Origin of the sequence: Aminipila sp., from assembly GCF_032051575.1 — a bacterium.
In the GTDB taxonomy this organism is placed as follows: Bacteria; Bacillota; Clostridia; order Peptostreptococcales; family Anaerovoracaceae; genus Aminipila.
This window is the reverse complement of the sequence record NZ_DAMBYD010000016.1, coordinates 1-57,671: the sequence shown is the minus strand read 5'-3', so window position 1 is coordinate 57,671 and position 57,671 is coordinate 1. Positions and strand designations below refer to the sequence as shown.

Genomic DNA, 57,671 nt, shown 5'->3' with positions numbered 1-57,671 from the left:
CTAAATCACAATGGAAAGACAGAGATATGCAGGAAGAATGGGAAATGATTGGGGAAATATTATGGCAGATTATGAAAGAATAAAACAACCTTTTGAACCTATTTATGATAAAGATTCCAGAATATTAATTTTAGGGAGTTTGCCTTCTGTAAAGTCTAGAGAAAACGGGTTTTATTATGGACATCCACAAAACCGGTTCTGGAGGGTGATAGCCGGAATATATGGATTAGACGTTCCAGAGAATGTTTTTGAGAAAAAGGACTTTCTTTATAAATGCAGGATTGCGGTTTGGGATGTTATTGAAAGCTGTGAAATAAAAGGTTCTAGTGATAGCAGCATTAGAGATGTTGTAGCTGCGGATTTAAATACAATCTTAGATAAATGTAATATTGAAAAGATATTTGCTAATGGGAAAACAGCAGGGAGATTATATAATACATTTGGTAAAGCAAAGACTGGACGGGATATTATTGAATTACCTTCTACAAGTCCTGCCAATGCAGCCTATTCTTTGGAAAAACTGATGGTGAAATGGTCTGTAATAAAAGATTAAATAAAGGGGTAACCAGGGGAAAAGTATGGAGTCTAATTTTAAGAAAGATGACAGGGGAATTATTTTAATTTTAATTATATGCTGTGTGTTTATGGGTATTACAGATGCAGTTTGGCAGCCTGGATATGCAACAAAATCCGTGTTGAAGATTATTGCATTTTTATTAATACCAATTTGTTATAGCCATTTCAATAGAAAGGTTCAACTGAAATCGTTATTTGCTATTAAACGTAAAGGGATGATTCATGCAGCGTTAATTGGGATAGGCGTTTATGGATTTATAATGGTCTGTTATTTTACTATTGGGACTTTTTTTGATTTTTCACAAGTGACAGGAGCCTTAAATAAAAATGTTGGGGTTAATAAAGATAACTTCGTATTTGTTGCAATTTATATTTCCTTTGCCAATTCCCTTCTAGAAGAATTTTTCTTTAGGGGATTTGTATTTATGAATTTAAAGAAATTGGCAAATCGAAAGTTTGCTTATCTGGTGAGTTCGCTTGCTTTCGCTATTTATCATGTGGCCATGATGATCGGATGGTTTTCCATCTGGCTATTTTTACTTTTGCTAGCTGCGCTCACTATGGCAGGAGTAATCTTTAACTGGCTCAATGAAAAACAGGGAAATATATATACATCGTGGTTTGTGCATATGTTTGCTAATTTTTCTATAAATACAGTTGGGTTTATCCTTTTTGGTATTATTTAAAAAGAAAAAACAGGATTGAAAATTTAATCGTATAGGAGCATAATGAAAAATATGTAAAACAAAGGGGGAAAATAAAAATTATGATCAATTTTTTGAAAAAGTTTGCTAGTATTACTTTAATAGGTGTGTTAACAATGGCGATACCTGTAATACCAGCTTTTGCAGGAACTACATACTCAGATGTACCCGCAGACAGCTGGGCTATCCAATCCATATTGGATGCAGGTAAATATGGGATAATGCAGGGACAGTCTGAAGGCAGCTTTGGATATGGCAAGACCATTACAAAAGCGGAATTTGCTACTATTTTATGCAACATGCTGAAATGGAAGACTGTGAAACCAGAGCAGCCATCATTTTCAGATGTTTCAAAAGATAAGTGGTATTATTCCTATATTGAAACGGCATTGTCAAATAATGCTATAGATAAAACAAGTAGTTTTCTACCGGATACCCCTATAACAAGAGAAGAAATGGCAGTTATGTTTGTAAAGGCTTTAGGTCTTTCTGATGCAATAAAAACTGCAGAGTCTTCAGCCTTACAGTTTACTGATGTAACCACAAACAAGGGGTACATAGGCGTTGCTTATGACATAGGTATGATTAATGGTATTTCTCAAGGTTCCTTTGCACCTGCCAATACGGCTAAACGTGAGGAAGCCGCAGCTATGTTGACAAGAGTTTATGCCAAATATTATGGAAAAACAGATTTCTTACATAGTTTTTATGCAATTTCTTCCTATGCACAAAAGGATTTAACAGGCAGCTTGGATGCTGTAACTTTTGGATGGAGCGCTATGGCCAATGATTCAAAAGGTGTCTGGTTAAACACAGGCAGCGAAGGAGCAAATGAGTTTAAGATTCCATCAGGCTATGAAGACATTATTTCTTATGTAGAAAGCAATAAAACAAAAGCGCATTTGGGCGTATATATGGATACTTCAGATGGAGTGAAGGATATGCTTTTAAGTGCCGATAAGCGTAAAACAGCAGTAGATGCAATTATGGCAGAATTGAATAAGAATTATGAGGCTATTGGAAAAAATCCATACAGCGGTGTTACTATAGATTTTGAAGGCTTAAAAGGAGCAGATGTAAAACAAGGTTTTAATGCCTTTTTAAAGGATCTTTCTACTCAGCTTAAAGCAAAGGATAAGACACTTTATGTTACAGTGCAGCCAGCACTTTCAAGTGGTGTTTACTTTGATGGATTTGATTATAAGACAATAGGTGATTTAGCTGATAAAGTTATTTTGATGGCACATGATTATAATCCGACCTCCTTAGATGGATATACAGGAACAGAATGGTATAAAAATACTGCGGTTACGCCAATCGGAAGTGTATATTACTCTTTAAAGGCTATTACAGACAGTTCCACAGGTGTATCGGATAAAAGTAAAATAGTACTTGCTGTAAGTTTTGCAACCGTAGGCTGGGAAATATCCAATGATGGAAAACTCCTCTCCGCTACCCCCCTTCATGCAAATACCGAAGCCGTATATAAGTGGATGACAGCGGCAGGAACAGAAAAAGGCTTCTCAACTGTTTACAGAAATCCATATTTGAAATATACTACACCTGAGGGCAAAAATGTTTTTTTATGGTATGAAAATGAGCAGAGTATGTTTGAGAAAGCAGCACTGGCAAGAATGTTTGGAATAAATGAAATTTCAATTTGGAGATTAGGACTCATACCGAATTATAGCGGATATAGTGTGATGAATAGTTTGAAGTAATTTATAAAAGCAATGTAAAGAATAAGTTTTCATTTTCTTTACATTGCTTTTATTTTAAACTTTATTATAATAATCATCACCCCAACTACACATCATACTAAGGATAGGCATTAAAGTTTCTCCTAAATCAGTTAATGAATATTCCACCTTGGGAGGAACCTGAGGATAAACCTTCCTAATAACTAAATTATCTGCTTCTAATTCCCTTAGCTGTTGGGTTAGCATTTTCTGAGTTATCTGGGGAAGTAGTTTTTTCAATTCATTAAATCTCTGAATTCCTTTTGTACCCAAACGCCATATAATAATTGGTTTCCATTTCCCACCAATCAAATCAATGGTAAGTTCAAAGGTACAGGTATAATTTTTGCCTTTATATTGTATAGTATTACAACTGGAGTCCATAATGTTTATCCTTTCAACAGTATCCTTTTGGGTACTATAATACAAAATAGTGCGTACTTGTAATATTTAAACTTAATTTTTATAATAGTAACATGAATAATAAAGAAATTCAATAAGGAGGAGTATAATATATGAAAGTTGTTGCATTTAATGGAAGTCCTAAAAAGGAAGGTAACACATACCATGCAATAAAAATGGTTGCAGATGAATTAGAGAAGCAAGGTATAGATGTTGAAATTGTACATGTGGGAAACAAAAACATTAGGGGATGCCTTGCGTGTAATGCATGCGCTAAAAATAAAGATGAAAAGTGTATCATACAGGATGACGAAGTGAATGAATGGGTACAGAAGATGAAAGAAGCTGATGGTATAATCCTGGGATCACCAGTTTTCTATTCTGCCATAGCAGGAACCATGAAGTCATTCCTGGACAGAGCATTTTATGTGGCTGGCAGTTCGGGTGGTCTTTTAAGGCATAAGGTTGGAGCATCAGTAGTTGCCGTTAGGCGTTCAGGTGGTATACCCACATTTAATCAGCTGAATAATTATATTCATTATTCAGAAATGCTCATGCCAGGTTCTAATTACTGGAATGTAATACATGGAACAGCGCCAGGAGAAGCAGTGCAAGATGAAGAAGGAAAACAAATAATGCAAGTATTAGGTAAAAACATGGCTTGGCTTATGAAGCTGGTTGAGAATGGAAAGAATACGGTTAAAGAACCAGAAAAAGCAGCAAAAGTATTTACTAATTTTATTCGATAAGACCACATTGTTTAGTTTAATATAATTTAAAGGAACATAGACATAGTAAGACCTTTAGGCGATTATGTGCTATGTTCTTTTTTTATATGAAATAAAATAATAGAATTTTTTAGTTTTATAAAAATAAATTTTATTATTGACTTTAATAAAATTATAGTATATGTTTAATATTATTAAAGGGGGAGTGAAAATGTCAATAGAAGTTCTACCTGAATGGATGATGCATCTTGATGATGAGGATGTGTCATTTATTAAGAAGTTTATTATGGCTTCTGGTTCTTTAAAGGAGATTGCCAATCAATATAGCGTAACTTATCCTACGGTAAGATTGAGACTGGATAAATTAATACAAAAAATTCAGATCAACGAAGATACGAATAATGAGCCATATATTGCATTGATAAAACGGCTTGCAGTTAATGAAAAAATTGATTTTGATACGGCTAAAATTTTAATCAATGAATACAAGAAAGTTCAAAAGGGGGAAGATAAATGATAAGGACATCTATAAGTATTGTAGTTTTATTGGCTATTCTTGTGGGGGCTATATTTCTGCAGATTTTCCTATCCAGACGGAAAAATAAGTGGTTAGGACTGGTATTGCCGGTTATATGCTTGGGATATTCAATACTCATGGTATTGAGCATTGAAGCATATGCAGCTACAAGTAGCGGTGAAATTTTTATTATGTTTATATCCACCTTCCTTATAGCAAATATTCCTACTGCCATTCTTATAGTAATTTATATTGCCTGTCGGGAAAAGTTTAAACCTGACAAAGAAATGGAAAAAATGAAAATCCGGGATTTATAATTTATTTAATATCATAAAGGGGACATTAATATGAATCAAATGGTTACTTGTGCAGAAATGAAGGAAATTGAACGAAAAGCCAATGAATCCGGGCTAAGTTATTACAGAATGATGGAGAATGCAGGAAAATCAGCAGTTAAAGTTATTATAGATAAACTTCAGGCCAGTAAAAATAAAAAAGATTCCGTAATAAATAATATAAATGCAGTTATATTTTGCGGCAAAGGAAACAATGGCGGTGATGGTTATGTAGCAGCTAGAGAACTGGCCTTAAAAGGAATGGATGTAGCCGTTATTATGGCGGATGGAAATCCTAAAACCGAAGATGCTGTTAAAAATGCGAATATAGTTTTAAGGAGAGGAATTCCTGTTATAGATGCCAAAGCATATTTTCATGTTATTCCAGAAATAGTTCAGGCATCTGATCTAGTAGTTGATGCTATTTGTGGCACTGGTTTTCATGGCGTTTTATCAGAAAATGTAAGGGCATGTACAAAACTTATAAACGAAACATGTCATAAAAATGATTCCAGCATAATAAAATTGGTTTTTGCTTTGGATATACCTACTGGTTTAAATGGAGATGAAGGGAAACCAGACACAGATAGTGTAGTAGCAGACTATACGATAGCTTTTCACAGAATAAAGCCAGTACATAGTTTAGCGGAAGCTGCACCTTACTGTGGTGAAATCGTAGCAGTTGATATAGGAATTGATTAAATTTTTCAAATTTCATTGAAAATATTTCCAATTAAATGTATACTATAAATAGTGTTTAAGGGGATTTAAATTAATTAGGGGAAATGGTGGTTGCTATGTTTACTTTTTTTGGGGGAAAAGAGTTTCAATTAAATGATATATATTGTTTTATTTTTTGAGATAAGCTGTGGCTTATCTTTTTTTGTATTAAATTGGAGTTAATAAATGACTGAAGAAGCAGATAAACAAATAAATTGGAGCAATAAGCTATATATGCTGCGCGAAAATGAATTATGGCTCAGGGAACAGGCACAAAAAGGACTGTTATTAAAAAGTTTTGCTAAGGATTATGCTTGTTTTACAGAAGGAGAGCCGCAGGATATAGCTTATAAGATTGTTATTTTAGATGTCAAAAAGGGAGAAAATCAGATAAAAATCATGGAGCAACAGGGATTTACTTTCGTAGAAAGCCATTTTCAATATTACATATTTAGAATTGATGGGAAATACAGGAATATTCAGCCTAGACTAAATGAAGAAATGAACAAATTCGCAAGAAGATGGTTCAATAAACAGATATTTATAAGATTTAGTGGAACCCTGATAGCCTTAATTTGTTTTTTTATAAATTTATCTATAAAAAGGGTTAAATTATTTCCAGATATCGTAGAAATACCTGCTATGATATTTGTACCTGTAGCACTAATTTTCTCCGTGTTGATAATAGAAAATATAAAGGAGTACAGGGCATTAGACAAAAATAAAAAGCATTATCTGGTAAATGAATTTTATATAACCCGTAAAATCTGCAAGAAGTCAATTTCTAAATATATTATGATAATTGCATCCATTTTTCTTGGAGCTGCAGCCATAAAATATTTTTATGTTGAGCCTCATCAATATTCTATAGCCGAGGTACAAAAGTTTATGCCCATTGTACTTCTTCAAGACATAGAGAAAGATGAGAAAATAAGTAAAGAGCTAAAAGTTTTGCAAAAATACGTAAGTGAGGATAATTATGCAGAAATAAGTCATACTTTTCTGGCCCCTAATCAATATACGGCAGATCAGGAAAATACATATGGGGAAAATGGCAATGGTATGTTCATACGTTTTTATGAAGTCAACTTTAAAATTCTGGCTGAGCCACTTGCTAGAGAACTCCTTATAAACAATGTATTTGGTATAACAAAGGGTGAATTGAAAGAAATAGAGTATGATGGACTAGATAAAGTTTATTATAATGACGGCTACATGGATTTTATTTCTGTATGCAAAGGAAATAAAGTGATGTTTATTTCTTATGATGGAGATAAGCCAGTTTCTGATATTTTGAGAGAAGTTGCAGAGGTATTATAGGAGATAGCAATATGGCTGAACAACTACAAAAAGAGAAAAGATGGATTGATGAAATTTACATGCTGCATGAAAATGAAATGTGGCTGAATGAACAGGCCCAAAAAGGTTTTATATTAAAAAACTTTGATAATAAATATGCGACTTTTGTTAAAGGTAATCCAGAAGATAGAAGTTATAAAATTAGCATTTTAGATGAGGAAAAGGCTGAAGAGCAGATAAAAATTATAGAAAGCCAAGGGTTTAGTTTTGCCACAAAATTTAAAGAGTATTACATTTTCCATGGATATGGAAAAGATACTAATAGACAACTACAGTTAAATAATGAACTAGCAGAGCTTACAATCAAATGGTTCGATAAGCAAATAAAAAGACAATTTAGTGTAATTGAGTTTTTAATACCTTTTATTATACTATGTTACATAGCAGCAAGATGTGTGGGTTATTATGGCAAAGAGATAGTAGTGGACATTTTATATAGAATCCCTACTATATGGTTTATCTTATATGGAAGTATTTTAGCATTAATATTTATTAAAATTATAAATGAGGTTTTGACCTTAAGGAAATCAAAGAAATTTTTTCTAGAGAATAACAAATATTCAAGTATTAGAAGTTCAATGAAATCAAAAATAATTAGAACTGTAAATATATATTTTTTAATTATTCTTATGTTCATCATTTATCCTAGTATGTACTTGTATATGGATTATGTAAATGAAAAAGAAGTAGTTCCTATTAGTGAAGTTTATGAAAGTATGCCGATTGTGCTGATTCAAGACATAGAGCAGGAAGACCACAAACCAAGTAAATTGCTGGAAGCTCAAAAACAAGTCGGTGAATTTAATCACGCTGAATTAGGGTCTAACTTATTTGCTCAAAAGCAATATTACTCCTTTCAGGATTATGAATATCAAGATAAGCTTAAGAGTTTTATGAGCATAAGGTATTATGAAACTGCAAGTACAATTTTAGCTAAAATATCAGTTAAAGAACTTGCTTTTCAGGATGCATATAGAAAAGAAAGAATAAAAAAAATCAAATATAATGGGTTTGATCAAGTTTATATTTATGTAGTGCCTTATGACACATTGGTAGCTGTATGTAAAGGGAAGAAAGTTATGGTAATCGAATATGGTGGGAAACAACCAGTTGAAAAGATATTAAATGAAATGGCAGAGGTTTTATAGGAGATAAAATGCTTGAGCAAAATGAAGTAGAAAGAAAATGGCTGTATAAAATCTATGATTTAGCTGAAAATGAAGCATGGCTAACTGAGAAAGCAAAAGACGGTTTTATATTAACCAAATTTGATAATACATATGCTACTTTTGAAAAAAGCGAACCTCAAAACAACAATTACAAAATTGTTATTCTAGATGAGGAAAAAGCTGAGAGGCAGATTAAAATTATAGAACATCAAGGATTTACCTTTGTAGCAAACTATAAGGAATATTATATATTTTACATAGACAACAAATGGAGAAATAAAAGTCCACACCTGAGTGGAGAAATGGCAGAGGTTGTAACAGGGTGGTTTGATAAACAGATAAGAAAACAAATCATAGGGCTGTTAATTTCAATAAGTATAATTGCTGTACTATTATTTTTTGAACTATATAAGAATTTATTTGCTACTTTCTTAGTTTCAATTACTATTTGGAGATTTATTTTATATGGAAGTATTTTAGGAGTTGGATTTTTTCAACTAATAAGAGAAATATTTTTATTGTGTAGATCAAAGAATTTTTTTTTAGAACATAATAAATATTTGAAAATAAGAACTTTCATTACATCGAAGATAGGAAGGGCTATTACTCTTATTTTTATATTTGTAGGTATTTTTGGTTCAGCAGGTACTACATATTTAGACTATAAAACAGATAAGGGTTTTTCTTCTGTCAGTGAAATTTATGAAAGTATGCCAATTGTTTTGATTCAAGATATTGAAAATCAAAACGAAGTGAATGGACAACTGTTAGAAACACAAAAAGAAATAGATTTAGATGAATACAACTATGTTGATCCAGAATCTACTTTATTATCACCAAAGCAATATAAGGCGTATCAAACTTATAAGTCTAATGCTGGTGATAAATGCTCCATGAGAATGAAATATCATGAAGTCGTGGGTAAAACTCTTGCTAGAATGTTGGCAAAGGAAATAGCCATATATGAAGCAGATGAAAATAAAATTAATAAACTAGAGTTTAAGGGCTTGGATAAAGTATATGTATATCAAGATTCGCATGAAAAAATTATATCTGTATGTAAAGGCAAAAGAGTTATGTTTATTAGATATAATGGACATCAACCAGTCAAAAAGATTATAAGTGAAATGTCAGAGGTCTTAGGTAATGAAGAAACGTAATTTTCTAGGTTTTGTCTGATAATGAAGTTCTAGGCGAAATGAAATAACTAGAATGAATGATAAATGAAAGAAGGATGTTATAGTGAAAAGAAAATTTTTTAGTGTAATGCTGATTTTAGCTATGCTTATGGGGATGTCTACTGCAGTGTATGGTGGACAGAGTGGAAGTGTAAATATTACATTACCAAATTTTAAGGTTACGATGAACAATCAGGTAGTCAATAATGCCTATAGCAAATACCCGTTAATTGTTTATAAGGATATTACATATTTTCCAATGACTTATAGTGATTGTCGGTACCTTGGAATTGAATCCACATGGAAGGGTAACAAAGAGGGATTACTCGTAGACGCTACAGGGGTAACCGCAGCCTATAATCCCTATAAGTCATCATCAAAGAACGGCAGAAGTTATACTGCGAAGATTCCATCCTTTCCAATAAAGGTAAATGGAAAAGCGATTGATAACAGTAAGGAGCAGTATCCACTTCTCTCATTCCGTGATATCACCTATTTCCCAATGACTTGGAAGTATGGTGTTGAACAGTTTGGATGGGATTATAGTTTTGATGGGAAAAATGGTTTGGTTATAAAATCAAAGAATATAAAACTTCAGCAGATTGCCCTTCCAAATGACAGACCAAAAGAAGACGAAGATAGCAAGTATGCTGGCAAGAAAAGCACCTGTGTAATGGTAAAAAATGGTTACGTATATTTTGATAATAAAACAGGCGGCATTATGCAAGCACCAATTGGTAACATAGCCAAAGCAAAGAAAATATATCAACTAGACAGAAACTTTTATACGCAAGAGTATAACTCACATAATTTCTATGAGGAAAATGGTAAGGCAATGTTGTTTTTTCATTCAGGAGGAGCTGTAATGGGGGCCGATAATAAAATTGAATTAAATTCTGACGGAACTATTCGGGAGATTCAAGGTAGTTATGATCAAACGACAGCAATTGGTGATAAGCTTTTCATGACTTGGATCGGACCGACGCCGGGACCAGGGGGATTAAGTATGCAGAAAAATGGTCAAACAGAATCAGTAACCATTGGAAGTCCTGATTATTGGTATGATACCTTACAGGAAAGAAGTTTTGGAGGATCCTTTGGTATGGCAGAAGAATGTATTGGAGGAGTACCTGAGTTTTCCCTTATAGGTAATCAATTGTTTGTAAGAGCATCAAAAGTATTAGGGAAATCTAGCGATGGACACTATATCTTGGATAAGAAACAAGTATGCAAGGTAAATATTGATACAAATGAAGTTACTAAAGTAAGTAATTCCAAGGATGATGTTGATACAGCACAGATGGAAGGCGATAATCTTTATTATTTAAGCAAGGGAAGTGTATATAAAGTGACACTTAAAGATGGAACTGAAAACTTCCTTGGTAAAATTGAAGGCTTACCGGAATCTGAATCTGAAATTAATTTTAAAGTAATAAATGGGAAACCATATTTTACGAAGGAAGATAAGAAATTGTATGCTTTAGGCAGTAATGAGTCCCTTAACCCAAATGCAGAACTTATTTCTATGAAAATAACAGGAGATAACGGAGAATATTTAGCATGTACATTTAAAGAAACAATTAATGCCAAATACAGAATTATGATCTTTGATCAAAATGGTAAGGTTGTATTTAAGACTTCTGATTGTGGGAGCAATGTGACGATTGAAGGTAAGCAAATGTACTTTTACGATATAGCAACAGAAAAAGTATGCAATTGTACACTGAATTAGATTAAAAATATAAGGTTATAGGGAAAAAGGGGAACTACTAATATGATTGATTCAGAAGCCTATAATTTAGAAAAGTTAAAATGGGTTTTTGGGGGAATGATAATTCCTTTGTCTGTCATATAAGCTTTTAAACGGAAGAAAAATACCAAAATGTATAACATCTGAAGATATATTAACAAACGATAGTGCCACTATTGATAACGTAGTGCCAGAAGAAAGTAAGTGATGAGAGTAAATGATACTGAAAAAGGGATATAGGGAAATTCTGCAACCTAAGAAACGGAGTAATTTCAGACTGCGGTGCGGTAAAGTATATTATACATTTAAGCGTTACTTGTTATGGAATTCTAATAAGTTTAAGTTTGCAGAAAAATGCAAGAATGAGATGCTGTCTTATATCGTGCACCAACATCAATCATTATTGCTCAGGCAGCTTAAGGATGTGGACATGAAATATCAATACAGTAAGATTACTAATTTGCAAATTGCAGCTAAGAAACTTAATGGATTAATGATATACCCAGGGGAAACATTTAGCTATTGGAAGACTATAGGAAAACCAAGCGCAAAAAAGGGATATGTAGAAGGTATGGTTTTAGATTGCGGAAATTTTAAATATGGAAGGGGTGGTGGACTTTGTCAAATGTCCAATCTGATATATTGGATGACATTACATACACCGCTTACAGTAGTTGAAAGATATAGGCATTCTTTTGATGTATTTCCAGATACAAATAGAACATTACCTTTTGGAAGTGGTGCAACCTGTGTTTATCCATATAGAGATTTAATAATTAAAAATGAAACTCCCATAGCTTATCAGCTTTGTATTTGGGTAGGCGAAGAATATTTAGAAGGCCAGTGGAGAGCATCACAAGAATTAGATTGCAAATACAAGGTAATAGAAAAAAATCATAGTATAAAAGCAGAATATTGGGGTGGATATAGTAGAAACAATGAGCTTTATAGAGAAAAATATGATTTGGCTGATTGCTTTATTGAGACTGAATATATTACAGAAAATCATGCCTTGATGATGTATCCCCCATTTTTACAAGAGGGGGAAAATAACAATTTTGGGTGTCTTAGTAAAGAAATAGAGGATGAAAATGAGGGCAGTGATATAGAAGAGTTAATTGATGATGAATGGAAGTGGGATGAGACGGAGGTTTTATGAAAAGAAAATTTTTTAGTGTGTTAATTTCTATAAGTATAATTTTTAGTATGAGCATGGAAATCAGTGCTATTGCTTATGGAGGCCAAATCGGAACTGTAAACGTTACACTGCCTAGTTTTAAGGTGACTATGAACGGAGAGTCAGTAAATAATGCCTATAGTAAATATCCACTAATTGTATACAACAACATTACATATTTCCCGATGACATACAGTGACTGCAGGTATCTTGGCATTGAATCTACTTGGAAGGGTGAGAAAGAGGGATTACTGGTGGATGCTACAGGGGTAACTGCAGCCTATAATCCATACAAATCAGCTTCAAAAAACGGCAGAAGTTATACTGCAAGGATTCCATCTTTTCCAATAAAGGTAAATGGAAAAGCAATTGATAACAGCAAGGAGCAATATCCACTTCTCTCTTTTCGTGACATCACATATTTTCCAATGACTTGGAAATATGGTGTTGAGCAGTTTGGATGGGACTATAGTTTTGATGGAAAAAATGGTTTGGTTATAAAATCAAAGAATATAAAACTTCAACAAATTACACTATTAAATAACAGATCAAAAGAAGAATATAGTGATTATGAGAATCAAAAAGGTACTGTAATTGTTAAGAGCGGATATGTGTATTATTGTAACAAAACAGGTGGAATAATGCGAACACCCCTTTCCAATACATCCAAAGCAAAGAAAATACTTCAGCTTGAAAAAAATATTGGATATGGTGGTGATTATTATATGCATAGTTTCTATGAAGAAAATGGTAAGGCCATGTTGTTTTTCCATTCAGGGGGTGCTGTAATGGGAGAGGATCATAGGGTTGAATTAAATTCTGATGGAACCATCAGGGAGATTCAGGACAGTTATACTGAAACTACAGCTATTGGTGACAAGTTATTCATGCTTTACGACGGACAGGGAAGAGGGCCGGGAGGATTAAGCATGCAAAAGAAGGGGCAGGATAAATCAATACCAATTGGCAGTTCGGATTATTGGTATTATTCATTGGGAAGTGTAGATGGTATATCTAAGTTTTCTCTTGTAGGTAATCAATTATATTTGGGGGCATCTAAGGTATTAGAAAAACCAAGTGATGGCGCCATTAAGTTAGATAAATCAGCAGTCTATAAGATAAATATTGATACAAATGAAGTTACTAAAGTAAGTAATCAAGATGAGGTTGGTGCTGCTCAGATTGAAGGTGACTATCTCTATTATATAAGTAGGGATAGCATATATAAAGTATATCTTAAGGATGGGGGAGAAAGCTTGGTATCAAAAGTTGAAGGACTATCTGGAAAAAGTGAAAATTTAGCCGTAATAGGTGGTAAAATTTATTTTAGTAAAAATAGTAAAATATATACACTAGGCAATAATGTTTCACTTAATCCTAATGCTGAAATTACATCTATGAATATAACTGGAGATAACATGGAGTATTTAGTTTGTAGATTTAAAGAAACGATTAATGCAAAATACAGAATTATGATTTTTGATAAAAATGGCAAGGTTGTATTTAAAACTTCTGACTGTGGTAGCAATGTGACCATTGAGGGGAAGAAAGTGTATTTTTACGATATTACAACAGAAAAAATCTGTACATTTACACTGAATTAGTATTGTTAACAAAACACCTTTTCGCAAAAAAATATGAAGAGATTTGTGGTGATTAAGAGCCGAAAAATAAAAATTTTGAGTGTTTTAGATAAAGAAATGGATGATGAAAAAGGTGAGTTAGTAAATCCGGTAATAGATAAAATGAAGTAAATAAATTAATGCAAATTGAAGAAAGGTGTTTTATGAGAAGAAAATTTTTTAGTGTGTTAGTTTCTATAAGTATAATTTTTAGTATGATCGTGGAAATGAGCGCTATTGCTTATGGAGGGCAGAGTGGAAATGTAAATATTACATTACCTAATTTTAAGGTTACAATGAACGGTGAAGTAGTTAATAATGACTACAGCAAGTATCCATTAATTGTTTACAACAACATTACATATTTCCCGATGACTTTTAGTGATTGTAGGTATCTTGGAATTGAATCTACTTGGAAGGGTGACAAAGAGGGATTATTGGTGGATGCTACAGGGGTGACTGCAGCGTATAATCCATACAAATCAGCTTCAAAAAACGGCAGAAGTTATACTGCGAAGATTCCATCATTTCCGATAAAGGTAAATGGGAAAGTAATTGATAACAGTAAGGAACAGTATCCGTTACTGTCTTTTCGTGACATCACATATTTTCCTATGACTTGGAAATATGGTGTTGAGCAGTTTGGATGGGACTATAGCTTTGATGGAAAAAGTGGTCTGGTTATAAAATCAAAGAATATAAAGCTTCAGCAGATTGCACTTCCAAAGGACAGGGCAAATGAGAACGAATATAGTGATTATGCAGGCAAGAAAAGCACTTTTGTGTTTGTAAAAAATGGACATGTATATTTTGATAATAAAACAGGTGGTATCATTGAGGCATCCCTTTCCAATACATCGAAAACAAAGAAATTGTACCAGCTAGAAAAAAACTCCTATTTTGGGGATAATTATGAAATGCATAACTTCTATGAAGAAAATGGTAAGGCTATGTTATATTTTCATTCAGGTGGAGCTTCTATGGGGTCAGATCACAGGATTGAACTAAATTCTAACGGAACCATTAGAGAGATCCAATCTGATTATCATCAAACTACAGCTATTGGTGACAAGTTGTTTATGCTTTGGGTTGGACCGATGGGAGGAGCGGGAGGATTAAGTATGCAGAAAAATGGTCAAAAAGAGTCAGTACCAATTGGGGGTTATGATTATTGGTATGATACTTTGCCGTCAGTAAGTTTTAATGGAATACCTGATTTCTCGCTTATTGGAAATCAATTATATTTAAGGGCATCTAAGGTATTAGAAAAATCTAAGGATGGAATTACTAAGCTAGATAAAAAAGCAATATATAAGGTAAATATTAATACCAATGAAGTTACAAAAGTAAGTAATTCTCTTGAGGATGTTGATATGGCTCAGATTGAGGGGGACTATCTTTATTATTTAAGCAAGGGCGGAGTATATAAAGTATCCCTTAAAGATGGAGCAGAAAGCTGTGTTGGAAAAACCCAGGGCTTACCTGCATTTGAATCGGATATGAGTTTTGCTATAATGGGTGGAAAGCCATATTTTGCAAAAGAAGATAAAAAATTATACACTTTAGGTAATAATGATTCACTTAATCCAAATGCTGAACTGATATCCATGAGGATAACAGGAGATAACAAAGAATACTTAGCGTGCACATTTAAAGAGACAATGAATGCCAAGTACAGAATTATGGTATTTGACCAATCTGGAAAGGTTGTATTTAAAACTTCTGACTGTGGAAGCAATGTGACTGTAGAGGGAAATACGCTATACTTCTATAATATTACTACAGAAAAAGTATGCACTTGTACACTGAATTAGATTACAAATACAAGGGAATAGAGAAAAAAGGCGGAGAATCAATATTGTTACTGCTGATAACAAAATGCTAGAAGAAAGTGGGTTGAACGATTATGAGATATAAAAATATAATAATGATTTTGGTAGTAATGGTAATGTGTAGTTTCTTAAATGGATGTTTTCCCTTGAATACTCCTAGGGAATATACTTTAGCAAATGATGTGGGAGAGCCTCTTGATGTAGGGCAAACCTGGAATGAAGAGGGAAAATTTAATGTAACAGTAAATGATATAACGGAGGTCCCCCTGACAAATCTGGATATTAGTAAAGAGGATTTAAAGTATTATAGGACTAACGATAAAATTGTTAAAGCACTGGATATACAGTTTGATTTTGAAAATATAAATTACAGTAGTTTTAAAGAAGACGGTGGAAAAATCCGTAAGGGACTCTTTTTTTATTTAAAGGCGCTTGGATATGATGATAAAGGTAATTTAGTAAATCCAGTTCCTTTAGAATCAACATCTGATGGAGTATTCAATTATCCTTATGGTGAAAATGACATTACAATTGGAAAAAGCTCGAGAGTTAATCACTATGTTGTTTTAATTGCAGATGAAGTAAAGAAAGTCAAAATAAATTTTTCTACTTATAAAGATTCTGAAGATTATAGATATGAAAAGAATTTTGCCTATGAAGTTTCATCAATTTCACCTATAGAAAATAATTATGATATGATTTCTGCTTACCTTGAAAAGGAATTCAAGAATGTATACAACAATTATTATGAAATTTTAGATTTAATTATTAGCCAATATGAAGAGAAGAAGGTTGATGGAAAGGTGCAGGCTACATTTTTATATACCATGATACATAAAAATTTTGATCGGGATCCAGAATCTGTAGCATATATCAAAGAGGCTAAGAAGAATAAAAGCCCATACTATGAGCAGATGTGTAAAGAATATCTAGAGCCACAAGAGGCAAATTATGAATTTATGGTAGAAATAGATCAACAAGGTAAAATGACTTTGTATACGAATATTTCACCCAAAGCAACAGAATGGAAAGAGGTACAGGTATCAGACTTTATTTTAAAGGATTAAAATTTCGTGCTTGAGTAGGCGAAGAATATGAGTGAGGTGCAAAATGGCTTTATGGTTAGTATCAATGTTTTTCTGTTTTGTTGGAATGGTTATAGGCGGAACTTTATTTAATGAAGTAGGACTTTTTTTAGGGGCGGCTATAGGTTTTCTTTCGCCTAGTATTTTTATTTTACAAAATATTTATGAAGCTATTTGTGGTGATAAAAAGCCGGAAAATGAAAAATTTGAGTGCCTTAATGAAGAAATAAATGAAGCAAATGAGGGCAGTGACATAGAAGATTTAATTGGTGATGACTGGAAGATGGATGAGGAATATTGGAGCAAGTATGTTGAAAATGCCAATCACAACAAGGGAGAGAAGGGTGTCTTATGAAAAGAAAATTTTTTAGTGTGTTGATTTCTCTAAGTATAATTTTTAGTATGAGCATGGAAATGAGTGCTATTGCTTATGGAGGACAGAGTGAAAATGTAAATATTACATTACCTAATTTTAAGGTTACTATGAATGGTGAAGTAGTTAACAATGACTACAGTAAGTATCCGTTAATTGTTTACAATAACATTACTTATTTTCCTATGACCTATAGTGATTGCAGGTATCTTGGGATTGAATCCATTTGGAAGGGGAATAAAGAAGGATTATTGGTGGATGCTACGGGGGTGACTGCAGCATATAATCCATATAAATCGTCCTCAAAGAACGGCAGAAGTTATACTGCAAAGATTCCATCGTTTCCAATAAAGGTAAATGGGAAAGCAATTGATAACAGCAAGGAGCAGTATCCACTTCTCTCATTCCGTGATATCACCTATTTCCCTATGACTTGGAAGTACGGTGTTGAACAATTTGGATGGGGTCATAGTTTTGATGTAAAAAATGGTCTAGTTATAAAATCCAAGAATAGAAAGCTTGAACAGATTACACTTCCAAAGGATAGGGCAAATGAGAACCAATATAGTAACTATGCGGGCAAGAAAAGTACCTGTGTAATGGTTAAAAATGGGTATTTATATTATGACAATAGTACAGGTGGAATCATGCAGGCACCACTTTCCAACACCGCTAAGACAAAGAAAATATATCAACTGGAGAAAAACTTTTATGACGAAGATGATTATGATAGGCATTGCTTCTACGAAGAAAATGGTAAAGCTATGTTGTATTATCATTCGGGTGGAGCTACTATGGGATCAGATCATAGGTTTGAATTAAATTCTGACGGAACTATAAGGGAAATTCAATCGGATTATGATCAAACTACAGTAATCGGTGATAATCTTTTTATGGTTTGGATTGGACCGATGCCGGGACCGGGAGGATTAAGCATGAAGAAAAAAGGGCAAACAGAGCCGGTATCAATTGGAAGTAAAGATTATTGGTATGATACCCTAACGGTAAAGAAATTTGGGGGGATACCTGATTTGGCAGGAAGTTTTGGTGGGGTGCCTGATTTTTCCCTAATAGGAAATCAATTGTTTTTAAGAGCATCTAAAGTATTAGAAAAAGCCAGTGATGGAAGTTATAGATTAGATACAAAGCAAGTGTACAAGGTAAATATTGATACGAATGAGGTTACTAGAATAAGTAATTCTAAAGAGGCTGTTGATACGGCTCAGATTGAAGGAGACAATCTTTATTATTTGAGTAAGGGTAGTATTTATAAAATGTCGCTTAAAGATGGAAAAGAAATTTTTCTTGGAAAGGCAGAGGGATTACCTGAATTTGAACCTGAAATTAGTTTTAAGGTGCTGGGTGGAAAGGCTTATTTTGCAAAAGAAAATAAGCAGTTATATGTGTTAGGCAATAATATTTCACTTAATCCAAAGGCTGAACTAGTATCAATGAAGATAACAGGGGATAACAAAGAATACTTAGCTTGCACATTTAAAGAGACAACGAATGCCAAGTATAGGATTATGGTATTTGACCAATCGGGGAAGGTTATATTTAAAACTTCTGATTGTGGAAGCAATGTAACTGTAGAAGGGAATACGCTATACTTTTATAATATTACTACAGAAAATGTATGCAGCTGTAAAATAAAGTAAAGCTTTTCAAGAATAAATAAAAGGTTAGGGGAATTATGTCATTTGGTTTAAAAGTATGGCTGGTAATATGGTCAATAGTTACTATTTTTTATATGGCTAAAAGTTATATGGATCCATATAATGATCGTTTTTTATATAATCAGATTGAAAACTATATATTTATTTTCACACCTTCTTGTTGTGTGTTGTTTGTAAGTATTTATTTTCAAATCCTAAAGAGTTTTTTTAAGAACATAGCGGTACCATGTTTTATTGCAATTGTCACCTATTTTATAGTTTTAATAGCCGCCTTGCCATATGGCTTTTTAGGCTGCCTGCTGGCTGGCCTTGTAGTTGCACCAGTTGGGCTTTTTCACTATAAATTATCAGTTACATTTTTTGGAGATATAGAATTTTAAAATAAAGAAATGGAAATTTTAGAATAGGGGAATAAAATGTTAATTTCACAGATTTTTTGGATGTTAAAACAATATTTAGTTTTTGCAATTTTGGGAGTTGCTTTTTTAGCAATACTATTTTGTATCATTTACTTTATAGTATACAGAAAGTTACTAAAGGGGCAGAAAAAGATAAACCTTAAATCAGCTTTTATAGTAGCTGCATTTGTATGTTATATTCTAATGGTTCTATACGCCACGTTGTTTAGTAGAGGGTCAATGGGATATTGTTCCGTAAATTTGGACTTGTTTAGTTCCTATCTGGAGGCATGGAACAGCTTTACTTTAAGAGGGTGGCAGCTTTTAATTTTAAACATTGTTATGTTTGTTCCATTTGGAATGCTGCTGCCATTAGTTAACAAGAAATTTAAACGTGTGATTTGGTCTGCTAGTGCAGGTGCTCTATTTACTTTATTGATTGAAACGGTACAGCTCATATTTAATCTTGGCGTATTTGAGGTGGACGACATCGTTAATAATTTTGCAGGTGCAATGATTGGATATGGTTTAATCATGGCCATGCTGTCCGTATTACATAGAGAAAAGGAATTACCAAAGAAAATTACATGCTATTTATTACCTTTAGTTTTGGTTATTGGTGGATTCGCAGGCATTTTTATAAAGTATAATATGAATGAACTGGGAAATCTGGAAGAAGCTTATAGTACAAAGATACAATGTGAAGATGCGAAAATTACTTCAGACATAAAATTGTCAAAAGAATCTAAACAAGATGTGATATATAAAACTAAAGTCTATGATAAAAAAACGGCCCTCGAATATGCTAAAAAAATCTTTAAGGGAATGGGGATACCTGCAGATAATTTAAAAATTCTTCAGTTTAATGACAATGCCCTTTATACATCGCATGAAGAAAGTGAATATAGCTTATGGATTGAATACGCTGGGGGTCTGTATAGCTATACAGATTACACATTTGATAAAAGTAACCCTACAAGTGAGCCGATTAAAGAGGAAACTATCATTTCTAAATTAAAAAAAATGAATGTTACTGTTCCGGAGGGGCTAACATTTGAAAATAAAGAACAAGAGGGACAATTTTGCTTTAAAGCAGATATGACAAAATATAAAGATGAATATCTTTTAGGGGAACTTAGAGGTACTCTTTATCAGGATGGAGTTATAAGAAACGTAGACAATAGTTTAGCGGTTTTGGAAAAGTACAAAGATGTAGAAGTTATAAGTGAAGCAGAGGCATTTGAACAAATCAAACAGGGTAAGTTTAATTTATATCTTGATAAGGAAATCTCAACTCTTACAATTGAGCATGTTAATTTAGAGTACAGAGCAGATAGCAAGGGATTTTATCAGCCAGTATATAGTTTTAAAGTGAAAATGAATGGTGAGGAAAACTTTATTCCTGTTCCGGCTTTAAATTAGTAGATTTAAGACACTTGGGGGGAGACAATGGAAGATAAAGCGATATATGATTTAAAGTCACTTAAATGGGTGATTTTGGGGATAATGATTAGTTCAATCAGCATATTCTTACAAATGGGCACAGGCTTAGTTGATACGGATTTGTCAAGTATAGTCATACTATTTAGTGTGGTAAAAATAATAGGCTGGATTATTGTTATTTTAGGACTAAGAAAAATCAGGGAATATGGTAAGTTTAATAAATGTTATACGTCTTCTTTATGGGTGTTGGCAATGATGGTAGTAGGGTTTATGTCGATTATCTTACTAGCCATACTGATTGCATTTTATTACTATCTGTTTAAAAGCTTAGAGGATATTGCATTACAATTGAAAGAAAACACTTTTGCCAAATTAGCAGACCGTATTTTTATGGTTTCTGCTTGGATATTTATTTTAGCGCTTTGTATTATGCCTATTTCTGCCTTTATTTTTAAAGCCCTGCAGCCCATGTTTATAGACATTTTAATCATCATAACAGCAGTAATATGTCTAGTGATTTGTTCTTTTATTTATCTGGCATATAAAAAGTTAGATGGGAGAGAAATACCGAATACAAAAGCCTTTCAGTGCGATGATAACAATTTGGAACTAAAGAACATGGGGGATTAGAGAATGGAGGAGAAACAAATTTATGATTTAAAGTCACTTAAAAAGATGATTTTAGGTTTGATATTTGTGTTGAATTTAAGAAATGTTTTAGATGTGTTGGATGTAGATTTTTCAAGTATGAAAGTAATATGCGGTGTCCTTGAAATACTAGGGTGGATTTTTATTGATTTTGGATTGAGGGACATTAGAAAATATAGTAAGTTTAATAAATGTTACATGTCTGCAATGTGGATGTTTGGAATCTATGTAGGTTCAATAATTATAGTTTTTATTTCTAGTGTCATAAGCTATGAATTTTTAAATAAAGCAGTAATAATGGTGTATATTTTAATATTTTCAGTAGCAGAAGTTATATTTTTTTATTATTTGTTAAAAAGCATAGAAGAAATAGCCTTACAGTTAGAAGAAAAAAATTTTGCTAAGATGCCATATATGATTTTTATAGTTTTCAGTTGCACTGTATTTGTAAATATTTGCATTACAATTAGTCTGACAACAATATTTTCAGTTGAAGAGAATGTTATTAACATGACTAAAATAGCAACAGTCATCATATGTGCAATTGTGTATGCTTTTATTTATTTGGCATATAAAAAGTTAGATGGGAGAGAAATACCGAATTTAGCAATGAGGGAAAATAATTAAATATTTAGGAATTGACATATATCGGTAATCTATATATAATGTTATATAGATTACCGATATATGTAGATTATAGATATATTTGGTTTGGACAAAAGGGGGATTATATAGATGAAAGTAGATAAAAGCTTAACGAGTGGCAGCACTACCATGCTTGTGCTAAAGCTGCTTGAAAATCAGGATATGTATGGATATCAAATGATAGAGGAACTAGAGAGAAAGTCTAATAATGTGTTTACACTAAAGGCTGGAACTTTATATCCCATATTACACGCTTTAGAGCAACAGGGGATGATTACCGCTTACGAAGGTTTATCTGAAGAGGGGCGCACTAGGAAGTATTACAAGATTACAGAGAAGGGTAAGAAACTATTTCAGGAAAAGAAGGAAGAATGGACGGTTTATGCCACAGCAGTAAAAGATGTACTGGGGGGTGTTTCTTATGCCACAGTGTAACGAAGAACAAAACTTTGGTAAAGCCGGTGAATATGTGAAAAAAGTATGTGAGCAGATTCGTTGGGGCAGAGCACATAAAGTGATTTCTCAAGAACTGCTGAATCATATAGAAGACCAGAAAGAAGCTTACATCAAAAAAGGGCAAAAGGAACAAGAGGCAGAAAGAAATGCGGTATTAGAGATGGGCGATGCGGTTACAGTAGGACAGCAGCTTGATCGAACCCACAGACCAAAGCCTGAATGGGGAACTATAGTAATGCTTTGTATTTGTCTTATACTAGGGGCTGTTGTTCAATTTATTATCAGCTATTATTCGGGGATGAATGGTGAAAACTATAATTCTGCATTTAAAGATTATTTAGTTTCTGTTCCATTTGGGCTAGCTGCTTTTTTATTTGTATATTTTACAGATTTTACTTTAATCATAAGAAGCCCAATATTTTTTTATTTTAGTATTTTAGCTGCTTCTGGTGGTATTATAATTAATTCTACAGCCAGATTTGGAACGTATGGACATATCATTTGTACAGCTATGCTTTTGTGCCCCATGTATGCAGCTATTGTGTACAATTATCGGAATAGCGGGTATGGCGGAATTATTAAATCAGGGATTATAGCCGTTTTAACCCTTGGAGTTTTTGCTTATGGCGGGGGATATATGGCGTGTTTCCTATTTGCCCTATCTGGTCTTATTATCCTTTCAACTGCCATCAGTAAAGGCTGGTTTTCAGTAAAGAAATGGAAAGCATTCCTATTGGTATATGTTCCAGCTTTATCCGTATTAATGTATACTCTTTTAGCAATACAGGCACATATCAGCCTAAGAGGAAGGGGAATCATTTTACCAATCAGTAGTTTGATTCATCAACAAGAAAGCCCAGATTTTTATGTTATAATGGTGCTTAAGCAGTATATACAAAATCTAAAACTATGGGGAGAAGGAATGCCAGCCTTTCCTAATTCCTTAAGTCCGGCGACCATTGAAAAAATATTACCTTGCTGGGGTTCTGATTATTCATTGGTTTATATAGCATATAAATTCGGCTATGTTTGTGCAGCTATTTTAATTGCAATTCTAGCATTTTTACTTATTAGAATGCTTGTTATTACCTTAAGACAAACAAGTGAATTAGGATTTATTGTATGCCTTTCTGTTACTATAGAACTCTTTATTCAATCGGCATTTTATATATCAAGTAATCTTGGCGTTATGACAGCTGTAGCAGGACCATTGCCATTCATTACATATGAAGAAAAGAGTTTTATTGTCAATATGTATTTAATGGGATTGTTTTTATCAGCATTTCGAAACAAATCCATAGTAAGTGATAAACAGGATATAAAATCAAAAAAATTATGGCTTGGATTAATATTAAAGAAGAAAAAAAGTACTGGTGGTGACAACTATGCAGGAATATAAGAGCCAAAATGACATCACTGATAAAGCTGTTGGTGAATTTATCACAAAAGTTTGTGAGCAGATTCGTTGGAAAAAGGCACACAGTAGTATCTCAGAGGAATTGCTAAATCATATAGAAGACCAGAAAGAGGCTTTTGTCAGAAGAGGTCAAAAGGAAGAAGAGGCAGAAAAAAATGCTATATTGCAAATGGGTGATGCAGTTGCTGTAGGGCAGCAGCTAGACAGAACTCACAGACCAAAGCCGGACTGGGGTGTTTTTATATTAGTTTTTTTGTGTATATTGGTAAGTGTAGCATTACGGTATTTCATTTCCTTAAATAATGGGGAGGATGGGGCACCGGCTATAGGATATTTTTATTCTTATTTAAAAGTTCTGCCCTTTGGGATGGTAGCAATGATTGGGATGTATTTTGCAGATTACAGCCTGATTGGAAAATACCCGAAAGTCCTTTATGGGGCGGCTTTAGCAGTAACCCTATTATTGTTCAATTTTGCACCTCAACTAAATTATGTTTATATCCATGTGTTTTATTGTGCAGTATTGTTGATACCACTTTATGCAGGATTTGTGTACAGTCAGCGTGGAAAAGGGTATCTAGGATTGGTATACTGTGGTGCAGTAGGAGTAATTAGTTGTATAGTATTTGAGTGGGGTCCATCGATTGTGTCAGTATGGATGTTTTCCATAAGTGGTGCGGTTATCCTCACGGCAGGTATAAAAAAAGATTGGTTTCAGGTCCGAAAAAAATATGCCTTGGGTTTAGTATGGGGACCTGTACTATTTGTAATAATGGCACCTTTTATTTTGTGTTTTAGACGATTTAAGTGTATGTTTAGCACAGAAGGAGATGAATATGGGTACTCATATGTGCTGAAGATGATAAGAGAATTTCTTTCTAATTCAAAGTTATTGGGGAGGGGGGATTTGCCTTCTTTTATAACTCAAGAAAATTTTGATGTTGTTAATGGAAGAGGTATAGAAGGAGTGCTTCCATCTTGGCAGAATGACTATTGTTTGACCTATATGATTCATAAATTTGGATGGTTTACTGCGGTAATGGTGATTGCTTTGGTAGTGTTTCTGTTAATCAGACTATATAAAATAGTGAATAAGCAGAGCAGCCAGCTGGGATATATTGTAGCTTTAGGAGTGGCTATGACTATAGTATCCCAGTGTATAATTTTCTTGTTTGCAAATTTAGGTATATGTGGTTGGCATTCCCATCCATTACCCCTCATTTCTCCGGGAGATATAAGCTTAATTGTAAACATGGGGTTGATGGGCCTGATACTATCTGTATATAGAAATAATTCAATTGTCAGGGATAGGATTATACAAATAAAATCAGTTGAGAATTTCAAGGGTTCTAATGTAGAACAACATAGCTTACAATTAGGAAAGTGGCAGTTGACAATAAGAAAACTGTAAATGAAATTCTATGAGAACAAAAATGCCTACTGTTAATCATACAGTAGGCATTTTATGTATGCTTTTTTTAATTTTATTTTCTTATGCTTCTCGTAATCGTTCTACGATACTTTGTCTATCTGTTGTATGGTAAACAACAAAAGGAACCAGGATTCCCAAAGCAAACAACAGTGGTAAAATAATCACCAGAGGCCAGAAAACAAAGTGATAATTAAAAAACCAGACCTGCCCGCACATAGGACGTACAATCAGCATGGAGCAGCCGATACTTAGTAAAACGGATATTGCCATAGTGAAAGCCGCATAATAACCGCCTTCAAAGCATAGCATTTTCACAAGCTGGCTCCGAGTCATACCGATACTTTGCAGCATAGCAAATTCTTTTCGTCGAATCAGGATGCTGGTCAAAATGGCATTTATAAAATTTAAGATGCCTATGAATCCAATAATCAGGGATAAAGAGCCGCCAATTAAAACTGCTGTATCTTGTATGCCCTCTAAGCCTGCCAGTGCAGTGAACTTAGACTCATAATTCATGGTTGGTTCAATTCTGTCAGTATACTGTTTTAAAAAGGTTTCAGTAAGTGCCTCTTTATCATCCGATACATTAAAAGTATAACTCATGACGAAGCTGTTGCCAGTTAATTCTTTATATATAGAACCTGGCAGGAAGAAGATTGAACCCATCCAGCTCCCATCAGTATTCGTATTTGAGTTTGCAATAACATGACCAAGAACCGTCATTTCTCGCACTTGATCGTTGCAGGTCAATGAGATTACAGCGCCAACCTTGTGGTTGAAGCTATCCATTTTAACATTGCCGTTGTCGTCTGTCATTACGCCTTCAAGAATATAATTACCTGTAGCAAGTTTTTGTTTATCAAGCTCACCGTCTACAAGGTGCAGGCAGGAAAATGGAAAACCGTCAAGACCATATAGAGCTGTGGAAAACGAACCGTCAGGGTTCTTGTTCATTGTCTGTTTAGAAGTTTTACTTGTATAACTGCCCCAGCTGCCATATAGACGTCCTCCGATTTCAAAACCCTCTTGCTGGTTGACGGCAGCAATGAAGTCTTCGCTTAATGCACTGTCTTTGCCGTTGTATTTGTTGTTAAATAAATCGGCATGGCCAATTAAAAAGTCTGAATCACTGAATTTTTCAAGGGCTTTATTCACGTCTACACTTTGTGATATAGTGAACACCGTGTTGGTAAGGACGATGCTAAGGCTTAAACTAAGGATTACTAGCACAGTACGCTTTTTATTACGACCTAAATTTGTAAGAGCCATACGTTTTGGTTCAGCACCATTTTGGGATTTTTTAAGCTTTTTTCCACAGACTGGATTGCTATCGACATAACCCACTGCTTCAACGGCAGACACTTTTGCCGCTATCCTTCCTGGCTTGTAAGTACTGATGAACACAGTAATTAGCGCAAAAACAGCAGCTCCTACAAAAATGAGCGGGTTAGGTGACACCGATACGGCGCTGCCAGCGTAGGCAGTTTGAACCATTAATATGGGTACTAACTTCTTTCCCACAAAGAATCCAGACAGCAAGCCAAGCGGTATACCCATCAATGATAAGATCAGAGCCTGCCTTCGGATAATAGTACGAAGCTGTCGACCGGTTGTTCCAATCGTTTTTAAAAGACCATAAAAACGTATATCCCGTAAAACGGAGATTTGAAAGATGTTATATATGATTAAATAGCCTGTAAAAACAAACAGTAGCAATGCACATGCAAGCGAGGTTACAGTGGCAGCATCAAGATTAAAGCCCGTGGACATATACGCCCAATTAATACCGGTTGCAATATAGTTTGGCGAGTTCCCTTCCATAGAATAGCCACTTTCTGATAAGACGGTTTCTAATTTCTGCGCTATGTTTATGCTGTTTTCAAACTTCATGTAACCAGAAATAGCCCCTGTAAGAGAATAGTCCTCATAATAGGTATTTTGCAGTTCGTCTTGATGGGCATCCATATAAGCACGAGAAGAAAAGATTTGTCCTACATTGAAGCCAGGATCACTTTCCCACCAGCCGGACAATACGAAATCACGTTTAATTGCCTTACCATGTACCGTAAGCTCTAAAGTCAGAGGCGTACCGACTTCCAAGGGGACGTTCATTAATTCCAATGTCTTGGTATCTGCAATCACCTCATTTTCGGTTTGTGGTTTGTGTCCGCCCGTAGGTTCGGCAAATCCATATTTTAGTCCAATATCATCGTAATACCAAAATTCTGTATATCTCTTAATGAGAGCTTCATTGTCAACATCATCACAAAGTATTCGGCAGTATGCCATTTCCTTGATAAGAGGATGTTTACTGATGGTATTATACTCTTTATCCGTAACATATTTAATCGTAGCGTGACCATCTCCGCCAGACATAACCATACTGGCCCGCTGCATACTTTCCAAAGCTCCAAATGCCATTGTTAAAACGCTTGTAAATAGTAGAGCAGTCAGAGCAATAGCCATCACTGCGATTACATTTCGTATTTTGTTGGCGCGAAAGCTTTTATGGGCTAGATTACGGATAGCTTTTTTATTTTTTACATGCATCATGAACGCTCACCACCTACAATTTTACCATCTTCAATTCGTATGATACGATCTGCAAGTTGTGCAATTTCCTCATTGTGTGTAATCATAACAATAGTTTGTTTAAATTTGTCGCTAGTCACTTTTAGAAGTCCCATTACATCCTGGCTGGTTTTACTATCCAAATTGCCTGTAGGCTCATCAGCAAGAATAATCGCAGGCTTTGAGGCCAATGCTCTTGCAATGGCAACACGTTGCTGTTGACCTCCGGAAAGGTTGTTTGGTAAGTTCTGAAGTTTGCTGTTAAGCCCTAGTGTATCGATAATTTGTGTTAGATAATTTTCGTCAGGCTCATTACCGTCCAATTGGATGGGCAGTACAATGTTTTCATACACATTGAGTACTGGAACAAGGTTGTAATTTTGAAATATAAATCCAATTTTACGGCGCCGAAAAATTGTCAGTTCCTCGTCTTTTAGAGAAAAAATCTCTTTGCCATCAACAGTAACACTTCCACTGGTAGGGCGGTCAAGGCCGCCAAGCATGTGCAGTAAAGTTGATTTGCCACTGCCTGAGGTACCTACGATGGCTAGAAATTCTCCATTTTCTATTGACAGGTTCACACCATCTAGTGCGTGAACAGCCGTTTCAAAGCTGCCATATTGTTTTCTTAAATCTTTTGTATTAAGTATGATCATTAAAATTTCCTCCAAAACAAAAATCTGTATCATAGTTTTCCATGATACAGACAGTATAGCAACACAATCTTTCCACATTCTTTCTTAAATCTAACAGTTTTGAAAGATTTACCTTTTTTCCGTTGGCAGAAAAATTGAAAAAGTAGAGCCTTGACCAGGCTTTGAGGATACTTTAATGTAACCTCCAGCAGAAAAAATAATTTCTCGGGCTAAAAACAGACCAACTCCAACACCTTCCTCATGGCTGACTGTTGGGGAACGATAAAAACGTGAGAATATTTTGCTCTGTTCTTCTTCTGCAATGCCAATTCCTTCATCTGAAATATCAATACGACAAAACAACTCATAGGGCAAAGCTTTAATTCTTATCATGCTTTTGACAGGAGAATACTTTACTGCATTATCAAGGATATTGTATAGTGCCTCAGTTGTCCATTTTATATCAAGGTATGCAGTGATATCTGTTTGTTCCACTTGAAGAGAGATTTCTTTGGCCTCTAATTTTGGTTTTATTTCAGCTATGGCAGCACAAAACAGTTTTTGAACCGATTGCTTTTTTGGATTGACGGTGATGATACCCGTTTCTAAACGCGAAATTTTCACAAGCGCTCCAATCAAAAAATTTAACTTTTCTGCTTGATAGGATAAGGCGTTCACGCAGACTGAGCAGTTTTCAGGAAGTTCAACCTCATTTAAAAGTTGTGAATAAAGCAAAATGTTGGCAATGGGCGTTTTGGTTTGATGTGATATATCAGAAATCAGACTTTTTATTTTATTCTTTTCTTCCGTCAGGTTTTTAGAGGACACGATGCAGCATGACAAATATTGCGACATTTTTGTTTCCAAAGCAGATAATGTGGACTCGTCAAAAACGCGCTCACTGAAATCACCCTTTATAGCACTGTCCAGCATGATATGTAGATTATTCATTAGATGGTGCATTTTTCTTTGATATAGAAGAATTGTTATCGTTGTAGCGCCAATTGCGACAACAGCCACAATAACACAAATCAAATCTAACTTGTTCATCATTTTACCACCCATGTGTAGCCAATACCGTATACGGTTTTGATATATTGGGGAGAGGATGGAGTGTCCTCCAGTTTGTCACGTAATCGCTTGATGGTAACCGAAAGTGCATTTTCATCCACATACTCAGCACCATCAGTCCAGATTAAGTCAATTAGCTGGGCTCGAGTAACCGTATTCCCTCGGTTCTCAATTAAAATACGAAGCAGCTTTTGTTCTGTTTTACTGAGCTCTATAGGAATGTCGTATTTAAGAAACTCCATTTTGTTAAAAGAGAACAAAAAACCGTCAAATTTTATCATATCTGAAGCGGTGGAATGGACGTTCCTTAAACGGGCGTTTACTCTTGCCCGTAGAATCATTAAGCTGAATGGCTTTGTAATATAATCATCAGCTCCAAATTCCAAACCTGTAACCACGTCTGTTTCCATATCATTGGCAGTTAAAATAATAACCGGAACAGCGGATGATTTTCGAAGCTCTTTGAGAAAATCTAGCCCGTTTCCATCAGGCAGATTGATGTCCAGAATAATTAAATCAAAATGGACAGATTCGACATTTTGCTTCGCGGAACATAAACTTTTTACTTGCACAAAAGTAATTTCACTGTCTTTCAGTGCAAGCGATATGCCATTGCTTAATGAAATATCATCTTCAATAATCAATATCTTTTTAATAACGGCCACCTCCTATGTATTCGTTTCATTTTTGACTTATTCGCAATACTTCTCTACTAATAAGTCAAGAAAGCATTTACCTGTTCTTGAAATTCGGTTTAAATCATTGAGAATTATGGAAACTTCTCTAGTGGAATCTAATTCCAGTTCAATAACATCAATGTTATACTGGAATTTTTCTGCCAAAGTTTTATTTACCACTACTAGGCCTAAATCCTTTTCCGCTAATGTGACAGAAGCCAAAAGATCCGGAGCCTCTAAAACTTTCTTTAAGTTTAGTCCCTTTTTTATAAGCATTTCTTCTAAAAGACAGAATTCTTCATTTCCTTTTGACCAGATAAAATTTAATGGTGCCAATTGGTCAATAGTAAACTTTTGATTTGCCCCATCACGTTTAGCACCGATTAAGCAAAGCTCTTCATCCATCAGTTTGACACCCATTAATTCTGAAATAACAGGAGAGTAAGCAATGCCAAAATCTATATCTTGGCTTTTTACCATATTTTGAATTTCTTTGCTATTTCCAGTAGTTAATTCATATTTTACATTGGGGTATTTCTCCCTAAACTCTGACATGATATCAGAAATCCATGTATATGCAACGGAATTAATTAGTCCAATTTTTATGATACCTCGATCAATACTATTAATAGAGACCGCCCTTTCATTTAAAATGTCATAGCTATCACATACCTCCTTAATAAAAGGTAATAATTCAATGCCTTCATTTGTTATTTTAATCCCTGATTTATTTCTAAATAAAAGAGTGGTGTTAAGTTCTTCTTCCAAACTATTTAACATCTGGCTTATGGCAGACTGAGTATATCCCAGGCATTTGCCAGCCTTTGTAAAACTGTTTAATTCAACCACCTTAAGAAAAGCCTTATATTTTGTATAACCCATTTTATTTACCTCACATTAGGAATTCTTATGACATACATTAAAAAGATTCGTTTTACTTATTTATATCTTGATAATATACTAATAGTAAATATAATGCAACATCATTTAGGAAGGGGATATAATGAGTAAGCAACTGAAAGCAGATTTTATGCTGTCGATTGTAGTTTTATCATGGGGGTTTTCATTTCTACTGACAGATATCAGTACACAATCTCTGGCTCCATTCAATTTGAATGCTGTTCGGTTCCTAGTTGCTTTTTTTGTTGCGATAATATTTACTTTTCCTAAGCTTAGAAATATTTCTAAGGAAACGCTAAAATGGAGTGTATTGCTGGGATGTATTCTTGCGGTTATGTATGCATGCATGAATATAGGGGTAAAAAATACTACTTTATCAAATAGCGGTTTTCTTTGTCAGCTGACAGTAATTGTAACGCCAATATTATCAGGCATTGTAAACAAAAAATCACCAGACAAAAAGGTTTTCTTTGTTGCAATTATGAGTTTGATAGGAATAGCATTGCTTACTCTTAATGATGGTTTTACACTAAATCGTGAAAATCTCAAAGGAGATATCTTTTGTTTGATTTGTGGTATTGTTTATGCGGTTCATCTAGTAACAACCGAGAAAGCCTTATCCCATGAGAATACTAATGCATTCCAAATTGGTGTGTTACAGTTAGGCACTACAGGTGTCATTAGTTTGTTTTTTTCTCTTATTACAGAGAATCCACATTTGCCTTATACTCCAAAAGTATGGATTTCAACTCTATTCCTAGCAATCTTCTGTACAGGGCTGGCCTTTCTTATTCAAACTTTGGCACAGCAATACACCAGCGCATCACATGTAGGTGTAATATTTTCACTAGAGCCTGTTATAGCTGGTTTTGTTGCATATTATTTTGCTGGCGACATACTGACGGTAAGAGCATATTTTGGAGCTTTCCTGATGGCCCTTAGTATATTTATTATGGAAATAGACTTTAGTTTTTTAAGGAGGAAAATAAGTAATGGATGACATTATGGATGTAAAGTGCAAGAGAAATGAACTTTTACAGAAGGCAATGGATAATCAATCATTTATGCAGGTTTTCTACGGAGACATTGAAGGGGATGAAGATGAAATTATATTAAAAAACAAGCTGATTCTTCTGAATAAAGCGATTGATGATTTTCAGTCGGATGTTTGTGGTTGCGGTCAGGGGATAAGAATTCAATCCATGAAAAGTCTGATTAAAGAAATTGAACGTTATATATAAAGAATGAACGGAAACAAAAAAATTTTAAGGAGAGTGTTTTTATGACTTTAATGCCATTTATTTGTTTAGGAGCGGGATTGCTGGTTAGTATAAAACAGCTGCCGGGAAGGGTTTTACAAGCTGTAGACTGGATTATTAATATTGCATTAATTGTGTTAATGCTTACCATTGGCATGAACATAGGGATTAATGATTCGGTTATGCTGAATTTACCAGTGATTGGACTAAATTGTGTAGTGATATCGTTAAGTGCTATTCTATTTAGTATTATATTTGTAGTCCTTGTAGAAAAAACCTTGCTGCCACTTTCAGCATTGCAGGAAAAACTTTATATTGAAAAAATAGACGTTAATAAAGAAGTGGATATCAGCCAGGAAGAGGAAAAGAAAACTTCTCCGCTGGTTTGGATTATGCCAGTCAGCATTATAGCTGGCGTCATTATTGGATATTTTTTATTACAAGAGAGTTTTTCAACCTATTTAGACTATAGCTTATATGGTTCGCTGATTCTTTTATACACAGGTGTAGGTATTAGTCTTGGAACCAATAGAAAAGTATTTGGATACATAAAAATTCTTGGATTTAAAGTTGTGTACATATCATTGGCTATATTTGCAGGAAGCGTAATAGGAGGAGCGTTAGCAGGGCTTATACTGGGGCTGCCTTTACACATATCCATACTTTCTGCAGGAGGAATGAGCTATTATAGTATAACAGGTGCATACATGACGCAGACTTATGGAATCGAGGTAGGAACGTATGGTTTTATGGTAAATGTAATGCGTGAATTTTTCACAGTCATACTTCTGCCGATTTTAATTAAGATCAGCAAGGGGAGTCCAATTGCAGGCGGGGCAGCAGGAAACATGGATACTATGCTGGTACCGGTAACAAAATTTGTAGGAGCAGAATTGGGATTAGTAGCATTGATAACTGGTGTTATCTTGACTTTCTTTGTTCCTTTTGAATTGCCGATTTTATCGAATATATTAAATAGTATAATTTAGCATATTTAAGCAGGCGAAGGCCTGCTTTTCTACGTTTTTGTTACATTTTGGGAAATAGGTTGATAAATATACATTATAATTATAAAATAGATAAAAGTATTGTACGAAAGTGTATTTGAAAAGATACAGGGGGATTTAATGAAAAAGAGAGTTTTGGGACTTTTTTTGCTTATTGTAGTAATCGCTATTTTGGGAGCTTGTGGGGATAATAAGGCAACTGAAAATACAGCAAATGAGAAAATTATTTCTGCTCAAGCAGATAAACTGGTAAAAGACAAGCTGATATCAACGTATAAAGAAATGGGCATTAACATAGAACAGTATGAAATTAGTAAAGTTAAGCTTGTAAACCAGGTTCCATATAGTGAGGGTGGCACCTTTGATTTTTATGAGATTAACCTTCGGTTAAAACCTAAAAATACTCAGCAGTTAGATGAAATTGAAAAAAGAGATCAAATAAAATTTACCCGTGATAAAGAGGGGTGGATAGTAAAAAATCCTGGAATTGGTGATATCTATATATCTGCATACGATGATGGAAAAAAGTTATATGAATTCCTATGGCTTATAGAAAAACAACTCCCAAGAACGAAAGAGGGAAAATTGGATTTTAATGCATATATTGAATACCGTTATGAGCAGATAAAACCTATGAAAGTTGAAGATGAATATACGTTGACTTTAAATAGTAATAAAATCAGTATTGGTCAAAATGATAAAGGCAAATTTCCAGTTGGTGAGGCTAAAGCAATCAAAGCAGATTCTGGAGATTTTATGAGCGGATTCACAAGTTGCAAGAAGTTGTGGAAAGCAGAAGAAATCTGCGCAGAGACCTATTGTTATTTTGAAAAACATTATGAACCTGTTTTAAGAATGGTAACGGTGGATCCCAAGGTAGAAACCAGCAGAGGTATAAGTGTAGGCAAATCAGAAGAAGAGCTATTTAATGCTTATGGTGTGGATAATCTGGTTTTTTCAAGTAAATCTTTTGGTGGAGAATGGTTTAACAGTTTTGCAGAGGAACAAAAGGTATTAAAAGGAAATGAAGATTGGACTTGTTTTGGATTTACTGGGAAAGATGATACGCAGAATTACATAGCCTTTTACATGGATGAAGGAAAAGTAGCAGCCATAGAAATGGGTACAGGTTTTGATTATAAGCCTTTTGTAAAGGAAGAAATTAAATATCCTTTGGAGGTAGAGCCTCTTATAAATGATCATATAGATGAACCCAATGTTATGAAATATGATGTGGTAATCCCTAAAGTTAAAACTTCAGTGAATGGTAGTGACAATTTTAATGCGCTTATTCAATTGGATTTCCAAAATATAATTGAGTATTCACAGAATAAAAAATATGAGCCAAGTACTGCGGGATTTTCCTACCCATGGGTTAATATCAATTATAGTGTAAGTAATTTAGGAAAAGTGGCCGTATTGAATGTTTTTACGACTTATTCTTCTGCTTTAGGTTCTGGAAGTGAAAGTTATGTTAATTCTTACTACTATGATACTACTTGTGGAGCAAGGCTGTCGGAGGAGGCAGCACTATATAGGCTAGGTTGCTCAAGAGAAAGTATAGTAGAATATTTTAAATCAAAATATCCAGATATTGTGAAGGATTTTATAAATCAAGAAGATTTAGCTAATAGTATAGTCTTTTATTTTCATGAGACTGGTGAGCCAAGATTTATTATAAACGGGTACGCTTGAAAGGGGAAAAGAAAAAATGGTCAGATTAATGAAAACTAAAGTAATCGCTCTAATTTTAGTAATGATGATGGTAATGGGGGTACCGGTTTTAGGCTTTGCAGAAGAAAAAAATGTAGCGGATGATTTTAAAATTGTTGGTTATTATTCAGGAGACTTGTTTAATGAACCTGTAGAAAAATTGCAGACGAACAAGATGACTCATATTATGTATGCATTCCTTATACCTAACGAGGACGGAACGGTTAAGCCGCTTAATAAGCCAGAACAGCTTGCAGCAGTAGTTTCAAAAGCACATACAGATGGATGTAAGGTGTATATTGCACTAGGCGGATGGTCTTATGAGGGAAAACCGCTTGTAGGGACTTTTGAAAAAGTAGCCGCTGATAGCAGCCTAAGGGCAAAGCTTATTGAAAGTGTGGTAAATTTCACAGTACAAAACAGCTTAGATGGTGTTGAAATCGATTGGGAGCATCCTAATGCTGCCACAATCGGAAATTATGAAAAATTTGTAGTGGAATTATCTAAAGCATTACAAAATAAAGAGAAAAAATTGACGGCTGCAGTTAATGGTGCATGGTCCACTACAGCAGGACCTGAGGTCTCAATGCTGATGACAGACAAATGTCTGAATTCTTTTGAGTTCATAAATGTGATGGGGTATGACATGAATAATGCTGAGCACAGTCCTTTATGGTTCGGAACAACTTCAATTAACTATTGGCTTAATCGAGGTGTCGCACCAGAGAAAATAGTACTGGGAATGCCTCTTTATGCAAGACCCAGCTGGCTGCAATACCGGCATTTGGTAGAACAGAATGTTAACAATGCTTATGTAGATTATGCAGCCACAAGTCCTAACGCCTCTTATTACAACGGACTAAATACACTGAGAGAAAAAACATCTATAGCTCTTAAGAAGGCTGGTGGTGTTATGTTTTTTGATGTTAACGAAGATGTAGATTGGCGTGATGCTGAGCTGGGAAAATACAGTGCAGTTTCAGAGGTTTATAAAACTGTGGAAAATGCACAAGACTTAACTCGAGTAGAACTGCAGAATTATGTTACGGTGGTTCTAAACAATCAGAGCTTTCAGTTTAGTAAAAAGCTTGGACTAGGGGTACCTTTTTTAGATAAAAACCATAGAAGCATGGTGCCCATGAGAAAGTTACTTGAAGCTATTGGAGCAGAGATTACATGGGATAATGCTTCTAAAACGGTTACTGCTGTTAAAAATTATCCTGCTACAAATGAATATCCAGCAGGAAAAAACGTTACAGTTAAAGTAGCTATAGGGGATAGTTTTATAACAGTCAACGGAAAACGTGTAGACATGGATACTGAGGCTGTTATGAAGGAAGGAAGAACTTATTTGCCGGCAAGGGCAGTACTTGAAGCATTTGATTATGGGTTATCATGGAGTGATGCCAGCAGTACTGTTTATATAAAATCTAAGTAAAAAAAGAAAGAAGGGGTAATTGATGAAGAAAAGGATTTTAATAGTTGCACTAACATTTGTTTTAGGGTGTTCCCTGCTTGCATGTGGGAACAAGGGGGGCGATTCTGATGGAAATGTTGAAAAAACACAAGAACAGACAGAAAATGTAAATAGCCATGCAGAACCGTCAGTTTATGATCTTGCAATTTCAAAGGATTTAGAGATTGATGAAAGTATAAATAATTATTTTGACGGGGATGCAGTAAAAGCAATTAAAAAGATGGAACCAATGCTTATGTCCGCAGCAAGATCTGCTAGAAAGGATATGGGCACGGTTATTCTATCAGGAAATGATAATGTGGAGTCTCAGTGGTACATAGTTCAGGGTTTGATAGCAGCTTATGGGGGCGATGCCACAAATACAACAGAAAATTATGTTATCATGAATCTCGATATGGTGGCAAAATATTTCAATTCATGTTTTGCAGATTTTAAACTGCCGGTTCCCGATTTGCCGCAAGGTTTTTCAACTACCTTTGATAGTGAAACAAGTGACTATAAAGTTCCATGTTTAGATGTACCTGAAACTTATTTTACAGTGAAGGGCATTACTTTAAGCAAGGCAAACAGTTCGACTGATCCTACCATGTCGGCGACCATAGCTGTAGAATTAAGTGATCCAGCTACAGAAGGAAATCCTGTTTATGGAACAGCAGAAGTTGAAGTCGTAAAGAATCCAGATTCCATATATGGATATAGTATTCAGAGCTTGACCTATACTGAAAAATAGAAATACGATTTTAAAGATCTTATTTAATAAATTGAGATGTATTCTTTTGAAAGAAATCATAATAAAACCTTACATTTTCAAGTTCACTCCAATGGCAGACTTTGAAATCTTTTGTATCTAAATTGTAAATCTTGGCATTTAAAGTACCAAGAAGAAATGGTGAATGGGTGGCAATAATAAACTGACAAGAGAGATATTTTGACCACTCATTTATTTTTTCTGCTAAAAGTACCTGGTTTTGAGGAGAAAGAGACATTTCTGGTTCATCTAATAAATATAGGGAATCGGAATAGATACTATCTTCTAAGACCTGTAGCGTTGCCTCTCCATTTGAGTACTTTTCAAGAGAAAAACGAATCTCATCAAGGCGCTTTTCGCATTCCCAAGAATTCTCGTATTGTTCTCGTTTCTCTTCAGACATACCTTCTAAAGTTTTTTGATACAGATGACCTTGCTTCAAAACTGCATCCTGTTGTATTTTTTTTACTTCATACATGATATCTTCACTTTTTATATATCTACTCTGAGGGGAAAGCATTTTAATACTTCTACCAAATTCATTGTCTGCATACGTAAAATCACACTCATTTATAAATCGGTTAAAATAAATTAATTTGCCTCTTATAATTTCAGCACCTTTCATTTGTAATTTGTTAGCCATAACATTTAAAAGGGTAGATTTACCTGATGCATTGTTCCCGTATAAAATGGTGATAGAATCAAAATTAAGGTATCCGCAGTCTTTATGTTCGAATACATTGTAGGGATAAGCATTGGTGTTGGGTATTTTATGGTTAGAAATATTAAATCCGTTTATATAAATCATTTTGCCACCTATTCATCGTAAATTTACATTTAGAACAAATGTTCTAACAGGAGTATAATATATTTGAAGAAAAATAGCAATGAAAAAATTAGTAAGGTAAAACGGCATTAGGATGCAAAATTATGGTATAATGTCCACAGAATTGTTAGAAAGTGAACATTAGAAATTGGGGATAGGATTTTAGGATAATTATGACAAAGCATGAGGTATTAAAAAAATATTTTGGATATAGTAGTTTTAGAGAAGGTCAGGAAGAACTGATTGATAGTATTTTAATGGGCAAAGACACGGTAGGGGTTATGCCTACAGGTGCTGGCAAATCTATTTGCTATCAAGTTCCAGGCGTAATGTTAGAGGGTATTACATTGGTAATATCTCCACTTATTTCCCTTATGAAAGACCAGGTAGGGACATTGAATCAAGTGGGAATAAGGGCCGCGTATTTAAATAGCTCACTAACTCAGGGACAGTTTAGAAAAGCCTTGCAGTTAGCGAAAGAAGGCACTTATAAAATTGTGTATGTAGCCCCTGAAAGACTTGAATCAGAAGAATTTTTAGATTTTGCATTACATATAAAAGTATCTATGCTATGTATTGATGAAGCACACTGCATATCCCAGTGGGGACAGGACTTTAGACCTAGCTATTTGAAAATACTTAATTTTATTGAAAAGTTACCGGAAAAACCTGTAATCAGTGCATTTACAGCAACGGCTACCAAGACTGTCAGAGAAGATATTATACGTATTTTAAAGTTAGAAAATTATACACTTTTAGTTACTGGATTTGACCGAAGCAATTTATATTTTGCAGTTAAAAAGCCAAAAGATAAATTTGGATTTGTTGAAAAATATGTAGAAGATAATTGTGAAAAGAGTGGAGTTATTTATTGTGCCACCAGGAAAAATGTTGAAGAGGTGTGCTATAAGCTGCAATCTGTGGGATTACCGGTGACAAGGTATCATGCGGGACTATCTGACCAAGAGCGGAAGCAGAATCAGGATGATTTTATTTATGACAGGAAACCTATTATTGTAGCTACAAATGCTTTTGGTATGGGTATCGATAAGTCTAATGTTAGATATGTCATTCACTACAATATGCCCAAAAATATTGAAAGTTATTATCAAGAAGCAGGACGTGCAGGAAGAGACGGTGAGAACGCAGAGTGTATTTTGCTTTATGGAGGGCAAGATGTTATAACAAATCAGTTTTTTATTGAGAATAATAGAGATAATAGTGAACTGGATCAGGAAACTATGGAACTTGTAAAGCAGCAAGACAGGCAGAGGCTGAAGAAGATGACTTTTTATTGTGCCACAAATGAATGCCTTCGTGAATATATATTAAATTACTTTGGAGAGGGCAGTGGTAATTATTGTGGTAATTGTTCCAACTGTGATACCGAATTTGAAGAAGCCGATGTAACTGAAATTGCAGAGGCTATAATTGGATGTATACAAGAATGTGGAAGAGCTTATGGAATGAATACTATGGCTCAGGCATTGCATGGAAGTAATATTGACATTGTAAGGCGGTACAAACTGAATGAAAATAGTTACTATGGATTACTGGGAAAGGTTTCTATTGCACGTATAAGGCAAGTTATGAACTACTTGGTGCTTGAAAATATACTCTGTTTATCAGACAGTGAATATCCGGTTGTTCAATTGAATAGTGAGCAGGATTTTATACCCCCTGTGATTATGAGAATTGCAAAAGAGACTGATCGAACAAATATGTCAGAGACAAAAGTGGTTAAGAAAAAATTAAAGTCGGGAGAGCCAGAATATGATTTTGAATTGTTTGAACTTCTTAGAGGACTAAGACTTGAAATCTCTAAGGAAATCGGCTTACCACCTTATATCATATTTGCAGATAAAACATTAAAAAACATGGCAAGAACCTTACCTGAAACAAAAGAAGATATGCTGGAAGTTTCAGGGGTAGGAGAAGTCAAGTTTGGACGTTATGGACAGAAGTTTTTGGAACTTATAGTTGAATACAAACATAAATAATAGAAAGTTACATTTATAAGATAGAATAAAGGGGCTTAGATTATGAAATTTGAGGCTATAGCTATTCGAAATTTTAAATCCGTTAGAGAACTGAACATTGAAAAATTGGAAAATGCCAGTATTCTTATAGGGAAGAACAGCACGGGTAAAACCGTGATTCTTGATGCGATTCTAGCTGTATGCCAGATGTATAAAATTTGTATACAGAATTTTAATGAGCAGGAGAATAACATAGAAATTGACGTAAGGCTTTCCATTGAGGAGGAAGATTTGCGTTTACTTCACAAACAGGGCAAAGTAAGCAAATATAAAAGATGGGAACTTTGGAGTACAGACTTTTTAAGTAAACTCCCTTCTTGTATAGATGGCATTTTGTCTTTTACTTTTATTGCAAATAAACAGGGTGGCTTTCGATATTATGATGGCTTTAAAAAGGATAATAAGTATATAGTACAGGCACTGCCAAAGCTGTATTACATAGATCACACCAGAAATCTTGAAGAAATACAGGCAGATATTTTGATGACACGAAGCCATGAGGCAGCACTTAGTGAACTTAGAGCCAATAAGTGCATTTTTGATGAGACCAAAAATTGTAATGAATGTTTTCAATGCATAGGCGTTATAGAAAAAAAGAAAATAAGTCAGCTTAGTGTATTTGAAACAGCAAAACTTTTGGAATATAAGCTGATGAATCTTGACATGGATAATTTTATGGAAAGGTTGAATTATCATTTTAATAAAAATAGTGGATTGCCGCATTCATTAATTTATCAGTTTAATTTTGATGTTGATGCATTATTTAGGATGAATGTAATGATGTATCAAAAGCAGAATGATGAAATAGAATGGACAAAAAATATGAGTGAGGGCATGAAGAGCATTTATATTTTCTCACTGTTAGAGGCTTATTTAGAAACCAAGGAAAAACTGCCATGCATTATATTAATAGAGGATCCAGAAATGTTTTTGCACCCGCAGTTACAAAAGGTAGCAAGTGAGATTTTATATAGGTTATCCCTTAAGAACCAGGTAATTTTTTCTACCCATTCACCTAATATGATTTTCAATTTTAATTCCCATCAAATAAAACAGGTCAAATTAGATCAAGAGGGATATACTGTTTTACGTGAACAAAATGATATAAGCAGGATTTTAGATGACTTAGGATATAGTGCAAATGATTTGATGAATGTAAGTTTTGTGTTTATAGTAGAGGGAAAGCAGGATAGAAACCGATTGCCATTACTGTTAAATAAGTATTACTCAGAGATTTATGATGATGCAGGAAAACTGCATAGAATTTCTATTATTACGACAAACAGCTGCACAAATATTAAAACATATGCTAACCTTAAATATATCAATCAGTTATATTTAAAGGATCAATTTGTAATGATACGGGATGGTGATGGGAAAGATAAGAAAGAGCTTCAGGAACAATTGTGTAACTATTATAGATTACGAGAAGCTGAAGATGTGGGAAACCTGCCTAAAGTGTTACCAAGAAATGTTCTGGTTTTAAAGTATTATTCCTTTGAAAACTATTTCCTTGATCCTGTAGTTATGGCCCAGATTGGGGTAGTACCAAGTGAGGAGAAGTTTTATGATATTTTGTTTGAAAAGTATGAGGAATACTTATATAGATTGACCAGTTTTAAAAATCTATATGAAAAAACAGGTTTGGAAATTAAAAGCAAGCAAGATATAAAGGACAATATGGAACTTATACGGATTTATGGTAGAGGACATAATTTGTTTGATATTTTCTATGGAAGATATAAAGACGATAAAGAAAATGAAATTTTGAAAAAATATATAGAAGCTGCGCCAAAGGAAAATTTTCAGGACATTTTAGAATCGATTAATCACTTTATATATTTTAGTAATCGAAAAATATAATTAGAATTTATTATAGGAGGAATTGTGATTATAAATATACCAGTTGATGTGGAAAAAATTATAAATAGGCTAGAAGAAAGAGGCTTTGAGGCATATGCTGTAGGCGGGTGTATTCGTGATAGCCTTATGGACAGTAAACCCAATGATTGGGATATTTGTACATCAGCGCAGCCTGAGCAGGTTATAAACTGTTTTGAAGATTATCATGTGATTGAAACAGGAGTGAAACATGGCACTGTAACGGTAAGGTTAAACGGCCAATCTTACGAAATCACCACATATCGAATTGATGGAGAGTATTTAGATAATAGGAGACCAGAAAATGTACAATTTGTAAATTCAATACAAGAGGATTTAGCGAGAAGAGATTTTACAATGAATGCAATGGCATATAATTCAGGCAAAGGCCTGGTCGATTATTACAAGGGTTGTAACGATTTAAAAGATGGTATCATTCGATGTGTAGGAAAAGCGGATGAACGATTTAAAGAAGATGCTCTCAGAATAATCAGGGCCCTTCGGTTTGCTTCGGTTTTTGGATTTACAATTGAAAAAGAAACCTCTGAAAGTATACACCATAATAAAAATCTTATAAAGAATATTGCAAAAGAGAGGATAAATGTAGAACTATGTAAACTGCTTTCTGGAAAAGGAGTAAAAGAAATTCTAAAAAATTATAGTGATATTTTATCTGTTATGATACCTGAAATCAAACCTATGATTGGATTTCAGCAAAATAATCCACATCATAAGTATGATGTCTGGGAGCATACAATTGCTGCTGTAGAAAATTCTGTAAGTGAGCCAATTATAAGGTTAGCCGTACTTTTACATGACATAGGAAAGCCAGAATGTTATACCTGCGATGGAAGAGGTATTGGGCATTTTTACAGTCACGGTGAATTTGGGGCAAAGATAGCAGAAAAAATCTTAAGGGATCTTAAATTTGATAATCAGACCATAAGTGATGTCTGCCAGTTAATAAAATATCATGATGCAGATATTAGTGAAAACAGTAAGTTTATTAAAAAATGGCTGAACAAAATTGGGATAGTACAATTTGAGCGGTTATTGCTGGTTAAACAGGCAGATGTTATGGGACAGTCTGATTATCTCAAAGAAAAAAAACTAAAAACACTTGCAAATATACAAAGCACTATGAGCAAGATTTTAGAAGAGAAGCAATGTTTTACTTTAAAACAATTAGCTGTAAATGGAAATGATTTAATCAAAATAGGTATCCATGATGGGAAAATAATTGGAGAAATATTAAACTGGCTTTTAGAGCAAGTCATGGAAAACCAACTAGAAAATAAAAAAGATACTTTGATTATTGCAGCAAAAAAGATAATTATCGAATTATGACTGGAAAAATTTATATAAATATTCAATTATGACTGGAAAAATGTTATACAAATGTGCATAATAGAAGAGAGGGGTAACAGATTACAAAATTCTGTTATAGCAAATAAATTAAAATGGAGGGCGTTATGAAAAAATTTTTTGCTATTTTACTTGTTATATCATTAATAATAGCTACAAGCAACATTGCATTTGCATCAAGTTCAAGCACTGCTGATGAATCCTTAGACAAGCTTTCGATAAGTAAGAGCAAGAGCAGTTCAAAAGAATTATACACCTTATTTCCTAAGTTTGATCCTGAGATTGCGGATTATTATGTATTTTTACCTAAGGATGAAGATACTGTATATCTTTATATGAAACCGGACAACAGCAAATATAAAGTGTATTGCGATGGGGACGAAGTTACTGAAGATGATGATTATCTTGCTCGTAAGAAGAACATCTCTGATGGTGATGAGGTGAAAATAGTTGTAAAAGATAGAGATGATAAGAAACTGGATACATATACGGTAACCTTTATGTGTGGTGATAAAAATGATGACGACGAAGATCGATTAGATTCATTATCTGTGAAAGTACAAGATGGGAAAGATTCTTATTCCAAGGTTTCTTTAAACAAAGATTTTGATAAGAGTATAAAGGACTATACGGTGTCTGTAAAAAGCAATGATTATGATACCGCTAGAATTTATGCAGAAGCAAAGGATTCCGGAGCTCATGTACTTATCAATGGAAAAATGGTAGGAAAAGAAGACTATTTAGATTTTAAGGTTAAAAAAGGAAAAAATGAGTTTGAAATAAATGTTATAGCAGAAAACTGTGGTGAATCCGAAAAATACACACTTACTGTAAACTATGGCAGTGACAGTACGACTGAAGAAAAAACTGAAGCAGTTATTTCTTCATTAAGTGCAAAGGACAGCAGTGGAAATACAATTGCTTTAAGCCCGAACTTTAATTCAGGCAAGAAAAACTATACGGCAAATGTGGGTAATCATATTCAAAGTGTAAGCTTTTATATGATGACAGGTACGAATACTAAGATTTACCTGAATAACACTGAACTGAATAGTTCAACATGGAGTCAAAGTTATAATTTAAATGAAGGATATAATACTTTTAACATAACCGTATATTTGACGGGTGATTCTTATGACATAAAAACCTATAGTGTAAGTATATACAAACATGCTAAAAAATTAGAATCTTTAGTTAGTATTCAGAATTTAAATGTAAATGGAGTGGCAAAGCAGTTAAATGCATACAATATAAGTGGAAGCAATTTTGTAAAACTGAGAGATATAGCAAGTATACTATCTGGATCAAATAAACAATTTTCTGTGGGTTATAATGAAGCTACAAATGCAATATCTCTTATATCAAGTGGATATTACACAGCTAATGGACAGGAAAATAAACCTTTAAAGGCATCCAAGGATATAATGATATCTATACAGACAGTTACACTGGACAATCAGGCTACTACTATGACTGCATACAATATAGATGGTAACAACTATGTAATGCTTAGAGATTTAGCATTATTGCTGAATTTTGGACTTACCTATAATTCGGCAACGGATACAATTCAAATAACAACGAGTACCAATTATAGTATTAATTAGTATTTAGTTCATAAATTTCATTAAATAAAATTATAACAAATAAACATAAAAAACCTTCATAAAAGTATAGGATGATTTTTACGTCGGATAAACAAGATACAAACCGACTAAATGTATTTTATATAATTATGGGGGTTTTGTGTTATGATTTTTGCGTCTAGTACAACAGATGAAACTTTTGAATAGACTGTGGCATTTATGTAAACAAAAGACTTCGATAGGGAAGTCTTTTATATTTCAAGCTTTTACAGCTAATGCACATAGGGTTCCATTTATAGATATATTAGTGGTTACTGGGAATAGGTAATAAATACTAGTTAATTCAAGTATATAGGTACAACACTCTTTGCATTGGTCATCACAAGGTGAATATTCAAAAATTAAAGTACGGCTATCAGGGTAAGGAGGAAAAATATTTGTATAATTAAATTCAAATGTAGAAACTGCTTGAGGAGTTCTTATACCTTCACAGATTCTAAATAAGGTAAAAGTAAATGTCATAACTGCTGTACTATCGAGTGGCGTTACAGTTAAAATGCCAGTAAAATCAATTAATAGCTCAGGATTACAAAAGCAAGCTGTATCAATAGAAACATTCGCTATTGGTTGATTAAAATTTTGAATTGTATTTCCTCCTAATAGAGTTAAATTATTTAGAACTATATTGCCATTACTGCATTTTAAAAGCAGCTTTTCTGGTAATGTGTTAAAACAGTTGTTACAATCTATTTTATCATTCATAAATATGCCTCCTTGAATAATTTGATTATATCTGTGGAACTACGTATCCAACAATCGTACCACTATTAATGATGAACTCTATATCTAAATCAGCATCACTAGAAATACTAGTGAGGTCAAGTCTATAATTTTCTGATAAGCTACCACTTAATTCATATTTTAAGAGTACAGAGCTATTTTGGAGAGTATTTGCTGTATTTAATAATTGTACATAATTAAATGTAGTTATAGGAACAGGATTATCTGCTTCAAATAAGCTAAATATATAAGTCATTTCTGATTTTAAAGTAGAAGATGAAGTTACTATTCCACTAAAATGTAAATTCAAAGTAAGATTATCAAAAAGTGTTGGATCAATAGTTATAGTAGATATTGGTAAATTAATGATTGTAGGCTTTGAAAAAATAATAGTATAATGCAACGGTTCTGTAATAATAAAAATATTTTCTGGTAATTGCGATGCCATAGTCAGGCCTCCTTCTCTAAGATTTAAAATAATTTATTATAGTATTTTAAATAACTTATAAATTTAACTTGAAGAATCTACACCCAGTACAGAGAATGCACCATTAATGGTAATACTTCCAGAAGACCCGGCAAATATGCTGGATACTCTAGTGAACTCCAGTATATAGCTACAACAATCCTCACATGGGTCGTCACAAGGTGAATAATCAAACTTTATTGTTTGACTATTAGGAAAAGAAGCAACTGTATTAATAACATTAAAATTATATGTGGCTACAGGTTGAAGAATCTTACTGTCTTTGCAGGTTTTAAATAGGGTAAAGGTGTTTGTTAATACTAAAAAAGACTTTGTTGTTGTAGTTAAAATGCCTACAAAATTTATTAAAAGCTTTGGCTTGCAAAAACAAGCTGTATCAATAGTAACACTAGCTATAGGTTGATTAAATGTTTGAGTATAAGGTGGAGTTGTTAAATTTATTTGATTTTTAATAAGATTGTTATTTGTATGTTTTAAGAATACCTTTCCTGGGGTTGGATGGATGCAATTCTTATTACAATCATAATATTTATTACAAATCGGATTTTTTTCATTGATATCCAATTTAAACAATGAATTCATATATATACCTCCTTACTTCATATAATTATCACCTGAATATTGTTAAAAATTAACGTCACAACTCTACAGCTAACACACAAATTGTTCCACTAATGGATACCACTACACGTGCAGGACTTGCGCTAGAAATACTAGTCAGCTCTAATGTATATGTGCAGCAATCATCACATTGCTCCTGGCAATATGGATATTCAAGTTTTAAAGCTCGATCTTCAGATATGCCCAAAGAAGTAATAAAATAAAAAGGGAAAATAGCTACAGCTTGACGATTTCTACTTCCTTTACAGGTTTTAAATAAGGTAAAAATAAAAGTACCAGCAAATAGTCCAGAAACAAGGCTTGCGGTTAAAATACCTTCAAAATCAACTAGAATCTTTTTTTTGCATAAACATGCAGAATCAATTGTAACACTAGCTATAGGCTGATTAAATGTTTGAGAAAAGGGTGACGTTAATAACACAACACTTGTTGTATTAAAATTTCCAGTATTACATCTTAAAAGTGCTTTATTTGGCAAGAGGTGTTTACAATGATTACAATCAATAGGCTGATTATAATTGGCAACTTTTTCATCACAGTTACAAATGGACAAAGAATTCATACAAATGCCTCCTTATATAGTAAACCACAAAGTCATATTTCAAACAGTGGTAACAAAACTAATATAGATTTACAATGTATTATATTCTGTTAAAAAAAATAGTGATATTTTGTTCTTCATAGCTGAACAATCTGCAAAAAACAAAAATCCACCTTACATAATTCAGCAAAGTGGATTTTAATTACTATTTTATTTTTTTAATGGTTTCTAGCATATCATCAGGAAGAGGAGCTTCCACCTCCATAAATTTACCTGTTACAGGGTGGTAGAAAGATAAGAATCTTGCATGAAGCGCCTGCCTTTCTATAAGCCATGGATTTTCACCACCATATAGATGATCTCCAAGAACTGGGTAACCTATGTGAGACATATGCACTCTTATCTGATGGGTGCGGCCAGTTTCCAGAAGCAATTCTACAAGTGTATAACCCTTTTCATATCTTTCAAGGACTTTATAGTGTGTCACAGAAGGATGACCTCCTTCCATAACACCACGTTCAACTCTTTCAGGGTCAGGCCGGCCTAGAGGTGCATTAACTGTGCCATTATCCTCTTCCATAATACCTTTAACAATTGCAACATATCGTTTCGCAACCTTATTATCCTTCATCTGTTTTGTAAACTCATCCTGACTATGAGAATTTTTAGCAATGACAAGGAGCCCTGAAGTGTTCATATCTAATCGATTAATAAAACGAATTTTAAAATTCTGATTTGTATCAATCATATATTTCATAATGCCGTTAGCCATAGTGTGGAGAGGATGTCCCTTAGTAGGATGTACCACATAGCCTGGCTGCTTGTTTATGATAAGTAAATCACTGTCTTCAAAAACTGGATTTATCTCAATAGGCTCTGGGATAAAGTCGCTTTTTTCTTCAGGTAATTCGATTGTTATAATATCTCCGGGGTTGGAGGGAAGATACATTTTTATACTTTTCCCATTAACAAAAACTAAATTGTTTTGCTTTAATTTACTCATTAATCGGCTGGAAAACGTGAAATTGTTTCGGATCAGTGCTTTATATGGAGTGCCAGCATCTTCAGTTTTTACAATGTATTGAAATTTGTTTGTGTTCATATTACCTCTACAAAAATTTACTTTTAACTTTAGTCCAAAAATCGTAGTTTTCAAAACGCAATAAATTTACAATTTTGTTTGAAAACTCAATGTTAATATGTTTGATATCGTTATAGTTATATTCTAAATGATCTGTAGTAATCTTAATTCCATGTTTCGTTACATAATCAGGTATAACACCTAAGGAAAGATCGGAAGGTAACAGTATACTTGATGTAAAGGAACGATATGCGGTTGTGTTCATAGGGGCTATAGGAGTTACCTGCATTAGTTTTAATCTTGGATCTACAATACAGCCACCCAGAGAATAATTGTATGCAGTACTTCCAGCAGGTGTGGCTACAAGTATTCCGTCGCCACTAAAACGTTCAACAAAGCTGCCACCAATGGAAATATTTAAATGAACAGGATGAGACAATTCTCCTCGGATTACGATCTCATTCAGGCCTATATGTTCAAAGTACTCATCATTATCATTTGTCACTGTAGCTTTTACAGTTGAAAGAGTCTGTAAGCGGTATTTACCAGTTTTATAATGAAAAATAAAGTCTGCTAATTGATTTGGATTGATTTCTTGAAAAAAACCTAAGTGGCCAGTATTGATACCGATAAAAGGAATATTCGGAAAATCGAATTTATGTATTCCTTCTAAAAATGCACCATCACCACCAATGCATACAATTAGTTCTGAGTCCGGATCAAGGGACTCAGAAACTATAAAACCACTTCCTTCAAGCTTTTTTGCTAAAAGTCGTTTTGTTTTTAATGATACCGAAGTGTCATTAGTGTGTATTGTAATAACTCTGTTTTTCATTGCTTTTTATACCAATCTTTCAAATTCATTCACTAGCTTTTCAAAAGTCTTCATAGCAAGTTCAATTGGCTCAGGACTGCTCATATCAATACCTGCAATTTTTAAAAGTTCAATTGGATAGTTCGATTCTCCAGTTTTTAGAAATTCTATATAATTGTGTACAGCAGTTTTTCCATCATTTAAAATTTTATTTGAAATTGCGGTTGCTGCAGAATATCCTGTTGCATATTTGTATACATAAAATGAATTGTAGAAATGTGGAATTCTAGCCCATTCGTATTTAATATATTCATCATCGCCTATAGCTTCGCCAAAATATTTTTTATTCAGGTTTTCATATTCAGTACACAACCATTCTGCAGTCAGAACATCACCACGTTCAACAGCTTCATGTGTAAGAAGTTCAAATTCAGCAAACATAGTCTGACGGAACAAGGTCGTTCTAAATTCTTCTATATATAGGTTAAGAAGATATTTTTTCATATTTACATCAGTTTCTTTGTTTAATAAATGCTGCATTAATAGGGATTCATTTACAGTTGAAGCAACTTCAGCAGTAAATATTGAGTGTCCTCCATAAATGAAAGGCTGCGTTTCTCTAGTATAATTAGAATGCATGGAGTGGCCCATTTCATGAACAATAGTAAATACATCTTTAAGCTTTTCAGAGTAATTTAGAAGAATAAAAGGCATGCTGTCATAGCTTCCGAAACTATATGCGCCACTGGTTTTTCCTTCATTTTCAAAAACGTCAATCCAACCTTCAGAAATACCATTATTCATACGTGAAAGATAATCCTGACCTAAAGGAGCAAGGCCCTCACGCATGATATCAAGAGCTTCTTCATAGGAAACTGTTTTATTAGGTATTTCGATGAGAGGTACATATACATCATACATTTTTAATTCATCTACGCCTAAAAGCTTTTTACGTAGCTGCATATATCTATGAACTATATGAAGGTTCTTATTAACAACATTAATAAGATTGTGATAAACTTCTTTTTCAATATTATCACTAGATAAGGCAGCAGCTAAGGCAGAATCATATTTACGAATCCTCGCACTGACAACATCAGTCTTTGTATTGTAGTTGTAAGTAGTTGCAATGGTATTAATTTGTTTTTTATAAGCTTCGTACGTATGGTCAAAAGCTTCTTTTCGAACTCTTCTGTCATAGGATTCTAAAAGATTTATATATTTGCCATGTGTAACTTCAACCTCATCACCATCTTCATCCAAAATTGTGCCGAATTTAATATCAGCATTATTTAACATAGTAAATATATCATTAGTTGCAGAAGTTACTTCACTCATTTGAGCAAGAATATTTTCTTCGGCTTTTGAAAGCACATGTGCTTTTTCTCTTAAAATATCAAGAATCACATATTCATAAACCTTTAGTTCTGGCATTTGTTTTATAAAACCTAAAAGTTTTTCTTCAGGTATTTCTAATAGCTCTGGAGTGAAGAAGGACATGGAAGCAGAAGTTTTAGCCAGTAATGCATTGCACTTATCAGCAAGTGCCTGATATTTTGTAGCTCTATTGTCTTCATCACGTTTCATCCGTGCATATACGTAAACTTTCTCAGCAACCTGCCAAATTTTATCTTTTTCCTGAAATGCTTCAAGAAAAATTTCTGCATTTTCTCCAAGTCTGCCAGAATACTTAATATATTCATCTGACATTTGCATTACAGCGTTATAATCTTTGTCCCAGTCAGCTTCGTTTGGATACATACTTTCAATATTCCATTTGTATTTTCTATCAATTTGATCTCTGGTTTTTGTTTTTTTATCGTTCATTTGAACCTCCATACATGATATACATAATATAACATTGATTAGACTGATACGGCATTGCCGTAAGAAAATCAACATTGGATCATACATTGATTAACTTGTATGATATAATATAGTTTCTATTTACATATCATTCATAATTGTTTAATATAATATGTATTACATAATCCACTTTATAAATGGATATAATTGGTGATACAATGAATATTATACCACAAATATGGGTTTGAATGTATTTTTTTAATTATTAAAGTGAGGGATAATGAGCATGAATTATGATGAATTATTAGAGTTATTGGATATTGATAATCCGGATGAATTTCAGTATTTTGAGCACTTTGCAGATTTGATGGAGTGCGATGAGCACATTTCATATGATGCTCTTTTTGAATTAATATCACAAGTAGATAAAAAGGTGCTAAGTGAATTAATTGAAAACTATTTTGATGAAATTTCAGAGGCATTACCAGATGATGGAACAGAAGCATTTACTTTATTAAAGAGTGTGAGCATGTCGTTACGAGGAATGCTAAAACCTTTACAAAATGATGAGGAAGATGGAATAAGGGAACGGGTAACCTTTGTAGAGGAACTGGAACGGTTTAGAAATTGGTATGTTCTTGATAGTAATATTAAATGTACAAAGAAAAAGGACGGAACCACTAAAGAAATGACTTTCTTTGAAGCATTAGTTCTTTCGAGAATGGAAAAATTAAGTGGAGAAGATTACTCTTATGGATTTGATGAAGGATTAGATTATCAGCTTGATGAATATGTGGTTTCCTTCAGTGATGTTATTAAGGCCGAGGATGAAGAGGAAGGTTATATAGAAGAGGATTTAGAAGAAAACCCTGAAGCTGAATATATGAGTGGGCTTGAGGAGGAAGAATACGACTTTTAGCACACATCGTGAAGTGTCTGCATATTATGATTAATAATATTATCATACATATGGAGGTGCATTATGGGCGACGGTAATTTCTGTGAAAAGGAATGTTTTAGAGACTGCAACTGTAAGGATCGGTGCGACGATAAATGCTTTGACGATTGCTGCTGTAATAATAATGATGGTGGTGGTTCAGGCCATATCATTCTTATTTTAATAGTTCTTTACTTACTTTTCTGCAACAACAATAATAATAATAATTGTAGAGGCGGAGGATTATTCGGCGGGTTATTTTAAAGTCAAATAATTAAGAAAATTATTAATAAATTAATAAATGTATTAATTTATTAATAGAAAAAGCGGAGCTGGTTAGTTCCGCTTTTTTCTTTTCTTTTTCTTTATTTAGAAAATTTAGAATAGATTGACGTGTATATTTAAGGGTTTTATGGTTATTCTCTAACATGGAAGCATCAAATTAATTTATGGCATTATAACTTTGGCATATATCTTGCATTTTTAACTGTTGTAAACGCTAGACGGTATTCCAACCGTTTTGTATAGTTATTATTTATTTTATATTGGAGGAGAAAAAAATGGAATTGAAAAATGCATTACCTAAAATTATTACATCAGAACTTCCTGGCGAGAAGGCTAAGAAGATTATTGAAAGAAGACAGAATTCTATTCCAAATGCTATTAAATGTAGTTATCCTTGCGTAATGGCAAAAGCCGAAGGCGCAATGTTCGAAGATGTTGACGGAAATATTTTCCTTGATTGGATTGGTGGCGTAGGCGTTACAAATGTAGGGTATAGTCAGCCTGCAGTTGTAAAGGCTGTTCAATACCAGGCTGAAAAATATTTTCATAGTATGATGAATATCACTACTCATGAAGGTTATATAGAGCTTGCAGAAAAAATGAATGAAATTGTACCAGTAAGAGGCGAGAAGAAAAAAACCATGTTTGTAAACAGTGGTGCAGAGGCTGATGAAAACGCTGTTAAAATTGCAAAAGGATATACAGGAAGACCAAATATTATAGTATTTAGCGGTGCTTTCCACGGTAGAACTCTTATGACTATGGCAATGACTGGAAAGAAGGCTTATGCTGTTGGAATGGGTCCTTTCCCTGATGGTGTATATCGTGTTGAATATCCATACTTATATAGAGCTCCAAAAGGATTTACAGAAGAGGAAGCAATCAAGTATTATGTAAATAAGGTAGAAGAAGCATTCATTGAAGCTTCTCCAGCAGAAGCTGTAGCAGCTATCGTTTTAGAACCTATACAGGGCGAAGGTGGTTTTGTACCAGCTCCAATTGAATGGGTTAAGGCAATAAGAAAGATCTGTGATGAAAAGGGAATCTTATTAGTTGCAGACGAAGTGCAGACCGGTTTTGCGCGTTCAGGAAGAATGTTTGCAAGTCAATACTGGGCTGAAAATGGATGTGCTCCTGATATTATGACATCAGCAAAATCTATTGCAGGTGGAGCTCCACTAAGTGCTGTAACAACTAGCGCTGAGATTATGGATAAAGTTCCAGCTGGCACTATTGGAGGCACTTATTGCGGTAATGCACTAGCTTGTGCAGCAGCATTGGAAGTTATTAAAATCATGGAAAATGAAGACTTCCCAGGGAAGGCACTAAGAATCTCTGAAAAGGTAATGGGTATTTGGAAACAATGGCAGGAAAAATATGAAGTTATTGGAGATGTTAGAGGCACGGGCAGCATGATGGGTATTGAGTTTGTTAAGGATAAGGCTACAAAAGAACCTAATCCTGAACTTGTGAATAACATCGTACAGGAAGCTGTTCAACATGGCTTACTTTTAGAAAGTGCAGGAACATATGGAAATGTTATCCGTTTCCTTGCACCACTTGTAATTACTGACGAACAGTTAGATGCAGGTTTGGAAATCTATGAAAATGCTATTAAGGTAAGCCTGGAAAAATAGTTAATAAGAGATAAATTATATATTAAAAAGTTGAGTTAAGAGTAAATAAAAGGTTGAGTTAAAATTAAAAGTTGAGTTAAAGACAAATAAAAAGTTGAGTTAAAGACAAATAAAGTTGAGTTAAATATTAAATAATAAGGGGGGCTTTAAAGATGGGTTGGCAGAAACAGTACAATAAGTGCATTTGTACACCTGAAGAAGCAGTATCTCATATTAAAGACAAGGATGTGGTTTTTTTAGGACATGCGATTGGTGAACCAAAAGTGCTGGTTGATGCTATGGTTGCCAATTCTAGGAAGTACCATGGAGTAACAATAAAACATATGGTTAGTTTAGGATCAGGAGCTTATACAGCTCCTGATATGGAAAAACATTTATGGGCAAAACCTCTTTTCGCAAGTGCTAATGTGCGGAAAGCTATAGAAGAAGGAAAAGCCGATTTTATACCAGTGTTTTTTCATGAAGTGCCTATATTGATACGAAATGGTCGGTTGAAGTGCGATGTGCTTATGACACAAGTTACACCTCCAGATGAAAATGGATATTGCAGCCTTGGAACATCTGTAGATTATACTTTCCAAGCATTGAAATCAGCAAGGACAGTTATTGTACAGGTAAATGATCAATTACCAAGAACTTTTGGAGAAAAGGTACATGTATCTGAATTTGACTATGTGGTAGAGCAGTCAATGCCTCTATACGAATCAAAACCTGCTGTGATTGGTGATTTAGAAAAGGCTATAGGTGCACACTGTGTTTCACTAATAGAAGACAGATCTACTCTGCAGCTTGGTATTGGTGGAATCCCGGATGCTGTTGTACAGATGCTTGATGACAGAAAAGACCTGGGTATTCATTCTGAAATGATTGCAGATGGAACGATTCAATTGTATGAAAAGGGTGTTATAACAGGTAAATATAAGTCGGAAAACAAGTGGAAGATGACAGTTACCTTTTTATTAGGAACAAAAAAATTGTATGATTTTGCTCACAACAACCCAGAAGTTGAAGTGAGACCTGTAGATTATGTTAATCATCCTGCGGTTGTTATGAGGCAGTACCGAATGGTAGCAATCAACTCCGCTATCCAAGTTGATATGATGGGGCAGGTTGTAGCAGACACAATAGGTAAACGACAATTTTCTGGAGTAGGTGGGCAAGTGGACTTTATACGAGGAGCGGCAATGGCAGAGGACGGAAAATCAATAATCGCAATGCCTTCCTTTACAAAGAAGAAAGATGGTCAGATTGTATCAAAAATTGTACCATTTTTGGATGAGGGAGCCGCAGTAACGACTTCAAGAAATGATGTAGATTATATTATTACTGAAAATGGAATAGCTGAAATGAAGGGGAAATCACTTCGTGACAGAGCAAAAAATTTAATTAACATTGCCCATGAAAGTGCAAAAGAAGAATTAATACATGAATTTGAGCAGAGATTTCATGAAAAAAGTTTTTCCATGGGGAAATGAAACAAATAGGTCCTAATTTACTGATATATAAGGAGGATAAAAGATGTTAGCATTAAGAGTGGTACCCAAAATATTCTATTTCGATACTTTTAAAGATTTTAATGATGAATTTAATCTTGGTGAAAGAGATGTTTTGGTAACTAATGAGTGGATGTATACACCATATGTTGCATCGCTAGGGATTAATACAAATGTTATTTTTCAAGAACAATTTGGTTCAGGAGAGCCTTCTGATGAGATGATTGATGCAATGACAAAGAAAATCAAAGAATATGACTTTGACCGTATTATTGCATTTGGCGGAGGCACAATTGTAGACATTTGTAAAATATTAGCCTTAGATGTACCAGAAAAATCCGTAGATTTATTTACTGGAGCTGTAACTCCTATTAAAGCAAAAAAATTGATAGTTGTACCAACAACTTGTGGAACAGGAAGTGAAGTAACAAATGTTGCTATAGCAGAATTAAAATCACTTCATACAAAGAAGGGATTAGCAGTTGAAGAGACTTATGCAGATGCAGCAGTTTTAATTCCTGAATCTCTTGGCGGGCTTCCAGATTATGTTTTTGCTACAAGCTCAATTGATGCTTTGATTCATGCTATTGAATCATACCTTTCACCGAAGGCTTCAGTATTTACTGAAATGTATTCTTTAGAAGCAATTGAAATGATTATGGATGGCTATAAGAAAATCTTAGATAAAGGGAATACAAAAGAGAACAGGCTGCCATATTTAAAAGATTTTGCAATTGCATCAAATTATGCTGGAATTGCATTTGGAAATGCTGGATGTGCTGCAGTTCATGCACTTTCCTATAGCATTGGGGGAGCTTTCCATGTACCTCATGGTGAAGCTAACTACCAGTTCTTTACAGAAGTATTTAAGATGTATGTAAGAAAAAATCCAAATGGAAAGATTGCGAAAGCAAACAAAATTTTTGCAGACATATTAGGCTGTGATGTAAAAGATGTTTATGATGAATTAGATAAATTCTTAGGTCAGTTAATTGTTAAAAAGCCTCTAAGAGAGTATGGAATGACAGAAGAACAAATTGATTCATTTACACAAAGTACCATAGAAAATCAGCAGAGACTTCTTTCAAATAATTATGTACAGTTATCTGATGATGAAATTCGTGAAATATTTAAAAATCTTTATTAATTTTACTTTATAAGGGGGAAGATAAAATGGCACTTAAAACAGGAAGTGAATATATAGAAAGCTTAAGAACGCTTAATACCAGAGTCTATATGTTTGGTGAAAAGATTGATAATTGGGTAGACCATCCAATGATTAGACCTTCCATCAACTGTGTGGCTATGACCTATGAACTGGCTCAGGATCCTCAGTATGCAGATCTGATGACTACTACATCAAGCTTAACAGGAGAGACCATTAATAGATTTGCTCATCTACATCAGAGCACAGATGACTTAAGAAAAAAAGTAAAAATGCAAAGACTTTTAGGTCAAAAAACAGCTTCATGCTTCCAGAGATGTGTAGGGATGGATGCGTTTAATGCAGTATTCTCAACTACATATGAAGTAGATCAGAAGTACGGTACAAGTTACCATAAGAATTTTGTAGAATATTTAAAGTATGTACAGGAAAATGATATTATAGTTGACGGAGCTATGACAGACCCCAAGGGAGACAGAGGACTTGCACCATCAGCACAGAGGGATGCAGATCTTTTCTTAAGAATAGTAGAAAGCAGAGAAGATGGTATCGTAGTAAGAGGAGCAAAAGCTCATCAGACAGGTTCCATTAACTCTCATGAACACATTATCATGCCAACTATAGCTATGACAGAGGCAGATAAGGATTATGCAGTATCCTTTGCTTGTCCTTCAGATGCAGAAGGATTATTCATGATTTACGGAAGACAATCCTGTGATACAAGAAAGCTTGAAGAGGGGGCAGATGTAGACCTTGGAAACAAGCAGTTCGGTGGACAGGAAGCGTTAGTTGTATTTGATGATGTATTTATTCCAAAGGACAGAATCTTCCTTTGCGGAGAATATGACTTTGCAGGAATGATGGTAGAAAGATTTGCAGGATACCACA

General features: G+C 34.0%; 55 protein-coding genes (1 of these 55 running past the window's edge). 41 read left to right on the top strand and 14 right to left on the bottom strand.

Going from position 1 to position 57,671, the window contains the following annotated elements:
• The 4 genes from RTW14_RS17760 to RTW14_RS17745 all read left to right on the top strand — a co-directional run.
• On the top strand, window positions 1-83 hold the 3' end of the coding sequence (locus RTW14_RS17760; protein ID WP_312653978.1) for a hypothetical protein. The gene continues 601 nt to the left of window position 1, outside the view; 83 of the gene's 684 nt are visible here — the last part of the coding sequence; its start codon lies beyond the left edge, outside the window; its stop codon occupies window positions 81-83.
• Window positions 62-553: a DNA-deoxyinosine glycosylase gene (locus RTW14_RS17755; RefSeq protein ID WP_312653975.1), complete on the top strand. Its 492-nt coding sequence runs from the start codon at window positions 62-64 to the stop codon at window positions 551-553. Before RTW14_RS17760 ends, RTW14_RS17755 begins: the two co-directional genes overlap by 22 nt.
• Before the next feature lie 25 nt (window positions 554-578).
• Complete coding sequence (locus RTW14_RS17750; RefSeq protein ID WP_312653973.1) at window positions 579-1,262, top strand: CPBP family intramembrane glutamic endopeptidase; 684 nt, start codon at window positions 579-581, stop codon at window positions 1,260-1,262.
• Window positions 1,263-1,342: 80 nt separating this feature from the next.
• Window positions 1,343-3,001, top strand: a complete 1,659-nt coding sequence (locus tag RTW14_RS17745; protein WP_312653971.1) for an S-layer homology domain-containing protein — start codon at window positions 1,343-1,345, stop codon at window positions 2,999-3,001.
• Between the two features lie 54 nt (window positions 3,002-3,055).
• On the opposite strand, the gene RTW14_RS17740 is transcribed toward RTW14_RS17745, so the two are convergent.
• Window positions 3,056-3,403 carry a winged helix-turn-helix transcriptional regulator gene (locus RTW14_RS17740; protein WP_312653969.1) on the bottom strand — a complete coding sequence of 116 codons (348 nt, stop codon included), beginning with the start codon at window positions 3,401-3,403 and terminating at the stop codon, window positions 3,056-3,058.
• A gap of 131 nt (window positions 3,404-3,534) precedes the next feature.
• On the opposite strand from RTW14_RS17740, the gene RTW14_RS17735 reads away from it, so the two are divergent.
• From RTW14_RS17735 to RTW14_RS17635, 21 genes are all read left to right on the top strand, one after another.
• On the top strand, window positions 3,535-4,170 hold the full coding sequence (locus tag RTW14_RS17735) for a flavodoxin family protein (RefSeq protein WP_312653967.1): 636 nt from the start codon (window positions 3,535-3,537) through the stop codon (window positions 4,168-4,170).
• A 190-nt stretch (window positions 4,171-4,360) separates the two neighbouring features.
• The gene (locus RTW14_RS17730; RefSeq protein ID WP_312653965.1) at window positions 4,361-4,666 is read left to right on the top strand and encodes a DUF2089 family protein; all 306 of its coding nucleotides are present in this window, start codon (window positions 4,361-4,363) and stop codon (window positions 4,664-4,666) included.
• Window positions 4,663-4,983 (top strand): hypothetical protein, encoded by a 321-nt coding sequence (locus RTW14_RS17725; protein WP_312653963.1) that lies wholly within the window; start codon window positions 4,663-4,665, stop codon window positions 4,981-4,983. The genes RTW14_RS17730 and RTW14_RS17725 overlap by 4 nt, the downstream gene beginning before the upstream one ends.
• 30 nt (window positions 4,984-5,013) lie before the next feature.
• Window positions 5,014-5,703, top strand: a complete 690-nt coding sequence (locus tag RTW14_RS17720) for an NAD(P)H-hydrate epimerase (RefSeq protein WP_312653961.1) — start codon at window positions 5,014-5,016, stop codon at window positions 5,701-5,703.
• A 204-nt stretch (window positions 5,704-5,907) separates the two neighbouring features.
• The gene (locus RTW14_RS17715; RefSeq protein ID WP_312653959.1) at window positions 5,908-7,041 is read left to right on the top strand and encodes a DUF2812 domain-containing protein; all 1,134 of its coding nucleotides are present in this window, start codon (window positions 5,908-5,910) and stop codon (window positions 7,039-7,041) included.
• A gap of 11 nt (window positions 7,042-7,052) precedes the next feature.
• A complete protein-coding gene (locus RTW14_RS17710) occupies window positions 7,053-8,228 on the top strand; it encodes a DUF2812 domain-containing protein (protein WP_312653957.1) in 1,176 nt (391 codons plus the stop codon).
• 8 nt (window positions 8,229-8,236) lie between these two features.
• Entirely contained in the window at window positions 8,237-9,409 is a 1,173-nt protein-coding gene (locus RTW14_RS17705) for a DUF2812 domain-containing protein (RefSeq protein ID WP_312653955.1), read from the top strand.
• 82 nt (window positions 9,410-9,491) lie between these two features.
• Window positions 9,492-11,159 (top strand): hypothetical protein, encoded by a 1,668-nt coding sequence (locus RTW14_RS17700; RefSeq protein ID WP_312653953.1) that lies wholly within the window; start codon window positions 9,492-9,494, stop codon window positions 11,157-11,159.
• Window positions 11,160-11,394: 235 nt separating this feature from the next.
• A complete protein-coding gene (locus RTW14_RS17695; RefSeq protein WP_312653951.1) occupies window positions 11,395-12,336 on the top strand; it encodes a VanW family protein in 942 nt (313 codons plus the stop codon).
• Complete coding sequence (locus RTW14_RS17690) at window positions 12,333-13,958, top strand: hypothetical protein (RefSeq protein ID WP_312653949.1); 1,626 nt, start codon at window positions 12,333-12,335, stop codon at window positions 13,956-13,958. Before RTW14_RS17695 ends, RTW14_RS17690 begins: the two co-directional genes overlap by 4 nt.
• Before the next feature lie 182 nt (window positions 13,959-14,140).
• Window positions 14,141-15,790 (top strand): hypothetical protein, encoded by a 1,650-nt coding sequence (locus RTW14_RS17685; RefSeq protein WP_312653947.1) that lies wholly within the window; start codon window positions 14,141-14,143, stop codon window positions 15,788-15,790.
• Between the two features lie 92 nt (window positions 15,791-15,882).
• Window positions 15,883-16,875 carry a hypothetical protein gene (locus RTW14_RS17680; RefSeq protein WP_312653945.1) on the top strand — a complete coding sequence of 331 codons (993 nt, stop codon included), beginning with the start codon at window positions 15,883-15,885 and terminating at the stop codon, window positions 16,873-16,875.
• A gap of 43 nt (window positions 16,876-16,918) precedes the next feature.
• Window positions 16,919-17,248: a hypothetical protein gene (locus RTW14_RS17675; RefSeq protein ID WP_312653943.1), complete on the top strand. Its 330-nt coding sequence runs from the start codon at window positions 16,919-16,921 to the stop codon at window positions 17,246-17,248.
• Window positions 17,245-18,924 (top strand): hypothetical protein, encoded by a 1,680-nt coding sequence (locus tag RTW14_RS17670; RefSeq protein ID WP_312653941.1) that lies wholly within the window; start codon window positions 17,245-17,247, stop codon window positions 18,922-18,924. Before RTW14_RS17675 ends, RTW14_RS17670 begins: the two co-directional genes overlap by 4 nt.
• 35 nt (window positions 18,925-18,959) lie before the next feature.
• Window positions 18,960-19,322, top strand: coding sequence for a hypothetical protein (locus RTW14_RS17665; protein ID WP_312653939.1), 363 nt, complete (start codon window positions 18,960-18,962; stop codon window positions 19,320-19,322).
• A gap of 36 nt (window positions 19,323-19,358) precedes the next feature.
• A complete protein-coding gene (locus tag RTW14_RS17660) occupies window positions 19,359-20,762 on the top strand; it encodes a VanZ family protein (RefSeq protein ID WP_312653937.1) in 1,404 nt (467 codons plus the stop codon).
• Between the two features lie 27 nt (window positions 20,763-20,789).
• A complete protein-coding gene (locus tag RTW14_RS17655) occupies window positions 20,790-21,413 on the top strand; it encodes a hypothetical protein (RefSeq protein WP_312653935.1) in 624 nt (207 codons plus the stop codon).
• 3 nt (window positions 21,414-21,416) lie between these two features.
• Window positions 21,417-22,058 carry a hypothetical protein gene (locus RTW14_RS17650; protein WP_312653933.1) on the top strand — a complete coding sequence of 214 codons (642 nt, stop codon included), beginning with the start codon at window positions 21,417-21,419 and terminating at the stop codon, window positions 22,056-22,058.
• Window positions 22,059-22,166: 108 nt separating this feature from the next.
• Window positions 22,167-22,511, top strand: a complete 345-nt coding sequence (locus tag RTW14_RS17645; protein ID WP_312653931.1) for a PadR family transcriptional regulator — start codon at window positions 22,167-22,169, stop codon at window positions 22,509-22,511.
• Complete coding sequence (locus RTW14_RS17640; protein ID WP_312653929.1) at window positions 22,498-23,931, top strand: permease prefix domain 1-containing protein; 1,434 nt, start codon at window positions 22,498-22,500, stop codon at window positions 23,929-23,931. Before RTW14_RS17645 ends, RTW14_RS17640 begins: the two co-directional genes overlap by 14 nt.
• Entirely contained in the window at window positions 23,918-25,360 is a 1,443-nt protein-coding gene (locus tag RTW14_RS17635; RefSeq protein WP_312653927.1) for a permease prefix domain 1-containing protein, read from the top strand. The genes RTW14_RS17640 and RTW14_RS17635 overlap by 14 nt, the downstream gene beginning before the upstream one ends.
• A gap of 81 nt (window positions 25,361-25,441) precedes the next feature.
• Here RTW14_RS17635 and RTW14_RS17630 read toward each other — a convergent pair whose 3' ends face one another.
• The 5 genes from RTW14_RS17630 to RTW14_RS17610 form a co-directional block, all read right to left on the bottom strand.
• On the bottom strand, window positions 25,442-27,934 hold the full coding sequence (locus RTW14_RS17630; RefSeq protein ID WP_312653925.1) for an ABC transporter permease: 2,493 nt from the start codon (window positions 27,932-27,934) through the stop codon (window positions 25,442-25,444).
• Window positions 27,931-28,608 (bottom strand): ABC transporter ATP-binding protein, encoded by a 678-nt coding sequence (locus RTW14_RS17625; protein WP_312653923.1) that lies wholly within the window; start codon window positions 28,606-28,608, stop codon window positions 27,931-27,933. The genes RTW14_RS17630 and RTW14_RS17625 overlap by 4 nt, the downstream gene beginning before the upstream one ends.
• Before the next feature lie 108 nt (window positions 28,609-28,716).
• Window positions 28,717-29,637 (bottom strand): sensor histidine kinase, encoded by a 921-nt coding sequence (locus RTW14_RS17620; RefSeq protein ID WP_312653921.1) that lies wholly within the window; start codon window positions 29,635-29,637, stop codon window positions 28,717-28,719.
• Entirely contained in the window at window positions 29,637-30,323 is a 687-nt protein-coding gene (locus tag RTW14_RS17615; RefSeq protein ID WP_312653919.1) for a response regulator transcription factor, read from the bottom strand. Before RTW14_RS17615 ends, RTW14_RS17620 begins: the two co-directional genes overlap by 1 nt.
• A gap of 27 nt (window positions 30,324-30,350) precedes the next feature.
• The gene (locus RTW14_RS17610; protein ID WP_312653916.1) at window positions 30,351-31,217 is read right to left on the bottom strand and encodes a LysR family transcriptional regulator; all 867 of its coding nucleotides are present in this window, start codon (window positions 31,215-31,217) and stop codon (window positions 30,351-30,353) included.
• 121 nt (window positions 31,218-31,338) lie between these two features.
• Here RTW14_RS17610 and RTW14_RS17605 point away from each other — a divergent pair, with 121 nt between their 5' ends.
• From RTW14_RS17605 to RTW14_RS17580, 6 genes are all read left to right on the top strand, one after another.
• Entirely contained in the window at window positions 31,339-32,235 is an 897-nt protein-coding gene (locus RTW14_RS17605) for a DMT family transporter (RefSeq protein ID WP_312653914.1), read from the top strand.
• The gene (locus RTW14_RS17600; protein WP_312653912.1) at window positions 32,228-32,476 is read left to right on the top strand and encodes a hypothetical protein; all 249 of its coding nucleotides are present in this window, start codon (window positions 32,228-32,230) and stop codon (window positions 32,474-32,476) included. The genes RTW14_RS17605 and RTW14_RS17600 overlap by 8 nt, the downstream gene beginning before the upstream one ends.
• Before the next feature lie 41 nt (window positions 32,477-32,517).
• Window positions 32,518-33,483, top strand: a complete 966-nt coding sequence (locus RTW14_RS17595) for a lysine exporter LysO family protein (RefSeq protein ID WP_312653910.1) — start codon at window positions 32,518-32,520, stop codon at window positions 33,481-33,483.
• Between the two features lie 138 nt (window positions 33,484-33,621).
• Window positions 33,622-35,196 carry a hypothetical protein gene (locus RTW14_RS17590; protein ID WP_312653908.1) on the top strand — a complete coding sequence of 525 codons (1,575 nt, stop codon included), beginning with the start codon at window positions 33,622-33,624 and terminating at the stop codon, window positions 35,194-35,196.
• Window positions 35,197-35,212: 16 nt separating this feature from the next.
• Window positions 35,213-36,652, top strand: a complete 1,440-nt coding sequence (locus RTW14_RS17585; protein ID WP_312653906.1) for a glycosyl hydrolase family 18 protein — start codon at window positions 35,213-35,215, stop codon at window positions 36,650-36,652.
• Window positions 36,653-36,674: 22 nt separating this feature from the next.
• Window positions 36,675-37,421 carry a hypothetical protein gene (locus RTW14_RS17580; RefSeq protein ID WP_312653904.1) on the top strand — a complete coding sequence of 249 codons (747 nt, stop codon included), beginning with the start codon at window positions 36,675-36,677 and terminating at the stop codon, window positions 37,419-37,421.
• A gap of 19 nt (window positions 37,422-37,440) precedes the next feature.
• On the opposite strand, the gene RTW14_RS17575 is transcribed toward RTW14_RS17580, so the two are convergent.
• Window positions 37,441-38,247, bottom strand: a complete 807-nt coding sequence (locus RTW14_RS17575) for an AAA family ATPase (protein WP_312653902.1) — start codon at window positions 38,245-38,247, stop codon at window positions 37,441-37,443.
• 191 nt (window positions 38,248-38,438) lie between these two features.
• On the opposite strand from RTW14_RS17575, the gene recQ reads away from it, so the two are divergent.
• The 4 genes from recQ to RTW14_RS17555 all read left to right on the top strand — a co-directional run bounded on the left by recQ (window position 38,439) and on the right by RTW14_RS17555 (window position 45,157).
• Window positions 38,439-40,265 (top strand): DNA helicase RecQ, encoded by a 1,827-nt coding sequence (gene recQ / locus RTW14_RS17570; RefSeq protein WP_312653900.1) that lies wholly within the window; start codon window positions 38,439-38,441, stop codon window positions 40,263-40,265.
• 42 nt (window positions 40,266-40,307) lie between these two features.
• A complete protein-coding gene (locus tag RTW14_RS17565) occupies window positions 40,308-42,167 on the top strand; it encodes an ATP-dependent nuclease (protein WP_312653898.1) in 1,860 nt (619 codons plus the stop codon).
• Between the two features lie 24 nt (window positions 42,168-42,191).
• On the top strand, window positions 42,192-43,532 hold the full coding sequence (locus RTW14_RS17560; RefSeq protein ID WP_312653896.1) for a CCA tRNA nucleotidyltransferase: 1,341 nt from the start codon (window positions 42,192-42,194) through the stop codon (window positions 43,530-43,532).
• Between the two features lie 125 nt (window positions 43,533-43,657).
• Entirely contained in the window at window positions 43,658-45,157 is a 1,500-nt protein-coding gene (locus RTW14_RS17555; protein WP_312653894.1) for a cadherin-like beta sandwich domain-containing protein, read from the top strand.
• Window positions 45,158-45,394: 237 nt separating this feature from the next.
• On the opposite strand, the gene RTW14_RS17550 is transcribed toward RTW14_RS17555, so the two are convergent.
• From RTW14_RS17550 to pepF, 7 genes are all read right to left on the bottom strand, one after another.
• Complete coding sequence (locus RTW14_RS17550) at window positions 45,395-45,898, bottom strand: DUF4489 domain-containing protein (RefSeq protein ID WP_312653892.1); 504 nt, start codon at window positions 45,896-45,898, stop codon at window positions 45,395-45,397.
• Between the two features lie 25 nt (window positions 45,899-45,923).
• Window positions 45,924-46,364 carry a hypothetical protein gene (locus RTW14_RS17545; RefSeq protein WP_312653890.1) on the bottom strand — a complete coding sequence of 147 codons (441 nt, stop codon included), beginning with the start codon at window positions 46,362-46,364 and terminating at the stop codon, window positions 45,924-45,926.
• A 63-nt stretch (window positions 46,365-46,427) separates the two neighbouring features.
• Entirely contained in the window at window positions 46,428-46,985 is a 558-nt protein-coding gene (locus tag RTW14_RS17540; RefSeq protein ID WP_312653888.1) for a DUF4489 domain-containing protein, read from the bottom strand.
• Window positions 46,986-47,040: 55 nt separating this feature from the next.
• The gene (locus RTW14_RS17535; RefSeq protein ID WP_312653886.1) at window positions 47,041-47,586 is read right to left on the bottom strand and encodes a DUF4489 domain-containing protein; all 546 of its coding nucleotides are present in this window, start codon (window positions 47,584-47,586) and stop codon (window positions 47,041-47,043) included.
• Window positions 47,587-47,770: 184 nt separating this feature from the next.
• Complete coding sequence (locus RTW14_RS17530) at window positions 47,771-48,667, bottom strand: RluA family pseudouridine synthase (RefSeq protein WP_312653884.1); 897 nt, start codon at window positions 48,665-48,667, stop codon at window positions 47,771-47,773.
• A gap of 7 nt (window positions 48,668-48,674) precedes the next feature.
• Window positions 48,675-49,481, bottom strand: coding sequence for an NAD(+)/NADH kinase (locus RTW14_RS17525; protein WP_312653882.1), 807 nt, complete (start codon window positions 49,479-49,481; stop codon window positions 48,675-48,677).
• A 6-nt stretch (window positions 49,482-49,487) separates the two neighbouring features.
• Window positions 49,488-51,287 carry an oligoendopeptidase F gene (pepF, locus tag RTW14_RS17520; protein WP_312653880.1) on the bottom strand — a complete coding sequence of 600 codons (1,800 nt, stop codon included), beginning with the start codon at window positions 51,285-51,287 and terminating at the stop codon, window positions 49,488-49,490.
• Between the two features lie 259 nt (window positions 51,288-51,546).
• Between pepF and RTW14_RS17515 the strand changes: the two genes are divergently transcribed.
• From RTW14_RS17515 to RTW14_RS17490, 6 genes are all read left to right on the top strand, one after another.
• Window positions 51,547-52,185 (top strand): hypothetical protein, encoded by a 639-nt coding sequence (locus tag RTW14_RS17515; RefSeq protein ID WP_312653878.1) that lies wholly within the window; start codon window positions 51,547-51,549, stop codon window positions 52,183-52,185.
• Window positions 52,186-52,248: 63 nt separating this feature from the next.
• Window positions 52,249-52,467 carry a hypothetical protein gene (locus RTW14_RS17510; protein ID WP_312653876.1) on the top strand — a complete coding sequence of 73 codons (219 nt, stop codon included), beginning with the start codon at window positions 52,249-52,251 and terminating at the stop codon, window positions 52,465-52,467.
• Window positions 52,468-52,763: 296 nt separating this feature from the next.
• On the top strand, window positions 52,764-54,125 hold the full coding sequence (locus RTW14_RS17505; protein ID WP_312653874.1) for an aspartate aminotransferase family protein: 1,362 nt from the start codon (window positions 52,764-52,766) through the stop codon (window positions 54,123-54,125).
• A 152-nt stretch (window positions 54,126-54,277) separates the two neighbouring features.
• On the top strand, window positions 54,278-55,600 hold the full coding sequence (locus tag RTW14_RS17500; RefSeq protein WP_312653872.1) for an acetyl-CoA hydrolase/transferase family protein: 1,323 nt from the start codon (window positions 54,278-54,280) through the stop codon (window positions 55,598-55,600).
• A gap of 43 nt (window positions 55,601-55,643) precedes the next feature.
• Window positions 55,644-56,765 carry a 4-hydroxybutyrate dehydrogenase gene (locus RTW14_RS17495; protein ID WP_312653870.1) on the top strand — a complete coding sequence of 374 codons (1,122 nt, stop codon included), beginning with the start codon at window positions 55,644-55,646 and terminating at the stop codon, window positions 56,763-56,765.
• A 26-nt stretch (window positions 56,766-56,791) separates the two neighbouring features.
• The coding region (locus RTW14_RS17490; RefSeq protein ID WP_312653868.1) for a 4-hydroxyphenylacetate 3-hydroxylase N-terminal domain-containing protein at window positions 56,792-57,671 on the top strand (880 nt) is incomplete at its 3' end.

Excerpts from the sequence above, each read along its gene's own strand:
- RTW14_RS17635 (WP_312653927.1), top strand. The coding sequence starts at position 23,918 with ATGCAGGAATATAAGAGCCAAAATGACATCACTGATAAAGCTGTTGGT.
- RTW14_RS17605 (WP_312653914.1), top strand. The coding sequence starts at position 31,339 with ATGAGTAAGCAACTGAAAGCAGATTTTATGCTGTCGATTGTAGTTTTA.
- RTW14_RS17720 (WP_312653961.1), top strand. The coding sequence starts at position 5,014 with ATGAATCAAATGGTTACTTGTGCAGAAATGAAGGAAATTGAACGAAAA.
- pepF (WP_312653880.1), bottom strand. The coding sequence starts at position 51,287 with ATGAACGATAAAAAAACAAAAACCAGAGATCAAATTGATAGAAAATAC.
- RTW14_RS17555 (WP_312653894.1), top strand. The coding sequence starts at position 43,658 with ATGAAAAAATTTTTTGCTATTTTACTTGTTATATCATTAATAATAGCT.
- RTW14_RS17675 (WP_312653943.1), top strand. The coding sequence starts at position 16,919 with ATGGCTTTATGGTTAGTATCAATGTTTTTCTGTTTTGTTGGAATGGTT.
- RTW14_RS17510 (WP_312653876.1), top strand. The coding sequence starts at position 52,249 with ATGGGCGACGGTAATTTCTGTGAAAAGGAATGTTTTAGAGACTGCAAC.
- RTW14_RS17690 (WP_312653949.1), top strand. The coding sequence starts at position 12,333 with ATGAAAAGAAAATTTTTTAGTGTGTTAATTTCTATAAGTATAATTTTT.
- RTW14_RS17735 (WP_312653967.1), top strand. The coding sequence starts at position 3,535 with ATGAAAGTTGTTGCATTTAATGGAAGTCCTAAAAAGGAAGGTAACACA.
- RTW14_RS17730 (WP_312653965.1), top strand. The coding sequence starts at position 4,361 with ATGTCAATAGAAGTTCTACCTGAATGGATGATGCATCTTGATGATGAG.
- recQ (WP_312653900.1), top strand. The coding sequence starts at position 38,439 with ATGACAAAGCATGAGGTATTAAAAAAATATTTTGGATATAGTAGTTTT.
- RTW14_RS17620 (WP_312653921.1), bottom strand. The coding sequence starts at position 29,637 with ATGAACAAGTTAGATTTGATTTGTGTTATTGTGGCTGTTGTCGCAATT.
- RTW14_RS17535 (WP_312653886.1), bottom strand. The coding sequence starts at position 47,586 with ATGAATTCTTTGTCCATTTGTAACTGTGATGAAAAAGTTGCCAATTAT.
- RTW14_RS17495 (WP_312653870.1), top strand. The coding sequence starts at position 55,644 with ATGTTAGCATTAAGAGTGGTACCCAAAATATTCTATTTCGATACTTTT.
- RTW14_RS17505 (WP_312653874.1), top strand. The coding sequence starts at position 52,764 with ATGGAATTGAAAAATGCATTACCTAAAATTATTACATCAGAACTTCCT.
- RTW14_RS17705 (WP_312653955.1), top strand. The coding sequence starts at position 8,237 with ATGCTTGAGCAAAATGAAGTAGAAAGAAAATGGCTGTATAAAATCTAT.
- RTW14_RS17625 (WP_312653923.1), bottom strand. The coding sequence starts at position 28,608 with ATGATCATACTTAATACAAAAGATTTAAGAAAACAATATGGCAGCTTT.
- RTW14_RS17585 (WP_312653906.1), top strand. The coding sequence starts at position 35,213 with ATGGTCAGATTAATGAAAACTAAAGTAATCGCTCTAATTTTAGTAATG.
- RTW14_RS17665 (WP_312653939.1), top strand. The coding sequence starts at position 18,960 with ATGTCATTTGGTTTAAAAGTATGGCTGGTAATATGGTCAATAGTTACT.
- RTW14_RS17725 (WP_312653963.1), top strand. The coding sequence starts at position 4,663 with ATGATAAGGACATCTATAAGTATTGTAGTTTTATTGGCTATTCTTGTG.
- RTW14_RS17530 (WP_312653884.1), bottom strand. The coding sequence starts at position 48,667 with ATGAACACAAACAAATTTCAATACATTGTAAAAACTGAAGATGCTGGC.
- RTW14_RS17740 (WP_312653969.1), bottom strand. The coding sequence starts at position 3,403 with ATGGACTCCAGTTGTAATACTATACAATATAAAGGCAAAAATTATACC.
- RTW14_RS17685 (WP_312653947.1), top strand. The coding sequence starts at position 14,141 with ATGAGAAGAAAATTTTTTAGTGTGTTAGTTTCTATAAGTATAATTTTT.
- RTW14_RS17680 (WP_312653945.1), top strand. The coding sequence starts at position 15,883 with ATGAGATATAAAAATATAATAATGATTTTGGTAGTAATGGTAATGTGT.
- RTW14_RS17660 (WP_312653937.1), top strand. The coding sequence starts at position 19,359 with ATGTTAATTTCACAGATTTTTTGGATGTTAAAACAATATTTAGTTTTT.
- RTW14_RS17640 (WP_312653929.1), top strand. The coding sequence starts at position 22,498 with ATGCCACAGTGTAACGAAGAACAAAACTTTGGTAAAGCCGGTGAATAT.
- RTW14_RS17580 (WP_312653904.1), top strand. The coding sequence starts at position 36,675 with ATGAAGAAAAGGATTTTAATAGTTGCACTAACATTTGTTTTAGGGTGT.
- RTW14_RS17630 (WP_312653925.1), bottom strand. The coding sequence starts at position 27,934 with ATGATGCATGTAAAAAATAAAAAAGCTATCCGTAATCTAGCCCATAAA.
- RTW14_RS17755 (WP_312653975.1), top strand. The coding sequence starts at position 62 with ATGGCAGATTATGAAAGAATAAAACAACCTTTTGAACCTATTTATGAT.
- RTW14_RS17515 (WP_312653878.1), top strand. The coding sequence starts at position 51,547 with ATGAGCATGAATTATGATGAATTATTAGAGTTATTGGATATTGATAAT.
- RTW14_RS17600 (WP_312653912.1), top strand. The coding sequence starts at position 32,228 with ATGGATGACATTATGGATGTAAAGTGCAAGAGAAATGAACTTTTACAG.
- RTW14_RS17595 (WP_312653910.1), top strand. The coding sequence starts at position 32,518 with ATGACTTTAATGCCATTTATTTGTTTAGGAGCGGGATTGCTGGTTAGT.
- RTW14_RS17525 (WP_312653882.1), bottom strand. The coding sequence starts at position 49,481 with ATGAAAAACAGAGTTATTACAATACACACTAATGACACTTCGGTATCA.
- RTW14_RS17590 (WP_312653908.1), top strand. The coding sequence starts at position 33,622 with ATGAAAAAGAGAGTTTTGGGACTTTTTTTGCTTATTGTAGTAATCGCT.
- RTW14_RS17650 (WP_312653933.1), top strand. The coding sequence starts at position 21,417 with ATGGAGGAGAAACAAATTTATGATTTAAAGTCACTTAAAAAGATGATT.
- RTW14_RS17645 (WP_312653931.1), top strand. The coding sequence starts at position 22,167 with ATGAAAGTAGATAAAAGCTTAACGAGTGGCAGCACTACCATGCTTGTG.
- RTW14_RS17745 (WP_312653971.1), top strand. The coding sequence starts at position 1,343 with ATGATCAATTTTTTGAAAAAGTTTGCTAGTATTACTTTAATAGGTGTG.
- RTW14_RS17610 (WP_312653916.1), bottom strand. The coding sequence starts at position 31,217 with ATGGGTTATACAAAATATAAGGCTTTTCTTAAGGTGGTTGAATTAAAC.
- RTW14_RS17540 (WP_312653888.1), bottom strand. The coding sequence starts at position 46,985 with ATGAATTCATTGTTTAAATTGGATATCAATGAAAAAAATCCGATTTGT.
- RTW14_RS17750 (WP_312653973.1), top strand. The coding sequence starts at position 579 with ATGGAGTCTAATTTTAAGAAAGATGACAGGGGAATTATTTTAATTTTA.
- RTW14_RS17565 (WP_312653898.1), top strand. The coding sequence starts at position 40,308 with ATGAAATTTGAGGCTATAGCTATTCGAAATTTTAAATCCGTTAGAGAA.
- RTW14_RS17715 (WP_312653959.1), top strand. The coding sequence starts at position 5,908 with ATGACTGAAGAAGCAGATAAACAAATAAATTGGAGCAATAAGCTATAT.
- RTW14_RS17500 (WP_312653872.1), top strand. The coding sequence starts at position 54,278 with ATGGGTTGGCAGAAACAGTACAATAAGTGCATTTGTACACCTGAAGAA.
- RTW14_RS17655 (WP_312653935.1), top strand. The coding sequence starts at position 20,790 with ATGGAAGATAAAGCGATATATGATTTAAAGTCACTTAAATGGGTGATT.
- RTW14_RS17550 (WP_312653892.1), bottom strand. The coding sequence starts at position 45,898 with ATGAATGATAAAATAGATTGTAACAACTGTTTTAACACATTACCAGAA.
- RTW14_RS17710 (WP_312653957.1), top strand. The coding sequence starts at position 7,053 with ATGGCTGAACAACTACAAAAAGAGAAAAGATGGATTGATGAAATTTAC.
- RTW14_RS17670 (WP_312653941.1), top strand. The coding sequence starts at position 17,245 with ATGAAAAGAAAATTTTTTAGTGTGTTGATTTCTCTAAGTATAATTTTT.
- RTW14_RS17695 (WP_312653951.1), top strand. The coding sequence starts at position 11,395 with ATGATACTGAAAAAGGGATATAGGGAAATTCTGCAACCTAAGAAACGG.
- RTW14_RS17575 (WP_312653902.1), bottom strand. The coding sequence starts at position 38,247 with ATGATTTATATAAACGGATTTAATATTTCTAACCATAAAATACCCAAC.
- RTW14_RS17545 (WP_312653890.1), bottom strand. The coding sequence starts at position 46,364 with ATGGCATCGCAATTACCAGAAAATATTTTTATTATTACAGAACCGTTG.